The sequence below is a fragment of the Nonomuraea sp. NPDC049624 genome (assembly GCF_040675255.1).
GTDB lineage: Bacteria > Actinomycetota > Actinomycetes > Streptosporangiales > Streptosporangiaceae > Nonomuraea.
Genome location: NZ_JBFAOR010000018.1, coordinates 1 through 55953, shown reverse-complemented (window position 1 = coordinate 55953; position 55953 = coordinate 1). Strand labels below are relative to the sequence as shown.

General features: G+C 70.8%; 51 protein-coding genes and 2 pseudogenes. 24 read left to right on the top strand and 29 right to left on the bottom strand.

Features of this window, described 5'->3' with window-relative positions; genetic code table 11:
• Positions 1-77 precede the first annotated feature (77 nt).
• The gene (locus AB0J76_RS45355; RefSeq protein WP_352326550.1) at positions 78-692 is read right to left on the bottom strand and encodes a TetR/AcrR family transcriptional regulator; all 615 of its coding nucleotides are present in this window, start codon (positions 690-692) and stop codon (positions 78-80) included.
• A gap of 101 nt (positions 693-793) precedes the next feature.
• Between AB0J76_RS45355 and AB0J76_RS45350 the strand changes: the two genes are divergently transcribed.
• Entirely contained in the window at positions 794-1771 is a 978-nt protein-coding gene (locus tag AB0J76_RS45350) for a phosphotransferase (protein WP_352326551.1), read from the top strand.
• A gap of 15 nt (positions 1772-1786) precedes the next feature.
• On the opposite strand, the gene AB0J76_RS45345 is transcribed toward AB0J76_RS45350, so the two are convergent.
• A complete protein-coding gene (locus AB0J76_RS45345; protein WP_352326553.1) occupies positions 1787-2398 on the bottom strand; it encodes a pyridoxamine 5'-phosphate oxidase family protein in 612 nt (203 codons plus the stop codon).
• Positions 2399-2472: 74 nt separating this feature from the next.
• On the opposite strand from AB0J76_RS45345, the gene AB0J76_RS45340 reads away from it, so the two are divergent.
• On the top strand, positions 2473-2940 hold the full coding sequence (locus tag AB0J76_RS45340; protein WP_352326554.1) for a cupin domain-containing protein: 468 nt from the start codon (positions 2473-2475) through the stop codon (positions 2938-2940).
• Positions 2941-2994: 54 nt separating this feature from the next.
• On the opposite strand, the gene AB0J76_RS45335 is transcribed toward AB0J76_RS45340, so the two are convergent.
• A complete protein-coding gene (locus AB0J76_RS45335) occupies positions 2995-3897 on the bottom strand; it encodes a DJ-1/PfpI family protein (RefSeq protein WP_352326556.1) in 903 nt (300 codons plus the stop codon).
• Positions 3898-3910: 13 nt separating this feature from the next.
• A complete protein-coding gene (locus tag AB0J76_RS45330) occupies positions 3911-4495 on the bottom strand; it encodes an isochorismatase family protein (protein WP_352326557.1) in 585 nt (194 codons plus the stop codon).
• Positions 4496-4695: 200 nt separating this feature from the next.
• Between AB0J76_RS45330 and AB0J76_RS45325 the strand changes: the two genes are divergently transcribed.
• On the top strand, positions 4696-5253 hold the full coding sequence (locus AB0J76_RS45325; RefSeq protein ID WP_352326558.1) for a hypothetical protein: 558 nt from the start codon (positions 4696-4698) through the stop codon (positions 5251-5253).
• Between the two features lie 12 nt (positions 5254-5265).
• Here AB0J76_RS45325 and AB0J76_RS45320 read toward each other — a convergent pair whose 3' ends face one another.
• On the bottom strand, positions 5266-6183 hold the full coding sequence (locus tag AB0J76_RS45320; RefSeq protein WP_352326560.1) for an AraC family transcriptional regulator: 918 nt from the start codon (positions 6181-6183) through the stop codon (positions 5266-5268).
• A 116-nt stretch (positions 6184-6299) separates the two neighbouring features.
• On the opposite strand from AB0J76_RS45320, the gene AB0J76_RS45315 reads away from it, so the two are divergent.
• From AB0J76_RS45315 to AB0J76_RS45290, 6 genes are all read left to right on the top strand, one after another.
• Positions 6300-6854, top strand: coding sequence for an NAD(P)H-dependent oxidoreductase (locus tag AB0J76_RS45315; protein ID WP_352326562.1), 555 nt, complete (start codon positions 6300-6302; stop codon positions 6852-6854).
• Positions 6855-6927: 73 nt separating this feature from the next.
• Positions 6928-9279, top strand: a complete 2352-nt coding sequence (locus AB0J76_RS45310) for an excinuclease ABC subunit UvrA (RefSeq protein ID WP_352326564.1) — start codon at positions 6928-6930, stop codon at positions 9277-9279.
• On the top strand, positions 9279-10058 hold the full coding sequence (locus tag AB0J76_RS45305; protein ID WP_364393534.1) for an LLM class flavin-dependent oxidoreductase: 780 nt from the start codon (positions 9279-9281) through the stop codon (positions 10056-10058). Before AB0J76_RS45310 ends, AB0J76_RS45305 begins: the two co-directional genes overlap by 1 nt.
• 103 nt (positions 10059-10161) lie before the next feature.
• Positions 10162-11934 (top strand): IlvD/Edd family dehydratase, encoded by a 1773-nt coding sequence (locus AB0J76_RS45300; protein WP_352326916.1) that lies wholly within the window; start codon positions 10162-10164, stop codon positions 11932-11934.
• Positions 11921-12925, top strand: coding sequence for a C-terminal binding protein (locus AB0J76_RS45295; RefSeq protein WP_352326915.1), 1005 nt, complete (start codon positions 11921-11923; stop codon positions 12923-12925). The genes AB0J76_RS45300 and AB0J76_RS45295 overlap by 14 nt, the downstream gene beginning before the upstream one ends.
• A gap of 149 nt (positions 12926-13074) precedes the next feature.
• A complete protein-coding gene (locus AB0J76_RS45290) occupies positions 13075-13482 on the top strand; it encodes a nuclear transport factor 2 family protein (RefSeq protein ID WP_352326914.1) in 408 nt (135 codons plus the stop codon).
• Between the two features lie 13 nt (positions 13483-13495).
• On the opposite strand, the gene AB0J76_RS45285 is transcribed toward AB0J76_RS45290, so the two are convergent.
• From AB0J76_RS45285 to AB0J76_RS45275, 3 genes are read right to left on the bottom strand one after another with little or no spacing between them, the layout of a single operon-like run.
• Positions 13496-14056, bottom strand: a complete 561-nt coding sequence (locus AB0J76_RS45285; protein WP_352326913.1) for a GNAT family protein — start codon at positions 14054-14056, stop codon at positions 13496-13498.
• Between the two features lie 21 nt (positions 14057-14077).
• Positions 14078-14785: a response regulator transcription factor gene (locus AB0J76_RS45280; protein WP_352326912.1), complete on the bottom strand. Its 708-nt coding sequence runs from the start codon at positions 14783-14785 to the stop codon at positions 14078-14080.
• Positions 14770-15999 (bottom strand): histidine kinase, encoded by a 1230-nt coding sequence (locus AB0J76_RS45275; RefSeq protein ID WP_352326911.1) that lies wholly within the window; start codon positions 15997-15999, stop codon positions 14770-14772. The genes AB0J76_RS45280 and AB0J76_RS45275 overlap by 16 nt, the downstream gene beginning before the upstream one ends.
• A gap of 525 nt (positions 16000-16524) precedes the next feature.
• Here AB0J76_RS45275 and AB0J76_RS45270 point away from each other — a divergent pair.
• From AB0J76_RS45270 to AB0J76_RS45260, 3 genes are all read left to right on the top strand, one after another.
• On the top strand, positions 16525-16833 hold the full coding sequence (locus tag AB0J76_RS45270; RefSeq protein WP_352326910.1) for a hypothetical protein: 309 nt from the start codon (positions 16525-16527) through the stop codon (positions 16831-16833).
• A 112-nt stretch (positions 16834-16945) separates the two neighbouring features.
• Positions 16946-17419 (top strand): hypothetical protein, encoded by a 474-nt coding sequence (locus AB0J76_RS45265; protein ID WP_352326909.1) that lies wholly within the window; start codon positions 16946-16948, stop codon positions 17417-17419.
• On the top strand, positions 17401-24039 hold the full coding sequence (locus AB0J76_RS45260; RefSeq protein ID WP_364393526.1) for a LamG-like jellyroll fold domain-containing protein: 6639 nt from the start codon (positions 17401-17403) through the stop codon (positions 24037-24039). The genes AB0J76_RS45265 and AB0J76_RS45260 overlap by 19 nt, the downstream gene beginning before the upstream one ends.
• A gap of 132 nt (positions 24040-24171) precedes the next feature.
• Here AB0J76_RS45260 and AB0J76_RS45255 read toward each other — a convergent pair whose 3' ends face one another.
• Positions 24172-24954 (bottom strand): hypothetical protein, encoded by a 783-nt coding sequence (locus tag AB0J76_RS45255; RefSeq protein WP_352329711.1) that lies wholly within the window; start codon positions 24952-24954, stop codon positions 24172-24174.
• Positions 24955-25407: 453 nt separating this feature from the next.
• On the opposite strand from AB0J76_RS45255, the pseudogene AB0J76_RS45250 reads away from it, so the two are divergent.
• Positions 25408-26337 (top strand): annotated as a pseudogene (locus tag AB0J76_RS45250) (Tn3 family transposase).
• A 521-nt stretch (positions 26338-26858) separates the two neighbouring features.
• Here the strand turns inward: AB0J76_RS45250 and AB0J76_RS45245 are convergent.
• The 8 genes from AB0J76_RS45245 to AB0J76_RS45210 all read right to left on the bottom strand — a co-directional run bounded on the left by AB0J76_RS45245 (position 26859) and on the right by AB0J76_RS45210 (position 35666).
• Positions 26859-29108, bottom strand: coding sequence for an alpha/beta fold hydrolase (locus AB0J76_RS45245; protein ID WP_352329713.1), 2250 nt, complete (start codon positions 29106-29108; stop codon positions 26859-26861).
• On the bottom strand, positions 29105-30079 hold the full coding sequence (locus AB0J76_RS45240) for an ATP-binding cassette domain-containing protein (protein WP_364393522.1): 975 nt from the start codon (positions 30077-30079) through the stop codon (positions 29105-29107). The genes AB0J76_RS45245 and AB0J76_RS45240 overlap by 4 nt, the downstream gene beginning before the upstream one ends.
• 223 nt (positions 30080-30302) lie before the next feature.
• Positions 30303-30473, bottom strand: coding sequence for a hypothetical protein (locus AB0J76_RS45235; RefSeq protein WP_352326706.1), 171 nt, complete (start codon positions 30471-30473; stop codon positions 30303-30305).
• Positions 30474-30760: 287 nt separating this feature from the next.
• Positions 30761-31915 (bottom strand): alpha/beta hydrolase, encoded by a 1155-nt coding sequence (locus tag AB0J76_RS45230; protein ID WP_352326704.1) that lies wholly within the window; start codon positions 31913-31915, stop codon positions 30761-30763.
• Positions 31916-31925: 10 nt separating this feature from the next.
• A complete protein-coding gene (locus AB0J76_RS45225) occupies positions 31926-33347 on the bottom strand; it encodes a S41 family peptidase (protein WP_352326703.1) in 1422 nt (473 codons plus the stop codon).
• On the bottom strand, positions 33344-34390 hold the full coding sequence (locus AB0J76_RS45220; protein ID WP_352326701.1) for an ABC transporter permease: 1047 nt from the start codon (positions 34388-34390) through the stop codon (positions 33344-33346). The genes AB0J76_RS45225 and AB0J76_RS45220 overlap by 4 nt, the downstream gene beginning before the upstream one ends.
• Positions 34387-35277, bottom strand: a complete 891-nt coding sequence (locus AB0J76_RS45215; RefSeq protein WP_352326699.1) for an ABC transporter ATP-binding protein — start codon at positions 35275-35277, stop codon at positions 34387-34389. Before AB0J76_RS45215 ends, AB0J76_RS45220 begins: the two co-directional genes overlap by 4 nt.
• Complete coding sequence (locus tag AB0J76_RS45210) at positions 35274-35666, bottom strand: GntR family transcriptional regulator (RefSeq protein WP_352326697.1); 393 nt, start codon at positions 35664-35666, stop codon at positions 35274-35276. Before AB0J76_RS45210 ends, AB0J76_RS45215 begins: the two co-directional genes overlap by 4 nt.
• 270 nt (positions 35667-35936) lie before the next feature.
• Here AB0J76_RS45210 and AB0J76_RS45205 point away from each other — a divergent pair, with 270 nt between their 5' ends.
• The 4 genes from AB0J76_RS45205 to AB0J76_RS45190 all read left to right on the top strand — a co-directional run bounded on the left by AB0J76_RS45205 (position 35937) and on the right by AB0J76_RS45190 (position 38178).
• Positions 35937-36104: a hypothetical protein gene (locus tag AB0J76_RS45205; RefSeq protein WP_352326695.1), complete on the top strand. Its 168-nt coding sequence runs from the start codon at positions 35937-35939 to the stop codon at positions 36102-36104.
• 13 nt (positions 36105-36117) lie between these two features.
• On the top strand, positions 36118-36657 hold the full coding sequence (locus AB0J76_RS45200) for a DUF3800 domain-containing protein (RefSeq protein WP_352326694.1): 540 nt from the start codon (positions 36118-36120) through the stop codon (positions 36655-36657).
• Positions 36658-36846: 189 nt separating this feature from the next.
• Positions 36847-37563 (top strand): hypothetical protein, encoded by a 717-nt coding sequence (locus tag AB0J76_RS45195; protein WP_364393514.1) that lies wholly within the window; start codon positions 36847-36849, stop codon positions 37561-37563.
• A 222-nt stretch (positions 37564-37785) separates the two neighbouring features.
• Entirely contained in the window at positions 37786-38178 is a 393-nt protein-coding gene (locus tag AB0J76_RS45190) for a hypothetical protein (protein WP_352326691.1), read from the top strand.
• Between the two features lie 373 nt (positions 38179-38551).
• Here the strand turns inward: AB0J76_RS45190 and AB0J76_RS45185 are convergent, their stop codons facing one another.
• Both AB0J76_RS45185 and AB0J76_RS45180 read right to left on the bottom strand, forming a co-directional pair.
• A complete protein-coding gene (locus AB0J76_RS45185) occupies positions 38552-39382 on the bottom strand; it encodes a hypothetical protein (protein WP_352326690.1) in 831 nt (276 codons plus the stop codon).
• Entirely contained in the window at positions 39379-39915 is a 537-nt protein-coding gene (locus AB0J76_RS45180) for an RNA polymerase sigma factor (RefSeq protein WP_352326688.1), read from the bottom strand. The genes AB0J76_RS45185 and AB0J76_RS45180 overlap by 4 nt, the downstream gene beginning before the upstream one ends.
• 61 nt (positions 39916-39976) lie before the next feature.
• Here AB0J76_RS45180 and AB0J76_RS45175 point away from each other — a divergent pair, with 61 nt between their 5' ends.
• Positions 39977-40153: a hypothetical protein gene (locus AB0J76_RS45175; protein WP_352326686.1), complete on the top strand. Its 177-nt coding sequence runs from the start codon at positions 39977-39979 to the stop codon at positions 40151-40153.
• Between the two features lie 148 nt (positions 40154-40301).
• Here AB0J76_RS45175 and AB0J76_RS45170 read toward each other — a convergent pair whose 3' ends face one another.
• From AB0J76_RS45170 to AB0J76_RS45150, 5 genes are all read right to left on the bottom strand, one after another.
• A complete protein-coding gene (locus AB0J76_RS45170) occupies positions 40302-40562 on the bottom strand; it encodes a hypothetical protein (RefSeq protein ID WP_364393509.1) in 261 nt (86 codons plus the stop codon).
• A gap of 231 nt (positions 40563-40793) precedes the next feature.
• Positions 40794-41039 carry an acyl carrier protein gene (gene acpP, locus AB0J76_RS45165; protein ID WP_352326685.1) on the bottom strand — a complete coding sequence of 82 codons (246 nt, stop codon included), beginning with the start codon at positions 41037-41039 and terminating at the stop codon, positions 40794-40796.
• A gap of 727 nt (positions 41040-41766) precedes the next feature.
• Positions 41767-42024, bottom strand: coding sequence for a hypothetical protein (locus tag AB0J76_RS45160; RefSeq protein ID WP_352326684.1), 258 nt, complete (start codon positions 42022-42024; stop codon positions 41767-41769).
• A complete protein-coding gene (locus tag AB0J76_RS45155; RefSeq protein ID WP_352326683.1) occupies positions 42021-42773 on the bottom strand; it encodes a hypothetical protein in 753 nt (250 codons plus the stop codon). The genes AB0J76_RS45160 and AB0J76_RS45155 overlap by 4 nt, the downstream gene beginning before the upstream one ends.
• A 231-nt stretch (positions 42774-43004) precedes the next feature.
• Positions 43005-43358 (bottom strand): hypothetical protein, encoded by a 354-nt coding sequence (locus AB0J76_RS45150; RefSeq protein WP_364393504.1) that lies wholly within the window; start codon positions 43356-43358, stop codon positions 43005-43007.
• 324 nt (positions 43359-43682) lie between these two features.
• Here AB0J76_RS45150 and AB0J76_RS45145 point away from each other — a divergent pair, with 324 nt between their 5' ends.
• The 3 genes and pseudogenes from AB0J76_RS45145 to AB0J76_RS45135 form a co-directional block, all read left to right on the top strand.
• The gene (locus AB0J76_RS45145) at positions 43683-44252 is read left to right on the top strand and encodes an RNA polymerase sigma factor (RefSeq protein ID WP_352326681.1); all 570 of its coding nucleotides are present in this window, start codon (positions 43683-43685) and stop codon (positions 44250-44252) included.
• Entirely contained in the window at positions 44249-44944 is a 696-nt protein-coding gene (locus AB0J76_RS45140; protein WP_352326680.1) for a hypothetical protein, read from the top strand. The genes AB0J76_RS45145 and AB0J76_RS45140 overlap by 4 nt, the downstream gene beginning before the upstream one ends.
• Positions 44945-46015: 1071 nt before the next feature.
• Positions 46016-46420: pseudogene (locus tag AB0J76_RS45135) on the top strand (hypothetical protein); the annotation flags it as partial.
• A gap of 518 nt (positions 46421-46938) precedes the next feature.
• Here AB0J76_RS45135 and AB0J76_RS45130 read toward each other — a convergent pair.
• Complete coding sequence (locus AB0J76_RS45130) at positions 46939-47463, bottom strand: hypothetical protein (RefSeq protein WP_352330671.1); 525 nt, start codon at positions 47461-47463, stop codon at positions 46939-46941.
• Between the two features lie 95 nt (positions 47464-47558).
• Here AB0J76_RS45130 and AB0J76_RS45125 point away from each other — a divergent pair, with 95 nt between their 5' ends.
• Both AB0J76_RS45125 and AB0J76_RS45120 read left to right on the top strand, forming a co-directional pair.
• The gene (locus AB0J76_RS45125) at positions 47559-47918 is read left to right on the top strand and encodes a Tn3 family transposase (RefSeq protein WP_352330669.1); all 360 of its coding nucleotides are present in this window, start codon (positions 47559-47561) and stop codon (positions 47916-47918) included.
• 99 nt (positions 47919-48017) lie between these two features.
• A complete protein-coding gene (locus AB0J76_RS45120) occupies positions 48018-48164 on the top strand; it encodes a hypothetical protein (RefSeq protein ID WP_352330667.1) in 147 nt (48 codons plus the stop codon).
• A gap of 141 nt (positions 48165-48305) precedes the next feature.
• Here AB0J76_RS45120 and AB0J76_RS45115 read toward each other — a convergent pair whose 3' ends face one another.
• The 3 genes from AB0J76_RS45115 to AB0J76_RS45105 are packed head-to-tail and all read right to left on the bottom strand — an operon-like array spanning position 48306 to position 51486.
• Positions 48306-49463 (bottom strand): serine hydrolase domain-containing protein, encoded by a 1158-nt coding sequence (locus AB0J76_RS45115; protein WP_352330666.1) that lies wholly within the window; start codon positions 49461-49463, stop codon positions 48306-48308.
• A 52-nt stretch (positions 49464-49515) separates the two neighbouring features.
• Positions 49516-50298 carry a DUF4097 family beta strand repeat-containing protein gene (locus AB0J76_RS45110; protein ID WP_364393498.1) on the bottom strand — a complete coding sequence of 261 codons (783 nt, stop codon included), beginning with the start codon at positions 50296-50298 and terminating at the stop codon, positions 49516-49518.
• Between the two features lie 42 nt (positions 50299-50340).
• Positions 50341-51486 carry a serine hydrolase domain-containing protein gene (locus AB0J76_RS45105; protein ID WP_352329999.1) on the bottom strand — a complete coding sequence of 382 codons (1146 nt, stop codon included), beginning with the start codon at positions 51484-51486 and terminating at the stop codon, positions 50341-50343.
• A 141-nt stretch (positions 51487-51627) separates the two neighbouring features.
• Between AB0J76_RS45105 and AB0J76_RS45100 the strand changes: the two genes are divergently transcribed.
• Positions 51628-54774 carry a BTAD domain-containing putative transcriptional regulator gene (locus tag AB0J76_RS45100; RefSeq protein ID WP_352330000.1) on the top strand — a complete coding sequence of 1049 codons (3147 nt, stop codon included), beginning with the start codon at positions 51628-51630 and terminating at the stop codon, positions 54772-54774.
• Between the two features lie 558 nt (positions 54775-55332).
• On the opposite strand, the gene AB0J76_RS45095 is transcribed toward AB0J76_RS45100, so the two are convergent.
• The coding region (locus tag AB0J76_RS45095; RefSeq protein WP_364393494.1) for an FAD-dependent monooxygenase at positions 55333-55953 on the bottom strand (621 nt) is incomplete at its 5' end.

Here is a 55953-nt window from a genome sequence, read left to right as displayed (position 1 = left end):
GCGGCGCCCGCCATTGCGGCTGACTCTCGACTCCCCCTGTAGTTATCTCCACCCCCGGGACGTCATCTCCCGGGACGTCATCCCCCGGGACGGGCCAGCCCCGCGGCGACCACGTCGATGAGCAGGTCGATGATCCTGGGGTGCAGGGCCGGGTCGCCGAGCCGCTCGGCGAACATCGGCACCAGCAGCACGCACTGCAGCACGCCGATGATGACGGCGGGGTCGGCGTCGACCAGCTCGCCCGCGGCCCGGCGGGCGGTGACGTACTCGGTGAGGGCGGCGGCCGGGCTGCCGGACATCGCGGCGACCCGTTCGGGGTCGAGCTTGCGCGCCACCGCCTGCATCTCCTCCGGATGGGTCATCAGGCGGCGCCACAGGGGGTTGACCGACAGTTCCTCGACGGTGGCGTGCAGAAAGCGGCGCAGCGCCTCGCGCGGGTCGTCGGCGTTCATCAGCGCGCCGTCGATGACCCGGCGCCGCACCTCGCCGGTCTGGCGCAGCATCAGCTCCAGGTACAGCGCCTCCTTGGAGTCGAAGAAGACGTAGAAGCTGCTCTTGGCCACCCCCGTGGGGGCCATCAGCTCCTCCAGGGAGGTCTTGCGCAGGCCCTGGCCGGTGAACAGCTTCTCGCCGTTCGCCAGCAACAGGGCGGTGATGCGGGCCTTCTCCTCTGCGGTGAACGCGGGCGGCATCGGGGACAACCTTCCTGCACGACCTGACCTGCCGATCAGATGTTTTCACGAACCCGTGACGGCGGCGCGGCGCCGGCCCTCCTCAGTGATAGAAAACGATCATGAATCGAACATTCCTGCGGCCCGACGACGTGCGCGACCTGGTCGCCGAGCAGTTCGGCGCCGACCGGCGGCCGGCCGCGTTCGACCGGCTGACCGGCGGCAGCAAGAAGGGCGTCTACCGGCTCCGGCTGGACGACGCCACCAGCGTGATCCTCTACGTCTGGGCGGCCGGCGAGAACTACTGGCCGGCGTCCCCCGCGAGCGAGGACGACCCCTTCGCCGACGCGTCGGGGGCGGACCTGTTCGCCGCCGCCCACGCGGCCCTGACCGCGGCGGACGTGCGGGTCCCCCGGCTGCTGGCGCTCGACCCCGGCGGCCGCCACTTCGGCGCGGCCATCGCCCTGGTCGAGGACGCGGGCGCCACCACGCTGGAGGCCCTGATGGAAGGCGATCCGGCCGCCGCCGCCCGGCCGCTGGCCGCGCTCGGCGAGGCCCTGCGCCGCATGCACGCCACCCCCGGCCCGTCCTACGGCAAGCTCGCCCACCTGGCCGACGGCCGGGCCCGGCCCTCCCGGCCCACCGAGGACGTCGTCCTGGACCGCGCGCTCGCCCAGCTCGCCGCCGTCGCCGCCCGCGACGCCAGGATGGGCGAGGCGCACGACCGGATCGCCGCCCACGTACGCCGCCTGCGCGAGGCGGTCGCCCCCCGCGAACGGTACGTGCTCGTGCACGGCGAGCTCGGGCCGGACCACGTGCTCGTCACGCCCGCGGGCGAACCCGTCCTGATCGACTTCGAGGGCCTGACCTACTTCGACGCCGAGTGGGAGCACGCCTGGCTGCGCATGCGCTTCGAGGACGCCTACCCCGCGCTGCGCCCGATCGCCCTCGACCCCCACCGGCTGGAGCTCTACCGGTACGCCCAGGTGCTCTCGCTGATCGAGGGCCCGCTGCGCATCGCCGGGACCGACTTCCCCGGCCGGCGCTGGATGCTGGAGCTGGCCGAGTGGAACATCGCCAAGGCCCTCGCCGTCCTGTGACGGCGGCCCGTCCGGTCAGCCCTCGCGGGGGAGCGGGGGGAGCGGGGGGAGCGGGGGCAGCGGGAGCGGCAGCCCGGGAAGGCCGTCGATGCTGGTCGCCACGTGCTCCTTCTTGTGGAAGTAGGCGTCGAGCGACTCGTCGTCCTCGCGGGCGAAGCGGGAGCCGTGCAGCGGGCGGTCGGCGTCGTAGGTCATGAACGGGACGGCGTACCCGCAGGTGTCGCGGATCAGCCGCGCGGTCACGACGATGATCGCGCGCAGGCCGTGCGGGGCCGGGTCGATGTCCGGGAAGTGCCGCAGCAGCCCGGCCCAGCGGGGGTCGTCGCGGAAGACGGGCTCGCCGTGGCCGTGCACGCGCACGATGTTCGGCGGGCCGTCGAAGGCGCACCACATCAGCGTGACGCGGCCGTTCTCGCGCAGGTGGGCGATGGTCTCGGCATTGCTGCCGGCGAAGTCGAGGTAGGCCACGGTGTGGTCGTCCAGGACGGCGAACGAGCCCTTCAGGCCCTTGGGCGAGAGGTTGACCGTGCCGTCGCCGGCCAGGGGGGCGGTCGCCGTGAAGAAGATGGGTTGTGACTCGATGAACGTGCGCAACCGGCCGTCGATCCGGTCGTAGGTCTTTCCCATGATCCGGATTATCCTCTTTCGCCGTTTCGTGTGGAGGCGAGGGCGTCGTTCCCGCGGGTGGCAGAATGCCGGGCATGATCGCGAACGAGAGCCCGGAACCGCGTCCCCTGCTCCGGCGTCCCGCCGAGGGCGAGCTCATCGACGTCGCCGGGGTCCGGCACTTCTTCCGGCTGACCGGGGAGCACACCGGGGACCGGTTCGCGTTCGAGGAGTTCACGCTGGACCCGGGCGTCGTCGGGGCGCGCCCGCACGTCCACCAGGGCCACGACGAGTACTTCTACGTCCTCGACGGCGAGCTGACCCTGCACGACGGCGACGGCGAGGTGACGGCCGGGCCGGGCCACCTGCTGGCGGCGACGCGCGGCACCCCGCACGGGTTCAGGAACGCCGGCGACGGCGTCGTGCGCGCACTGTGCCTCTACACGCCCGCGGGCTACGAGGGGTACTTCCGCGAGGTGCACGCGGCCGTCGCCGCGGGCGCGCAGGTCACCGACGAACTGCTGGCCGAGTTCCGCTCCCGCTACCGCACCGCCTCGCTCTGACCCGCGGCTCTCACCCGCCGCTCTGTCCCGCCGCCTGATCTGTCGCGCCCACTCTCAGGAGGCGGTGGCGCGGGTGCGCAACCGGCGCAGCATCCTGGCGTCGGCGAAGCCCACCTCGCGCGCGGCGACCTCGGCGGTCGCGCCGCGGCCGAGCAGGTGTTCGGCCCGCTCCAGCCGCAGGGCGGTCTGGTAGGCCAGCGGGGTGAGCCCGGTGGCCCGCCGGAACAGCCGGGTCACCGTGCGCTCGCTGCATCCCGCGGCCCCGGCCAGCAGGCTCAGCGGCAGCCGCTCGGTGAACCGGGTCTCGATCAGGTCCTGGATGCGGTGGACCGTCTCGTCCACGTGCGAACGCCGTCGCAGCAGCGGGCTGACCTGCTCGGCCGTGCCGTCGCGGTGGGCGTGCACGAGCATCGCGCGGGCCACCTGCCCCGCCGCGTACGGCCCGTGCCGGGTGGTCACCAGGTGCAGCGCCACGTCGATGCCGCCGGCCACGCCCGCCGAGGTGACGATCCGGTCGTCCTCGACGTACAGCGCGTCCCTGGCGACGCTCGCCCGCGGGTAGAGGCGGGCCAGCTCGTCCTGGACGGTGTGGTGGGTGGTGCACCGGCGGCCGTCGAGCAGCCCGGCCCGGCCCAGCGCGTCGGCCCCCGCGCACACGCCGGCCACCGTGCCGCCGGACGCGTGGTGTTCGCGCAGCCGGCGCAACGTCTCGCCGCTCGCCGGCCGGGCCGGCCCCCGCCAGCCCGGCACGACGATCAGGTCGTCGGGCGTCAGGGACGGCCACGAGGTGCGGGCGTGCAGCGTCAGCCCCTGCACGCTGGCCACCTCGCGCTCCTCGGCGACGTAGTCGATGGTGTACGGCCGGCCGAGGTCGGCGGCGGTGGAGAAGACCTGGGCGGGCCCGGCCACGTCGAGCAGGTGCACCCGCGGGATGAGCAGGAAGACGACTCGGGACATGACCGGCGCCTCCTCAGTTCCCGGTGAGCTCGTCCACGGTCCTGATCGTGGCGAAACGACCCGACAGAGCGTATTCGGTACGGGCGAGGATGTCGTCCACGCCGAGCGTGCGCGGGTCCCGTACGAGCTCGTCGAAGGGGACGTCGTCGGGCGCGTCGCGGTGGGGGAGCGGCGTGGTGGCGGTGGCGTCGATGGCGAAGTCGACCTCGAAGCCCAGGTCGGAGGCGAGGCGCGCGGTGGTCTCGCAGCACTGCTCGGTCCGGATGCCGCAGACGGTCAGCCGCCTGACGCCGCGCCGGGTGAGGAACTGGTGGAGGTTGGTGGTGGTGAAGGCGTTGTGCGCCGATTTGGTGAGGACGGGCTCGTCCGGAAGGGGCTCAAGGCCGTCCATCAGCTGGACGAACCCGCGGGCCGGATCGAAGACCGTGCCCGAGCCGGGCCGCGAGCCGAGCACCCACACGACCGCGTCCCCGGCCTGCCTGGCGGCCGCGGCCAGGCGGTTGACCTGCGGGACGATGTCCGGCCTGGAGGTGTGCCGCCAGTCGGGAAGCTGCAGGAAGGAGTTCTGGACGTCGATGACGACGAGGGCGCTGATCACGCCACCCAGGCTGGCCGGACGAGGCGCCCCTGCGGAAGGCACGACCTGGTCAGCGTGTGGACCGATCCAGTCGGCGCCCCGCCGCCGGGCCGATATCCCCCCAGCGTGACACCGTAATCCGCGGGCCCTCGCAAGGGCCGGTGCCGCCTGCCACCATGGAGGCGCCAGCTGATCCGGACGATCTCTGGAGGGGGCGTGTCATGAAGTGGTGGGAGGGCGACGACGGACGCCACGAAGGCTGGGATGCCGCCGTCTTCCCCGACGGGCGGGTCTCCACCGGCCCGGCCGACGGCGGGGCGAGGGTGCACCCGATCGGCTCCGACGGCCGCATCGGCTTCGGCCGCGGCGACGTCGTGGACGGCCGCACCGCGATCGGCTGGCGCGGCCACTGCGCCTGCGGATGGCAGGGGCCGCTGTGGGAACGCGTGGCCCAGGTGCGCCACGACTTCGCGGCCCGGCGCATCTACGCGCTGAGCGAATGCCTGCTGTCCGGCGCCGCCCCCGACGACGTGGCCGTCGCGATCCGCGCGGAGTGGGAGACCCACCTCGACCCGCCGAGCCTGGTCGCCGTCCGCCAGGCCGCCGAGGCCGTGCGCCGGGCCCAGGGCCACCTGGACGCCGCCGTGCGCGCGGCCCGCAAGGACGGCCGCTCCTGGACCCGGATCGGGGAGTCGGCCGGCGTCCGCCGCCAGTACGCCCAGGAACGATGGGGCCCCGACCCGGCCGGCCCGTGGGATCAGGCCACCGACCGGCGGTGACGGCCGGAGGGATCAGGCCGCCGACCGGCGGTAGCGGCCGGGGGCGACGCCGAACTCGCGCTTGAAGGCGTTGCCGAAGGCGAACTCCGACCCGTACCCCACCTGCTCGGCCACCCGCGCCACCGGCGCGTCGGACTCGCGCAGCAGGCGGGCCGCGCTCATCAGCCGCCACCACGTCAGGTACGCCAGCGGCGGCTGCCCCACCAGCCCGGTGAAGCGGCGGGCGAAGCCGGCCCGGGACATGCCCGCGTGCGCGCCGAGCGACTCGACGGTCCAGCGGCGGGCCGGGTCGCGGTGGATGGCGTCGAGCGCGCGGCCGACGACGGGGTCGGCCAGCGCGGCGGCCCAGCCGGAGACCGTGCAGGGCTCGTCCTGGGTCTCGAAGTAGGCGCGCAGGACGTACAGCTGCAACATGTCGAGCAGGGACGACACGACGGTGTCGGTGCCGGGCCGCGGGCCGTCGATCTCGGCGGCCAGCAGCTCGACGGCGGCCCGCAGCTCCGGACGGCTGCCGAGCGTCGCGGGCAGGTGGATCACGCCGGGCAGCGAGCCCAGGATCGGGTGGGTCCGGTCGAGTTCGAGCCGGTAGCCGCAGGACAGCACCACCGTCTCGGCCCCCGTGCCGCCGAAGCCGGCCGAGGCGAACAACTCCGAGTGCGGCTCGCAGTCGGACTCGACCAGGGGCCGGGCGGGATCGTCGGCCAGCCCGAAGTCGTCGCCGTGCGGCAGGAACACCACGTCGCCGACGCTGAGCGGGACGGGCTCGCCGTCGGGCGGGATCAGCCAGCACGACCCGCGCAGCACCACGTGGAAACCCGCCGACCCCGGCACCGAGCGGAACGCCACCCCCCAGGGCGCCCGCCAGGAGATGCGGGAGGAGGTGGGGCGCCCGCACCGCATGAAGGCCATTACGTCGCTCAGCACGTCCATGAGGATTGAGTCTAAGGGCTGAGACGCTCACGTATAAATGGTGGACAGCAGCGCATTCAGTATCTCAGCCGTTCTTCCTACGGTTGGTTTCCGTAACCGAACTGAGGGAGAGGCACATGCTCAAGGTAGGGATCATCCTCGGCAGCACCCGCCCTGGCCGCAACGGCGAGGCGGTGGCCCACTGGGTGCGCGATCTGGCGGCCAAGCGGGGCGACGCCGAGTACCGGCTCATCGACCTGAAGGACTACGACCTGGGCAACCTGGACGAGCCCGAGCACCCCGCCATGGGCAACTACCAGCACGAGCACACCAGACGCTGGTCGGCCACGGTGTCGGAGCTGGACGCGTTCGTGATCGTGACCCCGGAGTACAACAACTCCTACCCGGGCGCGCTCAAGAACGCTCTCGACTTCCTGTACGCCGAGTGGACCAACAAGGCGGCCGGGTTCGTCGGCTACGGCGTGGACGGCGCGCCCCGGGCCATCGCGCACCTGCGGCACGTGCTGGGCCTGCTCAGCGTGGCCACCGTGTCCAACCAGGTCGGCCTGTCGATCGCCACCGACTTCGCCGACGGCTTCCGGCCCGCCGCCGCCCACGAGGACCGGCTGAACGCCGTCCTCGACCAGGTCCTCGCGTGGGGCTCGGCGCTGCGCCCGCTGCGGGCGGCCTGATCCCGCCCCGACAGCCGCACTCTGGCCGCACTGCGGCCGGCACTGTGGTCGCCCGGCGGTCGCGCGGCGGGCGATGGGTAGATTGCGCAGAGTGGAAGATGAGGTGGTCAGCGGCATCCGGGTGCGCGGCGCGCGGGTGCACAACCTGCGGGACGTCGACGTGGCGATCCCGCGCGACGCGCTGGTGGCGTTCACGGGGGTCTCCGGGTCGGGCAAGTCGTCGCTGGCGTTCGGCACGATCTTCGCCGAGTCGCAGCACCGGTACCTGGAGTCGGTGGCGCCCTACGCGCGTCGGCTGCTGCAGCAGCTGCCGATGCCCGACGTCGACGACATCACCGGCCTGCCGCCCGCGGTCGCGCTCGGCCAGCGGCGTGCCACGCCGTCCGCGCGGTCCACGGTCGGCACGCTGAGCCGGGTCTCCAACTCGCTGCGCATGCTGATGTCCCGCGCCGGCGTCTACCCGGCGGGCGCGCCGCGCCTGGACTCCGACGCGTTCTCGCCCAACACCGTCGCCGGGGCGTGCCCGCAGTGCCAGGGGCAGGGGGTGTTGCACGAGGTCACCGAGGAGTCGCTGGTGCCCGACCCGTCGCTGAGCATCGCGGAGGGCGCGATCGCGTCGTGGCCGGGCGCCTGGCAGGGCAAGAACCAGCGCGACATCCTGGCGACGCTCGGCTACGACATCCACGCGCCCTGGCGCAGCCTGCCGCGCGAGCAGCGGGAATGGATCCTGTTCACCGACGAGGAGCCGGTGGTCACCGTCCATCCCGTACGCGAGGCGGGCCGGATCCACCGCCCCTACCAGGGCAAGTACGCCAGCGCCCGGCGGCTGGTGCTCAAGGCGTACGCCTCCTCGGCCAGCGAGAAGAGCCGCCTGCGGGCCGAACGCTTCATGACCGCCCGCACCTGCCCGCTCTGCGGCGGCCGGCGGCTGCGTCCCGAGGCGCTGGCGGTCACGTACGCGGGCCGCACCGTCGTCGAGCTGGCCGCGATGCCGATGGGCGAACTGGCCGGCGTGCTCCGCCCGCACCGGGACGAACCAGGACCGGCGGGGGCGCTCACCCGCGACATCCTCGACCGCATCGAGGTGCTGGACGAGCTGGGGCTTGGCTACCTGAGCGTCGCCCGGCCCGCGCCGACCCTGTCCAGCGGCGAGCTGCAGCGCATCCGGCTGGCCACCCAGTTGCGCGCCGGGCTGTTCGGCGTCGTGTACGTGCTGGACGAGCCGTCGGCCGGCCTGCACCCCGCCGACTCCGCCGCGCTGTCGGACCTCCTGCGCCGCCTGCGCGACACTGGCAACACCGTCTGCCTGGTCGAGCACGACATGGACGTCGTGCGCCAGGCCGACTGGGTGGTGGACGTCGGCCCCGGCGCGGGCGGCGACGGCGGGCGCGTCCTGTACAGCGGGCCGGTCCCCGGGCTGCGCGAGGTCGCCGGGTCGGTGACCCGCCGCTACCTGTTCCACTCCGTCGTGCCGGAACGCCCGGCGCACCGGCCGGCCGGCTGCCTGGAGCTGCGCGGGCTCACCCGCAACAACCTGCGGGGCGTGGACGTCGACGTGCCGCTGGGCGTGTTCACCGCCGTCACCGGCGTGTCAGGGGCGGGCAAGAGCAGCCTGCTGGCGGCCCTCGCCGAGGCCGCGGAAGGGGAGCGCCGGGTGGTCTGGGTGAACCAGCAGCCCATCGGCCGCACCCCGCGCTCCAACCTGGCCACCTACACCGGGCTGTTCGACACGGTGCGCAAGCTGTTCGCCGCCACCGACGGCGCGCGCTCCCACGGCTACGGCCCGGCCCGGTTCTCCTTCAACGTGCCCGGCGGACGCTGCGAGACCTGCCAGGGCGAGGGCTACGTCGCGGTCGAGCTGCTGTTCCTGCCCACGACGTACGCGCCCTGCCCCGACTGCGGCGGCGCCCGCTACAACCCCGGCACGCTGCGGGTGACCTACCGCGACCGCACGATCGCCCAGGTCCTGGAGATGACGGTCGACGAGGCCACCGGCTTCTTCGGCGACGTCCCCGCGGTACGCCGCCCGCTGGAGACGCTGCACGAGGTGGGGCTCGGCTACCTGCGGCTCGGGCAGCCCGCCACCGAGCTGTCGGGCGGCGAGGCCCAGCGCATCAAGCTCTCCGCCGAGCTGCAGGGCCGCCGCGCCGAGTCCACGCTCTACCTGCTCGACGAGCCGTCCACCGGCCTGCACCCGCACGACACCGACGTGCTCATGGACCGGCTGCACGACCTGGTCGGCGGCGGCGGCACGGTCGTGGTCGCCGAGCACGACATGCGGGTGGTGGCGACCGCCGGCCACGTCATCGACCTCGGGCCGGGAGGCGGCTCGGCCGGCGGCACGGTGGTGGCCGCGGGCACGCCGGCGCAGGTGGCCGCCAGCCCGCGCAGCCGTACCGCGCCGCACCTGAAGGGCCTGCTGTGATGCGCCGGGCGTTGTACCTGCCGCCGTTCGGTGAGCTGGCCGACCCGCGGGTGCTCGCCGACCTGGCCGCCCGCGCCGAGGACGCCGGGTTCGACGGCGTCTTCCTGTGGGACCACGTCGTGCGCCCGCTGAACGCGGAGCTGGCCGTCTGCGACGCCTGGATCGCCCTGGCCGCGATCGCCGCCGCCACCGAGCGCATCCGCATCGGCACCAGGGTCACGCCGCTGTCGCGGCGCAGGCCGTACGAGGTGGCCAGGCAGGCCGCCGCGCTCGACCACCTCAGCGGCGGGCGGATGGTGCTCGGCGTCGGGCTGGGCTCGGACAACGGCGGGGAGCTGAGCAGGCTCGGCGAGACCGGCGACCCGCGCGTCCGGGCGGAGATGCTCGACGAGGGCCTCGACGTCATCTGCCGGCTCTGGACCGGGCTGCCCGTCCGCCACCGGGGCCGCCACTACCGCGTCGACGACCTGGCGTTCCAGCCGCAGCCCGTGCAGCGGCCGCGGATCCCCGTCTGGGTCGCCGCCCAGTCGGTCAGGCGGGCGCCGCTCCGCCGTGCCGCCCGTTTCGACGGTCTCTGTCCCGAGACGACCCCGGTCGGGCTGCGGGAGATGCTGGCCGTCGTCGCCGAGCACCGAGGCGGGCTGGAGGGCTTCGAGGTCGCGGTCGGCGTCCTGCCGGGGGTGCATCCCGGCCCGTACGAGGACGCCGGCGCGACGTGGTGCCTCATCGAGTTTCCCGAGGTCAGCAGCGTCGAGCAGGTGATGGCGGCGATGATCTGAGGCGTTTGCGCGGTGGCGGTGCCGGGGTAGGCCAGTCATCGCCCGTCCGAGGTGCTCCACGACACCACCCGGCCGGCGGCCCGCGCGAGTGAGGAGCGAGCTGATGCGTCCGACCGGCCATCCCGAGAGCGGCGGCCTGCGCAGCCAGGCCTGGTGGGACAACGCCGGAAATCCGGAGATGACCGCGCTCTACCTCGAACGGTTCCTCAACTTCGGGCTGACCCCGAAGGAGCTCCAGTCCGGCCGGCCGATCATCGGCATCGCCCAGACGGGCAGCGACCTGGTGCCCTGCAACCGCCACCACCTCGCCCTGGCCGACCGGGTCAGGGACGGCATCCGCGACGCCGGCGGCATCCCGCTGGAGTTCCCCGTCCATCCGCTGCAGGAGACCGGCAAGCGCCCGACCGCCGCCCTCGACCGCAACCTCGCCTACCTCGGGCTGGTCGAGGTGCTCTACGGATATCCGCTCGACGGGGTCGTCCTGACGACGGGCTGCGACAAGACCACGCCCGCGTGCCTGGCCGCGGCGGCGACCGTCAACATCCCGGCGATCGTCCTGTCCGGCGGGCCGATGCTCAACGGCTATCACCAGGGCAGGCGCATGGCCGCGTCGGGGTCGGGGCTGGTGATCTGGCAGTCGAAGCGGCTGCTGGCCACCGGCGAGATCGACCACGACGAGTTCATGGCGCGCGTGGCCGCCTCCGCGCCCAGCATCGGCCACTGCAACACCATGGGCACCGCCCTGTCGATGAACAGCCTGGCCGAGGCGCTCGGCATGTCGCTGCCGTGCTGCGCGGCGATCCCCGCGCCCTACCGCCGCCGGGCCCAGATGGCCTACGACACGGGCCTGCGGGCGGTGCAGCTGGTGCGCGAGGACCTCACCCCGCGCAAGATCATGACCATGCGCGCCTTCGAGAACGCGATCGTCGTCGCCTCGGCCATCGCCGCCTCCACCAACGTGCCCATCCACGTCAACGCCATCGCCCGGCACGTCGGCGTGCCGCTGACGATCCACGACTGGCAGCGCGTCGGGGGCGACGTCCCGGTGCTGGCCGACGTCGCCCCCGCCGGCGAGTTCCTGGGCGAGGACTTCTACCGGGCGGGCGGCGTGCCCGCCGTCATGCGGTCGCTGCTGGCGGCCGGGCGGCTGCACGCCGACGCCATGACCGTCTCCGGCCGTACCGTGGGGGAGAACCTGGCCGACGCCCCGCCCGCCGACCCGGAGGTCATCCGTCCCTACGACGCCCCGCTGGCCGCGCGCGGCGGGCTGCTCGTCATGACGGGCAACCTGTTCGACTCGGCCGTCATGAAGACCTCCGTGCTCAGCGACGAGTTCCGCGCGGTCCGCGACTACCGGGCGATCGTCTTCGAGGGGCCCGAGGACTACCACGCCCGCATCCAGGATCCGGACCTCGGCGTGGACGAGGGCTGCATCCTCGTCATCCGCTACACCGGGCCGATCGGCTACCCCGGGTCGGCCGAGGTGGTGAACATGGAGGCGCCGTCGGCGCTGCTGCGGCTGGGCGTCACCACGCTGCCCACGCTCGGCGACGGCCGCCAGAGCGGCACCTCCGACGCGCCGTCCATCCTCAACGCCAGCCCCGAGGCCGCCGCCGGGGGCAACCTGGCCATCCTGCGCACCGGCGACCTCGTCCGCGTCGACGTGGACAACGCGCGCGTCGACGTGCTGCTGACGGAGGAGGAGATCGCCGCGCGGTGGGCCAGTCACACGCCGCCGGCGCTGGAGAACCAGACGCCGTGGCAGGAGATCTACCGCGCCACGGTCGGGCAGCTCGACGGCGGGGGATGCCTGGAGCTGGCCCTGTCGTACCAGGACCTCGTACACACCAAGGGGATTCCCCGTGACTCGCACTGACGCCAGAGGCACCATCATGATCGCCGACTCCGACTTCGGCGACGTGGACATCGAACGCGCGATCGTCGAGGCCGCGGGGTTCGCCCTCCTCGCCGAGCAGTGCAAGAGCGAGGACGAGGTGATCGAGAAGGGCCGCGACGCCGACGGCGTGCTGACCCAGTACGCGCAGATCGGCTCCCGCGCCGTCGAGGCCCTCACCCGCTGCCGGGTGATCGCCCGCTACGGCACGGGCGTGGACATCGTCGACGTCGACGCCGCGACCAGGCGCGGCATCCAGGTCACCAACGCGCCGAACGAGTGGTGCGCCGAGGAGGTCGCCGACCACGCCGTCGCGCTCTGGCTGGCCGCCGCCCGCAAGATCTGCCAGTACGACCGCGCCACCCGGCGCGGCGTGTGGCAATGGCAGACCGGCGAGCCGATCCTGCGGCTGCGCGGGCGGGTGTTCGGGCTGCTGTCCTTCGGCGCCATCGCCCAGCTCATCGCCGCCCGCGCGCGGCCCTTCGGCGTCGAGGTCTGGGCGCACGACCCCTTCATAGACGACTCCCGGATCCTCGCGCACCACGTGCGGCCGGTGTCGTTCGACGAGCTCGTGGCGGGCGCCGACTACCTGGTGATCCAGGCCCCGCTCACCCCGGGGACGCACCACGCCTTCGACCACGAGACGCTGCGCAGGATGAAGCCGGACGCGATCCTCGTCAACACCGCGCGCGGCCCGATCGTGCAGGACGAGGCGCTGTACCAGGCGCTCGCCCAGGGATGGATCGCCGGCGCGGCCCTGGACGACCTGGAGGAGGAGCCGGCCAAGCAGCGCGACTGGCGTCCGGACAACCCGCTGTTCACGCTGCCCGGCGTGATCGTCACCCCGCACGCCGCCTACTACTCCGAGCAGGCGATCGAGACGGTGCGGCGGTTCGCCGCCGAGGAGGCCGTCCGGGTCCTGACCGGGCAGGCGCCGCGCAGCCCCGTGAACGACGTGACCGTCCGGCGCTGACGGCGGCCGGGTGGTCCCGGCGCCGTAGCCGCGCGGCAGCGTACGACGGCGGGAGTAGCGCCGGCCGCCTCCGCCCGTAGGACGACGGCGGCGGGCGCGGGCGGCGAGGATCGGGACGGCAGCCACCCCCACACCCTCAAGGACGCCGAATGGGCATCACCTGCGAGCGCGACCTCGCCGACTTCCTGACCGCCTACACCCGGGACATGGCCGTCTCCTGCGAGGAGCCCGCCGCCATCATCGACCGCTACTTCGTGCCGGACTTCGAGTACTGCAACGACGGGCTCGTGATCGACCGGCAGCGCATGATCGACCACGCCCGTCCCGTCCGGCGGCAGGTCGACAAGGAGGCGATGGCCGCCGGCGACGGGTCCGGCGTCGAGATCCACGAGACGCTCGTCTCCGGCGCCCGGATCGCCGCCCGGTGGACCCTGCGCACGAGGCTGCGCAAGGGCACGACCTTCGCGGCAGAAGTCTTCATGTTCGGCCGCCTGGCCCCGGACGGCCGCATCCGCCGCATCGACCAGACCACCAGGCGACTGGACGAAGCCGGATAGCCGCGCCCGCGGTTCAGCCCGTCCGGCGGCCGGCCCGCCACTCCGGGGCGAGCACGGACCAGACCTCGACGTCGTGCCGGACGCCCCGGTGGGGGTAGCTCTCGCGCAGGACGCCGTCCTTGCTCATCCCGAGCCGCCGGGCCACCGCGATGCTGGCGGTGTTGCCCGCCGCGGCCTGCCACTCCACGCGGTGGATGCCGCGTTCCTCGACGGCCCAGTCGATGATCACCCGGATGGCCCTGGTCACCAGGCCCTTGCCCGCCGCCGACGGCTCCAGCCAGCAGCCCGCCTCGGCGGTGCCGAGCCGGACGTCCATCGTCCGGAACAGCACGCCGCCGACCAGCGTGCCGCCGGTCCAGATGCCGTAGATGCGCCCGGTGTCGGCCGCGGCCTTGTCCGCGTACCCCTGCAGCACCGACCTGGCGGACTCCAGGTCGGTGACGAGGTCGGGCAGGGCGATGAACCGGCCGATGAACTCGCGCCCGCGGTCCATGTGGCTCAGGAACTCCTCGGCCCGCCAGGGCTCCAGCGGACGCAGCTCCGCACCGTCGTCGCCCAGGGAGATCGCGAACATTGCTGCCTTTCCGTCCAGGCTTCACCCGTCTTGCGGGGGAATCCTCTCACGGGCGGCCGGGCCCGTTGATCGCGGCGGGCCGGGCACGGCCTGCAGGTAGGTCAGCACCGCCATGACGCGCCGGTTGTGGTCGTCGGAGGGAGGCAGGCCGAGCTTGGCGAAGATGTTGTTCGTGTGCTTGCCGACCGCCTTGTCGGTGACCTGGAAGTGGGCGGCGATGGCCAGGTTGGACAGGCCCTGGGCCATGAGCGTCAGCACCTCGCGCTCGCGCGGCGTCAGCGCGGCCAGCGGTTCGTCCCTGTCGCGGCGGGTCAGCAACTGGGAGACGACCTCCGGGTCCATCGCGGTGCCGCCGGCGGCCACCTGGCGCACCGCGTCGACGAACCGGTCCACGTCGCCCACCCGGTCCTTCAGCAGGTAGCCGACCCCGCCGGAGCGGTCGGACAGCAACTCCCTGGCGTACAGCTGCTCCACGTACTGCGACAGGATCAGCACCGGCAGCCCCGGCACCCGGGCGCGCGCCTCCAGCGCGGCGCGCAGGCCCTCGTCGGTGAAGCCGGGCGGCAGCCGCACGTCGATCACCGACACGTCGGGACGGTGCCGGACCAGCGCCGCCAGCAGCATGGGCCCGTTGTCCACCGCCTCCACGACGGTGCAGCCGTGCGCCGACAGCAGGCGGACCAGCCCGTCCCGCAGCAGCGCGAGATCTTCGGCTATGACAACGCGCACGGGACCTCCATGGTCAGTTCGGTCGGGCCGCCGGGACGGCTGCTGACGGTGAGCGAGCCGTCGAAGGCGGACAGCCGGTCCTCGATGCCGCGCACGCCGGTGCCCCGGTCGCGGCGGACCGGGCCCCGGCCGTCGTCGCCCACGGTCAGCCGGAGCACGCCGGCGGTGTGCCGCAGCCGCACCCAGGCGTGGGAGGCGCCGCTGTGCTTGGTCACGTTGGTCAGCGCCTCGGCCGCGGCGAAGTACACGGCGGACTCCACCGGCGGCTGCGGGCGGCCGGGCAGGTCGATGTCGATCTCCACCGGCATCGGGCACAGCAGCGCGGACGCCTCGATGGCCCCGGCCAGGCCGCGGTCGGTCAGCACGGGGGGATGGATGCCGCGCACCAGGTCGCGCAGGTCGCCCAGCGCCTGCCCGGCGATCTCCCGCGCCTCGTCGATCATCCGCAGGGTCTCGTCCGGGTCGCCGCAGCCGCGGGCCAGCCCCAGGTGCATGCGGATGGCGATCAGCTTGGCCTGCGCGCCGTCGTGCAGGTCGCGTTCGATGCGGCGCAGCTCGGCCGCGCGCGCGTCGACCAGCGCGGCCCTGGACGCGGTCAGCTCCCTGATCCGCGTGTCCGGCGTGGGCCGGGCGTCCAGCAGCCGCCGCGCCAGCCGCGCCTGGCCGGTGCGGAACAGCGGGACGGCCATGAGCACCACCACGGCGATGGCCACCGTGGACATGCTCAGGGCGAACGTGTTGAGCAGGCTCGTCTCCGCCGGCCGCAGCCGGAGGAAGACGTAGTCCAGGGCGGACAACATGGCCCACACCGCCAGCACGGGAGCAGGGCCGGTGACGCCGTGCACGGCCAGCCAGGCCAGCTCCCGCCACCTCCCCGGCCGACCGCCGCCGCTGTTCCCGTCGCCGTCGCTCTCCGGGATGCTGTTTCCGGTGCCTTTCCCGTCGCCGTCCAGGCCGAGCGTCCGGCCCGCCCAGCGGCGCTGGAACCCGGCCAGGCGGCGGGCGGCCGCGAGCAGCCGGCCGAGCGGCGCCCGCCCGAGCCCGGCCACCGGCACCAGGACGGCGCTCACCGGCACCAGGACGAGCAGCCCCAGCGCGGCCACGCCGGTGACGGCGTTCAGCGCCAGGCCGGTCACCGCCTTCAGCGCGTACGCCGCCAGGCCGGTCACCGCCCGCCACGCCGGCCCGCCGGGCGAGGGTCGTCTCCCCGTCACAGCTGCAGTCTGCCCGATCGGCGAGGAGAAGGCGGTGGGGCCGGCCCCACCCCCCGGGGTGGCGTTTTCCCACCCCGGCAGGTGGACGCGCACCCATGGAGGCCGGGACCGCGGCTCGCCAGGCTCGATTCAGTCCGGCGAACGAGGGAGAGACATGATCGAAGTGAGGGCGCTGACCATGCGCTACAGCCGCACATTCGGCAAGCGACCAAGGATCCGGGCGCGTTGGATTCTCCATGCTGCCAAGGTGCGGTGCGGGCCGACGATCATGCGCGAGGTAGTGCTGGGAATCACGCCTGCCGTGCGGCCCCTGTCGCTGTCCCGACGAATCGGATCACGTCCCGCGTCCTGACGTCGTCCCCCGGTCTCAGGTGCCCGGTCGCCACGGTCATGAGCCCCACCATTCAGTCCCAAGCTGGATACGACACGCCTCCTTGATCCTTCCGAATCGCGGCTCCCGGCGCCGCTCCCGAGGCCGATCCGATCGGCGAGCAGTCGGCTCCCGGCGACGCCATGGGCCAAACCGTGGCGGTCATCGACGTCACCGGCGACGGCATGGGCGAGATGATCGCCGGCGTCCCGGGCAAGAACTCCGGGCATGGCATGCTCGCGGTGCTGCCAGGCACGGCCGGCGGCGTGCCGTCCACCGCTCAGGTCGCCCATGCCGTCGGCATCGGCGTCGGCGTCGTCGCAGAGCTCGGCGATGGCATCGGCGCGGTCGGGCGGTGGGGTGGAGGAGTTCGATCTCGCCGGGGCCGGGGCGGGTGCGTTCTTGAGGCCGTGGGAGTCGCGGTCGGGTATGCCCCTCGTTCGGTGGTGCCTGAGCAGGTGTGATGGGCGGCTGTGGGATGGCCGAATGTGGCCATCGTGATCGTCTTGACCTATCGCTTGGTCGGGCTCATCGTCGAGAGGGCTTCGACGGCGAAGCGGGCGGGGGAGGGGGGCGATGGGGGCCGGGGATGCACTGATCAACGTCCACGGGGACCTCGCGTACACGCATGTGACGCCGGCGATGGACGCGAGCCGGCGGATCGCCTACAGCGTCCTGGACGCGGCCAAGGGGGAGCCGGACGCGGCGTACACGGCCGACGGCCCCGCCGAGCCGCCGTTCAAGCGGAAGGTCACCGGGGTCGGTCACGGGATCGCGGGCGCGGCCGCGATGCCGACGGCCAAACCTGGCGGCAGGATCGAGGCCGGCGCGCCCCCAGGGCCGTCGGAGAACCTGACCGGCGCCGTCACCTGCGCCGGAGCCCGCAGCGTCGACTGCAACGAGGCCGACCAGGTCGTCCACAGCGTGCCAGCGCCCGCCGCTCGAAAAGGCGATGCGCACCGAGAACACCGACAGCAACGACGAACCCATCCAGCGCCTGGATGCGGACTGATCGGCAAGGAGCTCACTTCGTGCACGACAAGAACCTGATCAAGGTCTACAAGGACCGCGAGTACACCTCCACGACAATGGTCCGGCACAACGGCACCGTGGTCGGCTTCGCCCTCGGCGCCGACCGCCGCGTCTACTACAGCGTGCTCAGCCTGGACCAGGCCGACCGGGCGCGCGGCGCACTCGACGCGGCCTACTGGAACGCCGACCCGGCCGTGCTGGTGTTCCCCACCGAGATCGTCGACGTGGGCGCCGAGACGCCCCAGGTGGCGGTCATGCCGGTCGTCAAGAAGCTGGGCTCGGCAGAGGTGCCGCCCTCGGAGAAGCTGCTGCCCGGCGAGGAGGACCCGTTCCTGTCCACGACCGCCCGGCTGACCTCCGAGTTCCCCATCCAGGTGGTTTCCGACGGCCGCTACCTGCTGGTGTTCCGCCAATCGGTGGCGGCGGGCGCGGCCGGCTCGGTCTATGAGACGACCACCGGGCGGCTGACCGGCGACGCCGCCGGAGGCAAGGCGGCCAAGGCCGACGCCGCGCTGCTGTGCGACCGCTTCGTCCTGGTGGGCGCCGAGCTCAAGCCGGTGGTGGACGTCCGCTACCAGCGCAGCCGCAGCCGGATCCTGCCCGCCTCCGGCGGTGACACGCTGGGCACCCGGGACATGGAGGGCCGGCTGTTCTACGAGCCGACCATGAAACTGTCGTTCGCCGGACGGCTCACCGGCGGCCTGTTCACCGCGCTGACGCTGCCCACGGCCGTCACCGGGCATACCCGCTGGCAGATCTTCACCGCCGACGCCTCCGGCACCGTGCACGGCCACAACCTGGAGCAGACCCCCGACGGGCTGTTCAACCCCGCCGGAACCCAACTGTGGACCAGCCCCGACCCCAAGTACGCCGCCTCGGTGCTGGAACGGTCCCCTGGGATCGACTCGCACACCCGCAAGCTGCTGGTTCCTGTCAAACCGCCGCAAGACCGGGCCGGAACAGCGTTGCGCTTCGACGGCACGGGCGCTCCGGTGATCGCGGGCGTGGGCGTCACGGCCGCGCCGGCGGGGCCGTACACGCTGGAGGCCTGGATCAAGCCCGCCGCCGCCACCGGGACCGGGCTGATCATCGGACGCACCCAGCGCACCAGCATGGACAGCCCTGTGCACGTGAGCCTCCAGGCCGACGGCAAACTGCGGTTCGGCCACGGCACGCAGACCCTGACCTCGACGACGGTGGCGCCGATGGGGGTCTGGGCGCACGTGGCGGCCGTCTTCGACGGAGCGGCGCTGCGGCTGTATGTGAACGGCGCGGCGGCGGGCTCGCTCACCACGTCCGAGCAGGTCGATGTCAGCGCCCGGATCGTGGTCGGCGGGCGCGGCCCTGGTCAGACCTCCGCCGACGTGTTCACCGGCCAGATCGACGAGGTGCGGGTCTGGACGATCGCGCGCGCCGACTTCGCCACCCGGGGCCAGCGCCTGTCGGGCGGCGAGACCGGCCTGTACGCCTACTTCCCCCTCGACGAGGGCGCCGGCGTGGAGGTCCGTGACCGGAGCGCCAACAAGTTCTCCGGCCGCTTCGACCCCGGCCCCGTGTGGACCGACTCCGATGCCCCCGTCTACGACGGCCCCGGCATCACCCGCCAGTCGTTCACCGTCACCGGCCGAAAGGCTGTCGCGGGCCTGACCGCGACGCTGTACTACCAGCAGCAGTCCTCGGTGACGGGCTACGGCCAGGCGCCGGTGCCCGAACGCAGGCAGGCGCGCGTGATGCTGGCCTTCGCCACCTCCGGGCCGCCGCCCAAGGGCGAACCGGCCGATCGCTCCTACGTCGCCACCCTGGACTTCGCCGTCTCCAAGGACGGCCGGCTGGCCAGGCTGCCCGGCGTCGTCGACCTGGCCTGGATCGGCACACCCGACCCGACCAAGGACACCGAGCGACTCCGTCAGGCGGAGGAGGCGGTGACCGTCGCGCGCGGCAAGCTCTATACCGACCAGCAGCTCACCGACTGGATGCCGAGCAGCGTGGCCCGGCTGAAGCAGCTTGAGGAGGAGTTGACCAGGGGCGGCATCTTCAGCCTGTACACCCTCAACAGGACCATCGTCGGACCGGCCAGGAACGCGGAGCGGCAGCGGGAGGCCGAGATCATGGCCGAGGCGGTGCCGCTGGCGCAGAGGTACCTGCAGCAGTTGGAGGCCTCCCAGCGGCTCGGCGCCGACAAGGCGGCCCTGGACGCCGCGCTCAACACCCTGGCCACGCTGACCGGCGCGCAGGCGGGCGCGGCCGAGGCGGTGCTGCCGATGCCCACGCTGCACACCGACCGTGCCGGGCTCACCACACTCGGCGCGCTGCTGTCCTTCGCCTGGACGGGCAACGCCCCCGCGCTGCTGGACAGCTCGACCGGCGAGGTGGCGCTGTACTTCCGCGGCGGCGCCGGCCAGTATTTCGCCACCTACTACGCCGCCACGATCGCCCCTGCCGTCAAGCAGTTCACCGTCGCCGACGGCACGTTGCGGCTGTCGGCCCGCGACATGGCCCTGCGCTCGGCCGACTTCGCGGTCAAGGTGACCGCCACCGGGGCGGGCCTGTGCACGGTCGAGGTCAGCCGCGGCACGACCAAGGAGACGTTCCCCTCGGTGCCCGACCGGGCCGACCAGCTGGCCTCGGTGCTGAACGGCACCGCCAAGGGAGCCGAGCTGGGCACGGTGCTGTCGCTCCAGGACAAGGTGGTGACGCTGATAGAGCCGCTGGCGACCGCGCTGACCGCCGGCTCGGCTGTGACGGTCGGCGCCGACAGCCGGACGGCCGAGGCGACCCCGGCCGGCTCGGCGCAGATCACGCTGACCAGCGGCGGCCTGACCGCCGGCACGGGCGCCAAGGTGCGCACCCCCGCCTACGACTACACCAAGGCCACCTGCAGCGCCCCCGGCGTGTCGGTGGCCTCGGGTTCGCTGATCGTCAGCGCGCACGCCCAGAGCGCCACCGGGCCGGTCCCCGCCGGGACCGCCGCCGACGTCAGCCAGCCGCTCGGCCCGCGCTGGCACGGCGACTCCCCCGGCCGGGCGTTCTCCTTCGACCGCGACGCCAAGAACCGTCTGCACCTGGCGGACACCGCCAACATCGCGGCCCTGGCCGCCTCCGGCGACCTGACGATGGAGGCGTGGATCAGGCCGACCGTGGTCAACAACGGCGCCCTGATCCTGGCCACCGACACCGGCCCCACCCGGTACGCGCTGAGCCTGACGCAGCTCTTGAAGGGCGACGGCTCCTTCGCCTACCAGATCGACGCGACCGTCAACGAGCAGAGCGTGCGCACCGTCGACCTGTTCCCGCCGGGGGACTGGGCCCACCTGGCCGTCGCGTTCACCCAGGACTGGGCGATGCGGATGGACGGCGTCGGCTACCTGGACGCCGGCGGCCCCGGCGGCCTGGACATCGTGGAGAACCTGACCATCGAGGCGTTCGTCCAGATCGAGTCCAGCGGCCGGCACGGGCTCGTCGGCAAGGGCGTGCTCGGCGACGGCGGTCAGACGGCCGTGCCCTACTGCCTGTACGTCGACAACGACAACCGCCTTGCCTTCGCCTTCGAGGCCGGATCCGGTACGGCCGCCCCCGTCGTGCACAAATCCACCATGGCCCTCACAACTGGCAGATTCCACAGGGTGGCCGTCGTGCGCAGGAACCCGACCGGCATCGAGACGGGCGTGGAGATCCGCTTCTACGTCGATGGCGCCGACGCCGGGACGCACCGCTACAAGGGCGCCAAGCCCGTGGGCAACGACGCGCCCGCCGAGCTGGGCCGCATGGTCGAGGGCAAGACCGTGTCCGGCCTGAAGGGCATCCTGTCGGAGGTGAGGATCTGGAACGTGGCCAGGGACGCCGACCAGATCGGCGTGTCCATCAGTCCCAAAGCGCAGGGGCTGGTCGCCTGGTGGAGGTTCCCGGAGTCCAAGGGCTCCACCACTCAGGACATGTGCGGCTCCTATCCCGCCACGCTGCGCGCCGTGACCCGGGTGCGCACCCCCGACCCGGCGGGCAACAGGTTCACCCTGTACCGCAACGGCAGCCCCGTGGCGACGGAGCCGGCGACGCAGGCGGCCGTTGCCCGGTCCGCCGCGCCACGCTCGGTGGTGGGCGAGGGGTTCACCGGCGACCTGGACGAGATCCGGGTCTGGCGGACCGCCCGTACGCAGGAGCAGATCCTGGACAACATGTTCGGCCGCGTCAAGGGAGACCGGCAGCACCTGCTCGCCTACTACCCGTTCGAGGCCGACGACACGGTGGCCGGGGCGCTGGTCAAGGACGCAGGGCTGAGCGGCCAGCACCTGACTCAGTCGGCGCCCGGTCCGAAGATCGTACTGTCCACGGCGCCGATCTCCACCGACGCCGCCCGGATCCGCTCGGCGCTGACCGGCATCAAGACCTCCTTCCACGGCACGATCGCGACCACCCCGGCCGCCACCGAGTACGGCGACGTGCAGCGGCTCCCGGACGACTCGATCATCGGGGTGCTCAAGCGGGCCTACGGCTACCTCCAGGACGACAAGTCGTGGGCGCTGAGCACCGGTTTCAAGGTCGGCGAACTGGCCACCACCTGGGTCGGCCAGGTGCAGTTCGACCCCCAGCTCATCGGCTATATCGAGGGCGCGCCGCCGATCCCGTCGGAGAACATGATCGACGAGAAGAAGGACTACGCGGGCACCTCGTCGGTCGCCTTCGTGCAGGCCGACAACGTCGTCAACACCTTGTCCTCCCAGCGGGACGTCAGCGTCGACAGCGCGATGAAGATCGCCTTCGACCAGGCGTTCGGCGACGAGGTCTGGGCCGTCCTCGCGCCGCTGGGCGCCGGCACCGCCAAGCCGATGAGCGCGGTCAAGCAGGAGTGGGGCTTCTACCTGTCCCTCGACTTCTCCAACAGCTGGAGCGACACCACGGAGGTGTCCCAGGGCGCCAACACCACCCGCACCAGCAAGGTCACCCTCGCCGGCGGCTGGGAGGACGCCGACGGCACCAAGCACGTCAACCCCACCGTCGGACGCCGCTGGGTGCCCGCCAACACCGGCTTCGCCGTCGTGCAGTCCGAGACCGCCGACATGTACGCATTGCGCTTGACGCACACCGGCGCCGTCGTCGCCTACCGGATGCTGCCCAGCCCCGACATCCCCCGCGACTGGAACCTGATCCCGTTCCCGATCAACCCCCGCTACACCAAACAGGGCACCCTGGACGGGATCGTCGGTTTCCACGAGTACGGCCAGGTCCCCGGCCTGCGTCCGTTCCCCGACCCGCACTTCCCCAACGCCGCCGACGGGGTGAGCGGCGAGTACAGCTACTACCGACCCGCCGAGGCCTACCGGATCAAGAAGCGCATCCAGCGCGAGCAGCAGCAGTTGCAGGGGTTCTACGACTCGGTGTCCATCCAGACCCACACCTGGGACCCCACCCACGGCCAGGCGGCCAAGGTGCTGAACGGGATGACGGGCGGCACCGGCGCCACCACCGAGGCCGGTTCCGGCGGCGACCCCGAGGCCAAACGCGCGGCCACCAGATCAGCCTCGCGCCGCAACATCGTCAACACCTACGTGTGGACCGCCGCAGGCGGCTTCTTCGCCGAGACGACGGCCACGACCGACCAGGTCACCGAGACCACCTCGGGGGCGTTCTCCTTCAAGTCCACCTTCGGCGGCAACTACGCCATCAGCTTCGACGTCATGGACTTCGGCCACAAGTTCGGCCTGGAGGCGTCCATGAGCGCCGGGTACAGCGTCACCCGCAAGAAGTCCAAACAGGCCACCCGCACGTTCAGCCTCGATGTGAGCTGCGGGCCCGGCGCCGAGCTGCAGAAGTTCGTCGGCGACAAGCCGCAGTTCGACGCGGCGGGCAAGCCGATCCTGGTGCCCGGCCGGGTCGACGCCTACCGGTTCATGACGCTCTACCTGGACACCACCACCGACAACTTCGAGGACTTCTACGGCAAGGTGATCGACCCCGAGTGGCTGGACCGGGGCACCGACCCGAACGCGCTGGCGCTCAAGCGGGCCCAGCAGGCCGAGACCAAGCCGCCGTGCTGGCGGATCATGCACCGGGTCACGTTCGTCAGCCGGGTGCTGGACACCGGTGTGAGCACACCGTCACTGGCCCAGGAGATGGGGTCGCTCGGCATCGCCAGCGACTACGCGCTCATCACCAAGCTCCAGCCGCACCTGACCGGCGCGACGAAGGACTTCGCCGCACTCAACAAGGCGGCCAGGGCTGCGCTGGTGGGCAACTTCGCCCGGCTGGCCCCGTACGCCGACACGATCGTGGGCCGCCTGGCGGCCTACTACAACCTGCAACCGGACGACGCCCCGCTCACCGCCGCGCCGCCCGCCGCGGCGGCGGCCCCCGACGGCAAGGTCACCCTGGGCGCGACGTCGGTCCCCAAGGGCACGAGCCTGACCTTCACCTACTCCACGCTGCCCGCCACGGTCAGCGACAAGAACTGGATCGGCCTCTACCCGGCCACCAAGGCCCCCAAGGACGGCGAGTCCATCGACTGGCGCTACACCCCCGGCGCGACCGGCACGCTCGTGATGCCGACCGACAGACTCCCCGGCCCGGGCGCGTACGCGGCGTACTACCTCCACAACGACGGCTACACGGTTCTGGCGGGCCCCATCCGCTTCACCGTGACCTGACGTACCAGGCGACGCCGGCCGGCCCCGGCCGGCGTCGCCGACGACAGCGTTCACCCGCGTCCTTGGGAGGCGTCCGCGGTCCGCCCGGGCCGGCCCTCCCACTGCGCGAACACACCTTGCTGCCGATCAGCCTCACCGCGCGTCACGGCCGCAGGTGGGCTGGAAGGGGTAGCCCGGGAAGTGGGCGGCCCAGTCCTCCGGCATGAGGTCGAAGCGCTGGTAGGGGAGGTGATCGCCGGCGACGTAGAGGACGTCGCCGTCCAGGCTGATAGCCAACACGAGATCGCCGGCAGTGAGAACGGGTGCCCCATGGGTTGCCGTGTTTCGGTGTCCCACAGCAGAATCGCGCCGTTGGCCATCCCGACGGCGAGCACGCGCATCCGGGGAGAAGGCCAGGGCGGTGGTCCGCGGCCGAGGTGGTGGACGTGAAGATGCCGAGGTGGCGTCGTACGTTGTCGTCCCAGAGGGCGGTCTGCCCGCTCCCCGTGCCGACGGCGAGGTAGCGCCGTCGGCGCTGAAGGCCAGCGCGCCGGACGCGCCGATCCTGCCCGCGCGGCGGGTCGGCCCTGCCGCGGTGAGATCGGCGACATGCCCCTGCGAGCTGACCAGTAGCCGCTCGGTGGGGTCGACGGCGAGGCGGCCGCTGATGAAGGGCACGGTCGCGGAGATGCCGCCTTTGATCGGATCCCGGACGATGGTCTTGCTGAGGTGGGAGGCATCGTTGCCGAGGATGGGATTTCCGCCGATCAGGATGCTGTCGCCGGCGAATGCGAGGCTCTTTCCGTCTTGGAGGGGCGGGGAGGTGGCACTGAGGCGTCGGCCGTCGAGATCCCCAAGCCATGCCCTGAACGGCGGTGTCTGCAAGATGTCGCTGTAGGCCAGGACCCGGCCGTCGCGCCGGAAGGCGGCGACCACCAGGCATCCCGCCGGCACTTCTGAGGCGGTTACCGGACAGTGCAGTGGTGGCGGGCCCGCTGCTGCCGTCGCGTAGCTCTACGCGGTCACCGTACGTGATGGCAAGCCGGTGGCCGTCCGAACCGAACGTCGCCATGGTGGTGCGGTCGTCTCCCCGGCCGCCGTCGGAGAGGGCAGTGAGCCGAAGCGTGCGGACCGTGGTCATCCCCGAAGAACTCGAGCCCGTGAGTGCCCCCGCCAGGTAGCGGACGTGGCAGGCGGCCGGGTCGATCTTGATGTCGAAGGCGAGCTCGCCGCCGAGCGGGCGCCGGAACAGTGGATCCACCATCTGGTTCAGACTCCAGACCAGGAGCTCATGCCTGCCGCCCGTGGCCAGGAAGGAGCCGTCCTGGCTGAAGCCGACCTCGTACACTCCCGGAGCGGCGAGAGCGGGGCCTCCTTGCCGTCGGGCAGGTGCCACTGCCGGACCTGGCCGGGGCCGGAGGACTCTCTTCGTGCCTGCCCCTCCGGGAGGAGATCGCCGGCACCTTCGTGATCTCCCTCCTCGCGCTCAACCCTCCAGATGTCAGTGTCGATCTCGTGGTGCGGCATCCGAACGCGACAACGGATACGCACGGTGCCACATTGATCAACTTTGCCCTGTTCGACCTGGTCGGCAAGGCGCTGACGCCGCGCCTGCGGGACCTGACCCGGGTCACCCTCGTGCGCGATGAGACCCCGACCGAGATCGCCAAGCGCTACCCGCACGCCGGGCCGCTGCTGGGCGCGCGCTGGAACGAGGACTTGGTGGCCGCCTGCTGGCCGGATCTGCTGCGGATGGCCGGGGCGTTGAAGTACGGGCAGGCCACCGCCTCGCTGATCGTAGGCAAGTGGTCGGCGGCCTCCCGGCAGAACACCCTGGCTGCCGCGCTGAAGGAGTGGGGCATGCTCAGAAGGACTGTCCACCTGGCCGAATAGCTGTCGGATCCGGCCTTCAGGGGGAAGATCTCGCGGCAGCCGAACAAGGGGGAGAGCCTGCACGCGCTGCGCCGCGACCTGCATCACGCCCAGCAGGGCACGATCATCCGCCCGCATCTGGAGCAGCAGGCCGAACAGGCGTGGTGCCTGACCGTGCTGACCAACTCGGTGGTCGCACATCTCGCCCGGCCACAGCGACAACATCAACTTCCTCGGCGTCATCAACGTCGACGTAGAGGCGGAGCCGGCCAAGCTCGACACCAGCGGATGGCGGCCACTGCGGCCCGCGCAACTGCGCCAGCTGGGACCGACTCCCTGAGCAGCCATCGCTTCGTGCCGTTGAAGGAGGCACGGGCAGGGGGGATGGCCCCGCGACCGACGACGGGCCATCGTGCTGCCGGCGGGGCGAGCCGGAGTATGCCGTAGACGTCCGTCATGGGGGTCCCGGCCGTGAATGTCACGGTGCGCCTGCGTCTGGCGGCACCCAGGAGACGAGCGCGGGGGTTCGATCGATGCCTTCCGCGTGGCGTGTCAGGCGTGCAGGAGATTGATGGCGCGCTCGTCGAGCTGCTGGGCGCAGCGCAGGCCGCGGGCGCGAAGCGGGACAGGTCGCGCCGCATCTCGGTGATGGTCCTGCGGGTGCGGGCGGAGGCGACGCCGTCCATGTGGTCCATCGCCCGGCCCCATGGGGCGCAGGCTTGTTCGATGCTGCCCTGGGCGAGGAGGAGTTCGGCCTCGGCGGCCAGATCCAGCATGACCGCAATTGGATACCTCGCCGAGTTGGAGGCGCTGGCCGGAGGCGAGTGTCCGGCCCCGGCCCGCACCGCCTGTACGTGGACGAGATCTCCTTCTCCTGCGCGCGCTGCGGCGGCGGCCCCGTGAGGATGCCCGGCGTGACCGGCGCCTGGTACGACACCCACCCGGAGCCGATCGAGGTGGCCTGCGGCTCACGTGGCCGGCTGTACTCCCTGCGGGCCGCATACGGTGCCCGCCGCAGGTAGGCGCAGGCTGATCAGATAGCGGTTGACGTGGGCGATGATGCAGGATTTGCCGGCGTTGTAGAGGCCGTGACCGTGGTCCTGGTACTCGACCGTCCCCGATCCGGGCACCCGCCGTACGAGGTCCGCGGTGGCCTCGAAGTCCGTCCAGGAGCCGACGCCCAGGTAAGGCGGCAGGCCTGTGGAAGGCAGCGGCGCGGGTGGGTTGGTCGCGGGGGCCGGCCAGCCGACGCAGGCGAGCGGGTGCCACAGCTCGGTTCCGGCCAGGTTCGGCAGCAGGCGCTCGCCCTCGCGGCGCGAGGCCCGGTACTCCGCGTAGTCGCGGAAACCTAGGCCGTCGAGGCAGTGGGTCATGTTCATCCCGGTGAACGAGGGGACCTTCGGGCTCTTCGTGCTCTGCCGGACGTAGTCGGCGAAGCCCGAGGCGTCCCCGCCGGCGGCCCGCTTGATCGCCTCGGCGAGCTCTGTCCACCGGGGGTAGCCGGGCGCGGGGCCTGGGGAGACGATGCTGGGAGCGGCTGCCTCCTTGAGGTCGAAGCCGCTGTAGGCGGCCTGCGGCGGCTCGCCCTCGACGGGCACCGGGACGCGGTCGGCCCGCGCCACCAGCGACCGCCAGACCTCGCCGACGTCCTGGCCGTGCAGCGCGCAGGCAGTGCTCGCCGTGCACCAGGCGGCGAAACGGGCGAATGACTCCTCGTGTGGAAGCCTGGTCTGCGCCCGGGACATATACGGATTGGCCGTGCCGTCGAACACCATCGCGCGCACCCGGCCGGGGAACAGCCGGGAGTAGGCGATCGCGGGGATACCGCCGTAGGAGTTGGCGATGAAGCTCAACTGGTCCTCGCCGAGGGCGGCGCGGACGGACTCCATGTCGCGTGCCACGGAGGCCGAGTCCATGTGGTCGAAGAAGTCGGGGTCGGCGGCACGGCAGCGCTCGGCCGCCGCCCGGTTGCGCCTGCCCAGCTCGGCGTACTCCGCGCGGGTGTCGGGCCAGGTGATCCAGGGGCCGGAGACGAGGCAGTCGTAGGGCAGCACGCCCTTGTCGATGGTGTTGCGAGGCTCGACGCTGACCACGTCGAACCGGTCGCGCAGCTCGGCGAAGCTGCCCGCGTTCTCGCTCAGCTCCGCCACACCCGAGGCCCCCGGTCCGCCGGGGATCGCGAACACGGCACCGATCCGCCGCTGGGCGCCGGTGGCGGGCAGCAGGCCGACGGTCAGCTCGATCCGCCGTCCTGACGGCTTCGCCCAGTCCAGCGGGACGGTGACGGATGCGCAACGCAGCTCTTCGGCCAGCCGCTTGTCGGCGCAGTCCGCCCAGGCCGGTGTCGACGGGCCCGGGCCCGTGTCCGGCAGGCCTGTCACAGCCGGGAGCAGGACGACCGTGGCCACGCCGATCGCCGCCACCCTGATCCGGCGCCCGGCGGGCGCCATCACGGTGGCGCCCGCCGTCAACGCGACGGCCACGTACCCGACGAGTAGCCCCGCCGCCACGGCGGGTGGCAGGATCCCGCCGCCGGTCCCCGCGATCTGGAACGGCAGGTTTTCGATCATGAACGAACCCGCCTGCGCGCGCAGCGGCATGGGCAGCGTCCTGGCCACCACCGGCAGCACCACGATGATCACGGCCAGGGCGACCAGCGCGCCGGGCGTGGAGCGGACGACGGCACCGACGCCGAGCCCGATCAGCGCGACCGCGGCCATCGACAGCCCGGCGACGATCACCGAGGCGAGCACCCCCGGCTCAGACAGCGGCGTGCCCAGCGTCACCCCGACACGCAGGATCTGCCCGGCCCGATCGCCGAGCACCGCCATGGAGGCCGCGTGCATGGCGAACGCCAGCACCTGGCCCGCCACCAGCGCCACCGCCGCCAGGGCCGGAATCTTGGCCAGCAGCAGTACCTGCCGGCGCGGCACGGCCACCAGGCTCGCCTGGATCGTCCCGGTGCTGTGCTCCGAGGTGATTGTCAGGGCACCCAGGACGGCGAGGACGAAGTAGGCGAGGGCGATCCCGTTGCCGATGCCGTCCCCGTTGGTGGGGAAGGCCAGCCGCTGGTCCAGGGGCTGGCGGTCGAAGCCGCGGCCGATCATGAAAGCTATCGCGGCGCAGGCTCCGATGGCCGACGCCGAGCAGGCCAGCAGGTAGAGGTTCGAACGCAGAGAGCGGAACTTCAGCCACTCGGAGGCGATCACGTCGATCATCGCGCGGCCCGCCGTACTGGGGCGCGCCCCGAGCCCTCGCCGGTGACGGTCGTGTAGTCGGTCCTGTCCTCGCTCACCGTCGTGTACTCCGTGCTGTCGCCGGTGAGCCGCATGAACGCCTCCTCCAGGGACGCGCCGCGCGGCGACAGCTCCACCAGCGCGATCCCCGCCGCCAGCGCCAGCTCACCGATCCGGGCCGCGCCCAGGCCGCGCACGGACAGGGCGCCGTCGTCCTCGGTGGTCACCGTCGCCCCCTGCGTGCGCATCACGGCGGTGAGCCGTTCAGGACGGGACGTGCGCACCAGCACGTCCCGCTGGAAGTGCCCCGCCAGGTCGTCCATGGTGGTGTCGGCGATCAGCCGGCCCCGCCCGATGACGACGACGTGGTCCGCCGTCACTGCCAGCTCGTTCATCAGATGGCTGGACAGCAGCACCGTGCGGCCTTCGCCGGCGAGCGAGCGCAGCAATCCTCGGAGCCAGCGGATGCCCTCCGGGTCCAGGCCGTTCAGCGGCTCGTCCAGCATCAGCACCGCCGGATCGCCGAGCAGCGCCGCCGCAATGCCCAGCCGCTGCCTCATCCCCAGGGAGAACCCCTTGATCCGCCGGTCCGCGACGCCGGTCAGGCCGACCTGTTCCAGGACCGCGGCCACCCGGGCCATGCCGATGCCGTTGCTGCGGGCCAGGCAGCGCAGGTGGTCGCGGGCGGTCCGACCGCCGTGCACCGCCCCGGCATCGAGCAGCGCCCCCATGGTGCGCAACGGACTGCGCAACGACACATACGAACGCCCGTCCACCAGCGTCTCGCCTGCGGCGGGAACCTCCAGCCCGAGCACCGCCCGCATGGTCGTGGACTTCCCCGCGCCGTTCGGCCCCAGGAATCCGGTCACCAGGCCCGGTCTCACGGTGAAACTCAGATCGTCCACGGCGACCGCGCGGCCGTACCGCATGGTCAGGCCTCTCACTTCGATCAAAACGCCCCCTCGTCGATGGCCTCGGGACCGCCCGGTTCGGCGGCGTGGCCAGCCTGATGGCCGAGGAGCAGAACCTCCATGGGCCTGCGCCTACGGGGCAGGTGGACAATTGCCACCAAAGCAGGTGGGGCCAGCCCTACCTCCGCAGTCCTGCGAACAAGGCAGACTGCAACGATGATCCGGACACGACCCGCACCCGGCAGCGGGTCAGCCGCCCTCGCGCTCAGAGCGGCGGCCGGCCCGGTGGACCTCCCGCCCGCCCACGCGGGAACCGGCCGTGCTGCGTGAAGTACTTCAGCAACAGCGCGAAGGCCAGACGAGTGCCCTCCTGCTTCGCACTGACCAGCCCGATCTCATCGCCCAGCACAGTCCAGTGCTCGATGAGTTCAGCCATGCCAAGCGGCGGCACTTGGCGAAGGCCACTGCATCGCCCTGTGACGCCCTGGACGCCTCGGTCCGGCCGGGTTCCTCGTCACCTCCGCAGGCCGCGGCGGCCAGTGCGACTGCGGCTAGGGCGACGGCCGCCATGATGTTCCTGCGCGAGCGCCTCTGACCGGGGATGCCATCCATGTCGATCTCCATCGTCGTATGAATGTCCGAGGTCGTCGGGGCGTCGGTCGTCGGCGCTGCAGGGCGGGGTTGCGGTCGGCATCACCCGGTTGCTCCACGGCGCGCGGGGATTCATGACCGACCGCAGGCCTCGGGGCAGAATTTGACCTCGGGGTAGCGTGATGACGGCTTGTCCATGAGGGGTTGCCGTTGGGATTTCAGGTGCTGGTCGAGGAAGGCTGCCACGTAGGTGCGGGTGAGCTCGGCGGCGCGCGCCGCGGGCAGAATCCCGTACGCGGGCTTGATGCCGAGGGCGCCCGCCAGCAGCGGGCCGTCGGTGAAGGACTGGTGTTCGGCGCCCGACAGCACGATCCAGCGCTTCCACCCGGTCAGCAGCTTCCAGTCGCGGTCCCAGGAGGTGTCTCGGCCTCCGGGGATGTGCTGCGGCGAGCCCAGGAACATGAACGGCCGAGAGAATCCGCTCTTGGGGATGCGGGCGTAGGTGGTGCCGTCCATGTCGATCCCGGCGCGCACCCGGGAGTCCTTCACCATGGCCGCCATGGCACCGGCCCCGCCGATCGACTGGCCGGCCATCGCGATCCTGGAGCGGTCGATCCGGTCGGAACCGTCCCACTGCGATGGCAACTGGTCGAGCACGAAGGAGACGTCGGCCGCCCGGCCCTGAACCACTCCCGTGCCGAAGCCCGGGTCGGCGTCACTGTCGCAGGCGAGGCATTCGGCGACCCGGCCGTCGGACAGGGTGGTGGCGTAGCTTTCGTAGGTGTGGTCGATGCCGGCCACGACGTACCCGCGGCTGGCCAGGTCCTCGGCCAGGGACGTGAGTGTGCTCATCGGCTTGGTGAAGCCGGGGGACAGCACCACCAGCGGAAGCTTCCGTCCCGCGGGTTCGGCGTCTTTGATGGCGTTCGTGCGCGTCTTGCTCAGCGCGTCGTCCGGCACGCCCGTGATCCCCAAGCTCTTCAGGGTGAGCTCCGATTCCCTCGGCGTCATGTACGGCGCCCGCTGCCCGTCCCGCTGCTTGGTCGGATACCACAGGGTGACCTTGAGCTCCCTGGCGTCGACGTCGAGGTTCCACGGATCGGGGCGGGAGGCGTCCTTCAGATACAGGGCGGTGGTTCCCACCGGCTGGTCGCCGGTGGGGGCCGGCAGGGTGGCCGGCCCGGTCGGCGTGGGCGGCGGGGCGGCGGAGCGGGGCGGCGCGGGTGCGGAGCAGGCCGATGCGGCCAGGACGGCCAGTCCCGCGGCGACGGCCAGGAGGTGTCTCATCGAGCGGTCCTCACTGGTGCAGCAGGGTCAGGGCCTTGGCCAGGGCGGGGTCGCGCCCGGCGGCCGCGTCCTTCGGGGTCAGGGGCACGTGGTGGTCGGGCGGCACGCCGATCCGGTCGATCACCTCGCGGTTGGGCCCCAGGTGGTGCCTGGCGGGGAAGCCCAGCGTGGTGTTGTTGCCGAGCAGGTACGACTGCGCCGGGCCGGAGATGACGCCGGCGGTCCTGGTGCCGACCAGCCGGCCGATCCCCAGGTCCTTGACCGCGGAGCTGAAGTGCTCGCACGCCGAGGCGCAGCTGCGGTCGGTGAGCACCATCAGCGGCAGGTTGAGCAGCTCGACGGTGTCGTCGGTCCACGAAGTCTCGCACCTGCCCTCCACCGTGCACTGGTAGGCGGTGACCTTGCCGTGGGCGAACGCGCTCACCAGCCGGATCGCCTCCCTGGGGCTGCCGCCGCCGTTGCCGCGCAGGTCCAGCACGACGCCGGTGAGGGTCCGGCCGGTGCGCAGCCTGGAGATCGCCTTGAACACCCTGGTCGCGGAGTCGGGAGCGAACCCGCGCAGCCGCACATAGGCGATGTTGTCGTCCAGCAGCTTCGACTGCACCACTTGCAGGGTGGTCAGATCCCGCTGGTAGAGGCCGGGCTTGAGCGTCACGCTCCAGCGGCGGCCGGTGCTCTGCCGAAGGAGCCGCAGCCGGACCGGACGCGCCTGCGGATATTGCGGGTTGAGGGCCTCGATCGCGGGCGTGGCCTTCCCCTCGATGAAGGGCGCCGAGCCGTTGATCGATTCGATGATGTCGCCCGGGCGCAGGCCGGCGGCCTGCGCCGCGCCGCCCTGCACTTCGGTGACGAACAGCGGGGCCAGCGCGACGCCGGGGTTGCCCTCCACCTGCGGGCCGTTGACGTTCGCCTGGAGACCCAGGCCGTAGCCGTCGCCGTCGTAGGAGTCGGGGTGCCGCCCCCCTAGGTCGTGCGCCCAGTGGGCGTGATTGTCGCCGAGGCCGGCCACGATGGCCTCGAGGGTGACGACGGCCAGCTTGTCGCGCAGGCCGGGGACCCGATCGGTGATCTTGCGATAGACGGCCTCGAATGCGGTCCAGTCGGCTTTGCGGTCACCGGTCAGCGCCGGCATGGCGGCCTCGGGCAGATCGCGTCCATTGCGGTTGAGCTCTTGGGTCAGGGCGATGAATCCGGCGCCCAGCAGCGAGCGGGCGTCCAGCGTAGCGCCGCTGTAGTAGTTGCCGAGGATGCAGAAGTAGGCCTGCTCGATGACGTCGATCGTGGTGGCCGTCTCCGCCCCGGGAGGTGCCTGGGGCGCTGCGCAGACCGTGCCGGCTGCCGTGTTCGTCTGGCTGCGCGGCGGCGCGGGGGCTGTGCAGGCCGCTGCCAGGAGGAGGGCGAGCCCGGCGGTCGCGGTCCTGATGACGGTCATGACAGGCGCCTGCGGATCCACCAGAAGGACAACCATGTCAGGCCGAGGGTGAGCAGGGCGTAGATCCCGGTCTCGATCCACTGGAAGGGCCAGAAGCGCTCAAGGGGCTGGTAGGTCGCCTGCTGCCGGTAGCCGAGCCGGTTGATCTCGACTAGGCAGCCGTCCCCGGGGCCAGCTGGCGGTGCGCAGGGGCCCGATGTCGTGGAGACCTTGATGGCGGCTCCCTCGCCGCTGGTGGGGATCAGGCGTCCGGATGGGTCGAGCAGGTTGTTGGACAGGATCCAGGAGCCCAGGTGGCCGGGTACGGCCGGATTCAGGGAGAGCCGCGGGGGCGCGCCTCCGTCCCGGGGGATGTTGAGGCCGTCCACGTTCGTTACGCCGAGCTCGAAGGTAGAGGTGATCGGGGGCATCAGGTGGGGCCGGACCAGCAGCGGCATGGCGAGCTGGATCGCGGCGAAGGCGGCCAGGGTGAGGGCCATGGCGGGCAGCGTGCGGCGCACCAGCATGCCCACGGTGATGCCCAGGACGAAGGCGAAGGCCGCATACCCCATCGGGGCGATGCCACGCGCGCCGAACACCAGCGGAGCCATCAGGGCCAAGTCTTCAGCGGCTACTTTGTCCAGAGGGTCGGACCACCAGGTCACCATAAGGCCGCACAGGCCGGCGGCGGCCACGGCGACCAGACCGGTGAGGGCGAGCTTGACCGCCAGCCAGCGGCCGCGGGTGATGCTCTGGTTCCACACCATCAGGTGCGTGCCCGCCTCCAGCTCGCGGGTGATCAACGGTGCTCCCCAGAAGAGCCCGACGAGAGCGGGCAGGAGCAGCACGACAAGGCTGACGGCCATGAAGGAGAACTCGTGCCCGCCGAAGAATTGGTCGTAGAAGCGGTCGCAGGTGTTGGCCGGGGTACAGGCGGCGATCCCAGCGGAGTATCTGGCGGCCAGGTCCGGGCCGGTCAGAGCCAGCGCGACAGCGAGAATGACGAGTACGGCGGCCATCATCGCGGCCGAGCCGCGCAGCTGGCGCCAGGTCAGCCAGATCATCGCTGCACTTCCAGGGCGACTCGCCGGTTCTCGGTCGCGTGCTTGTCCATGTAGGCCAGGACGATGTCTTCCAGGCTGAGCTGGGTGACCGTCCAGGCGGGGTCGTGGATGGGGGCGTCGGTGCGGATCACGTACGTGCTCTGCCGGTCGGTGTGGCTGGCGGAGATCACGTGCTGGTCGGCAGGGAGCCGGTCGGGATCGCGGCGCGGGCCGGTGAGCCGGTGATGGGTGGCCAGCAGCTTGTCGGTCTCCCCGGCCACCTGCACGCGGGAGTCGACGAGCACGATCAGGTAGTCGCACGTGCGTTCCAGGTCGGAGACCAGGTGAGAGGAGAGCAGCACGCTGAACCTGTGCTCGACGGTCGCCTCCATCAGGCCCTGCAGAAACTCGCGGCGGGCCAGCGGGTCGAGCGAGGCGACCGGCTCGTCCAGGATCAGCAGCTCGGGCCGCTTGGCCAGGCCCACAGTGAGGGCGAGCTGGGCGCGCTGGCCACCCGACAGCTTGCCCGCCCGGTGGGCGGGATCGAGACCGAGTCTCGCGATTCGTTCGCGCGCCATGGGGGCGTCCCAGCGGGGGTTGAGCCGTGCTCCCAGCCGCAGGTGATCGGCGATGCTGAGCCCGGCGTAGGTGGGGGTGTTCTGGGCCACGAAGCCGACCTTGGCCAGCTGCGCCGGACCGCCGGCGGGCCGGCCGCCGAGCACGGTGATGCCGCCCGCCGAGGGCTGGAGCTGGCCGCTGGCGAGTTTCAGGAGCGTGGTCTTGCCGGCTCCGTTGGGGCCCACAAGCCCGACGACGTGGCCCGCCGGGATGTCGATGGTGCACTCGCGCAGCGCCCAGCGTCTGCCGTATTTCCTGCCCAGTCCCTGGGCCTGCAGGACCGCGTTCACGCTATGTCCTCCTGAGCGAAGGTCCGAAAGGTGGTCATGAAGAGGGCCTCGATGCTTTCCTCGTCGAGGCCGGCCCGGCGGGCCTTGGCCAGCCAGCGCTGCAGCTCCATCCGCAGCGGGCCGTGCGCGGCCAGCGAGGTGTCGGTGAGCGTCGCCGTCACGAACGTCCCCACCCCCGGCCGGGCGGCCACCAAGCCTAGGTGCTCGAGCTCTCGGTAAGCCTTCAGGACGGTGTTGGCGTTGATCGCCAAGTGCGCCACCACCTCCTTGACGGTGGGCAGCTGGTCACCCTCGCGCAGCACGCCGAGCCGCAGCGCCTGCCGTACTTGCTGGACCAGCTGCAGATACGGCGAAACGCCCGACCTGCCGTCCAGATGGAACTCGATCACCTGGATCCTCCATATATCTAGCCTGCTAGCACTTTAGAGTTCCAGATGTTAAAGGAGCATAAGCATCGCCGTGAAGGTCTTGCCCAGTGACACCCGAAGTGGTCCATCGCCCCAGCCCGACCGCGGCCCTACTACGCCGAGGCAGATCTTTGCCGCGCCGAATGACTGCCGCAGTAAATGCCGCATTTACTGCGGCAATGGTCCTGGAGGCGTCACGGTGCACATGATCTACATCGACGACAGCGGGCAGAAGGAGCCCGCCGTGGACAGATGGGCGAGCTCGTCTCGGTGGGCGGTGTGATCGTCCCCGAACCTGCGGTCGCGGGGTTCGCGTCCGCGCTCGACGGCATCCGCACGGAGCTGGAGATTCCCGAGGGCGAGGAGATCAAGTGGAAGCCTCACATTCCAGGCATCGGCGGGCGGACAACTGATCACTGAACTGCGCCAGCGGATGCTTCAGGCCGCCATCGACCAGGGCATCAGGTCTGCCGTCGTGGTGTGGGATCGCGGCCATCTGCCGTGGGAGAAGGCTGATGTCGAGGCCGAGATCCTCAAGTACCTCTACGAGCGGGTCACATTGCATCTGCGGGAGCGGAATGATGTCGGCGTCATCATCGCTGATCAGCCGGGCGGTGGCCGCAAGGACGAAGTGAAGTGGCTGGCCGACACCCTCGGCCTGACCCGGGACGGCACTCGCTTCGCCACACCCGATCGCGTCGTCTCGCCCATCCTCACCGCGCCCTCCCATCACGTTCCGCACCTGCAGCTGGCAGACCTCGTCACTGCGGCGACCACCGCGGCGGTCGCCGGCCAATTCGCCGGGATGAAGCTGGCGAAGTGGCTGAAGGAACTGGCCCGCACCAACGCGCATGGACTCGTCGGCCAAGCGGGCGTGGTGCTGTGGCCTCCCGATTTGGTGGACCTGCACTACTGGATTCTCGAAGAAACCCACTACGCCAAGGGATCCTCGGGGACGTATCCACATCCATGACGGGGAGCAGCAGCGCATGACCGTTCACGCCCTCGATCGCAGCACGCCCGCCGACTACAGCACCGCCGTGGAGGCATACCTTCTCTCGGCTGGAATAGCTGCCTCTTTCCAGCGGATCTACCGGATCTCACTGCTCACCTGGGCCTGGCTGGCCACGGGGCAGCAACCGCCATTGGGCAGCAACCGCCATTGGGCCGCAACCGGCGCGGCGCCGAGCCACCCGCCGTGGCGGTGGCCTCGTTCGATGAGGTGCCAGCCGACGTGCTCGCCGAGATGTTCGCGCAGCGGGCCCGGCTGGTCGACGCCGATACCGTCAACCGTGAACTGTCGGTGATGAAGGCTGCCGTCACCTGGTGGCGCGCCCGCGGATGGCTGGCCCGCAACCCGATCAGCGGCATCGAACGCCGGCCCGCGCCCCCTGACCGGACTCGGGCGCTGTCCCGCGCACAGATCGCCGTGCTGTTCGACCTCAAGATCGGCGTACGCGAACGTACGCTCTGGAAGGCCCTGTACGAGACGTGCGCACGAACCGAGGAGATCCTCTGCCTCGACGTTGAGGACCTGCTGCTGACCGACAAACGCGGCCGCGTCACCTCCAAGGGCGGCACCATCGAATGGGTGCACTGGCAATCGGGCACCGCCCAACTCCTGCCCCGGCTGCTCAAAGGCCGCACCCGCGGGCCCGAACTCGAGGCACGCGGCGGGTGGACGCTGCATCAACTGCGCCACTCCGCTCTGACGCATGAAGCCGAGGACGGCACCAACACCCCAACCTTGTTGGCCCGCTCCCGACACGCCTCCGTACGCTCCCTGGAGCGCTACGCCCGGCCCAGTGTCGACGCCGTGGCCGCCCATGTCGCCGACCGCGATCCCCTGCGCCGCCGGAAGCGAGGCACCACCGCATGAGCTCCGGCGTGGTGCGCTACCGCTAATTCCTGCGGACTTCCTCCTCGGGGGACTGCTGCCCGCGCGTCAGCAGCCGGGCAAGGACACCGACGCCGTCGCCCCCGATACCGCCCCGTCCTCGCCCCCGATGCCGCCCCGTCCTCGCCGCCGTCTGCGCCCGCTCCTGACGCGACAGCCGAACAGGCGCGGGAGGGCCAGGCCCACGTGGCCGAGCGTCGTCAGGTGCCTGAGGGGCCGCCCGACACGTTCCCGGTCGGGGTCTACCTGCTGCTCGCCGTCATTCAGGCGGCCAGCCGTCGCCGCCGCTCGCGTCGCGTGGACAACTACCAGCTGGTGGTCGAGGCCATCGACGCTTTGCGCGCCGAGCTGCCCGGCCTGGTCGCGCGCAGGTACGCGGGACCGGTGCGACGTGAGGACAGCCTGTTCCCGCCTCGGCATGGCGCGTCGACCACGGCGGCCGCCGCGCGTGACGGCCGCCGCCTGTGGTCCTTCCAGGCCACGGAGGCGGACACGAACGTCATCGACGACCTGGTCGACGCCACAGGCGCCCGTTCGCGCAGCGAGCTCATCAGCTGCGCCCTGGAGGCTCACCTGCTACCTCGCCACCGCCGGTAAACGTCGCGCCGCCGGTTGCGGAAGCAGGCCCTGGCGGAGGGGCAGCAAAGCGCCCTCCCGAGCCGGGTTCCAGGTTGTTCACTGTCCGGCTGCTACCTGCTACCGGCCTGTTCAGGGCGTGGTTTGGGGTGCTAGCGGGGGTGCTTCCGGAAGCAGGGAAGGCCGCTGCCGGAAGCACCTGTCACCTGCACCGCACCTTGGCCGGGGAGCTGCACCATTATTTGGCCGGATGTCACTCCTAGTGACGGGGCCGCTGAGCCAGATCACGTTAGGTGGAACCAGACCGCGGTTGTGCCGTTCCGGCGGCTGGCGTACGTATGGCGCCGCACCTTCTGCTGCGGCGCCATACTCACTCATGCGGGGTATTTCTCGGTCAGCCTTTCGGGCATCCGGCCATCTTCTTCTTCACGTGCGCGGTCAGCTCGGGAGTGAACTTCATCCCTTCCGGCTGCGCCCAGACGAGCACCTGCCCAGGGGCTGTCGGCACCGCGTCGCTGACGAACCAGCTGCCCGGCACCTGCTGGGCGCGGTCCGACTTCTTGCCGACCCTGAACTCCTCGATCGAGCCGTCCCGCTCGGCCAGCACGGCCCGTACCTCGTCCACGGTCATGCCGCGGAACGGCACGCAATGCAGCAGCTCACCAGCGGCGTCGGCGTCACCGGCCGATTCGTACCGCTCCCCGGGCCGGGCCGGACGGGCAAACCAGATCTGCGCGCTGCCCTTGAAATCCCCGGGAATGCGGAACGAGGCCGCGCATCGGCCGGCCTCGCACTCCACCGACTCTTCGATGCCGGGTTCCTCCGAATTATCCGTGGCCGCGACATGACCGACCATGCTTGGGGAGCCTGCGGCGATCGACAGGCGGATGTCGAGCCCGCGGGCCTTGAACTCGGATGCGAAGCGCTCAGGGTCGGCGTAGAGGTCCTTGACGGTGACGATCCAGTCGTCGCCCGAACGCTGGAATGCCAGCGCGGTGGCCGGTGCGATGCCGCTTGGTGCGTCGGTGGGGATGAACGCCACCCCCATGACGGCCGCGGCCGCCAGCATCGCGGCGAGGGGCATCACCACCGGCCAGCGCACCCTGCGACGTGCCTTGGACGGCGTCGCAACGATCTCGTGGAACAACTCCCGCGCGTCCTGGCCCTGTTCTGGCGGGTGGGGCGCGGGGTCGATGGCGGCCACCAGCCGGTCGATCTTGCTCACAGGCTCTCTCCTCTCAGTTCCACGATCGCCTGGTCTTCTTCCGTCAGCCCCAGCGCCTTGGCCAGCCGCTTGCGTGCGCGGTGCAGCCTGATGCGGGCCGCCGTCGCTGTGCAGCCGAGCACTTTGCCGATCTCCGGGCCGGTCAGGCCTTCCCAGCAGGCCAATGCGAGCACGTCGCGGTCACGGGCGGGAAGGCCGTCGAACGCCTCCCGCACATGGTCAAGCCCGTCCGGCCCGGACGGCCGCGCGGCGGACGACGCGTCCTTCAGCCGTTCTGCCAGCCCGGCCCTACGGGACTGGCCGTGCCGCTGGTTGGCCAGGACGCGACGGGCCACGCCGTACAGCCACAGGCGGGCGTCCTTGCCCTCGGGCACGTCGGCGATGCGCCGCCACGCGGTGAGGAACGTCTCGGACATCACGTCCGCCGTGTCCTCGGGCGAGTCCGTACGGCGGGCGGCGTGCTGGTGGATGGCCGGGTAGTGCGCGTTGTAGATCGCTTCGAAGCGGTCTCGCGCTCCCGGGGGATGGGGCACAGATGACTCTCCTCGTACCAAGGTGTCGGACATCTCGATACATGTCCGGCACCTTTTCCGAGTGTTTCACCCCACCGTTCCGAGGGGCCTTCCCCGTTCGGTTGCAGGCAACTTCCGGCTGGTCACCCGGCTCCTGGAACAAGCCGAACGGGTGATGAAACTCAACGACGGCGTCGACCGGATCACCGCCGAGGTCATCGACGCCGCCCGCGATGCTCTGGTCATCGGCATCAGCTGACCGCCCGTTGCTGTCCGTGACCGTACGCGGCCAAATGATGTTGCATATTCCCGGCCAAGCTGCGTTGCAGATCACAGAAGCACCCGAACCTACGCGCGTGCGCGCACGTAGACCGGGCCGGAAAGTCCAGAAAAGCACCGTTTACCGACTACGTCCGGCGAAAGACTCGCTCCTTCACGGCGTGTCTTTCGGTAGTCCGGTCAACGGTGCGCTGTTTCCCGCCGGCGCATCCGATGGCGATGGAGCGCGGGCCCGCCGGCAGCATCGCGTAAGCCACCAGGTTGTCGGCCGGCTCGGCGACCTCCGCCCGCGCCGTGGCGGCCTTGGCCAGAGCGTCGGCGGCCTCCTGATCTGCCTGACGGACGCGGGCGAGTGCGCCGTCACGGCCCGGCGCTCGGGTTTGTGTCATCAGGGGCAGAGCAGAGCGTTGCCGCAGGCCACAACGGGTGACGGCTGCGGTGCCCGACCCCGGGTTTCGGTCCGGGCGTTCGGGGAGGAGTCCGGCGCTCGCGGCCCCGAAAGCGACGGCAGGGCGCGTTATCGCATGTCGCGTTGCTCGCTAACCGGCCCTTATGTCACGCGGCTGCCGGTTACTCACGGCTACTTTGCGTCTGGTGACACGGACCCGAGCGCCGGCCTCCTAGCGCTGCGCTCGCCTTTGGACGTAGGTGATCGCATCGTTGACAGTGCGGATATATCCGGCGTCCCCCTCGGGGATCTCCAGGTTGTACTCCTCCTCCAAGGCCGCGATGATCTCAGCCATGGCCATATCGTCGGCTCCGAGGTCATCAATGATCAAGGCGTTGGGGTTCACCTCCCTCGTGAGGTCGAGCTGTTCGGCGATGATCTTCTTTACCCGCGCCTCGATCGTGGTCTCGGTGGTCACGTAGCCCCCCTGGCTCGCCCGGACGAATCGCTTCGAGCCTCTCATGCGAGAACACTCACTGGCGGTTCGACATGCGCAGGTCACGCCCCTTGCCGACGACTCACATGTCCGACAGTCCTCGCAGCATGGCTATCTAGCGTTCCGTGGCGTTGGCTGCGGCCACGTTCGGGAGAAGACCTCCGTGACCCGCCCGGGACCCCGCCGCTGACGCCAACCGGACACTCGGCACCGGTCGCGGTCGCCGCTCCCGCTGCGGCTCCCTGTCCTGCGTCTCGGGGGCCCGACGATAATTGCCGAAATCGAGCGCATATCGTCGACCGGCGTCGACGTCCGGCCGCCCGGAGGGCCAGGGCCGATGCCACGCGGGTGGCCCGTTGTGCCGTATCAGCGTTCACCACCGGGCCCCGGCCTCGGGGGGATCATCGCCGAGCACGATCCTGGCGTGGTGCGGCTTGGTCGGAGATGGAGGTGGTGTAGCCGCCGTCGGCGTCCTGGTGGCGCAGCAGGTAGGCCAGGCCGCGCTTGATGGTGGCGGTGTGCTGGTGGGCGGGTGCCAGGACGGTGAGGGTGTAGGCGGTGCTGATCGGGTCGCTGGGCTCCGGCGGGGGTTTGTCCCCAGCCGCCGTCGGTGTGGGCGGTGGCCAGCAGGCGGCCTTCGGCGGCGGTGATGGCGGGTTGCAGGCGGCCGTGGTGGGTCAGGGGGTGTCAATGGAGAAGGTGGCGCTCATCACGGCGGTGACCTCGCCCTGGGTGACGCGTTCCTTCCGGTGAAGTTCTGGCTGGCGGTGCAGTCCGACGGGCTACAGTCCATCTCGCCTGCGCCGTCGAGGGTGAAGGTGAAGGTGATGCCATGGTCGGTCGCGTTCTTGAGCTGGTCGGCGTACTCGACGAGGGTGTCGAACATCTTGTCGACGGCAGCTTCGGTGAGGATCGGGGTCAGGTCCATGCCCTCGGCGTCGCCGGGTGCCAGGGGCCCGATGGTCACCTTGCGGGGGCGGTCAGTTCCTCTCCACGCTCGATCTGTTCCCTCGCCCGTGCGAGGTCCTTGCGCAGGTCGTATGCCTCCAGCCGCAGCACCCGGTGCGGCTTGTCCTTCGTTACCAGCAAACGCCCGGCAGAGGTGTCGATGCTGAGCGCGGGCGTTCCGTTCACGCTCAGCGGCTGCTGCCCGGAGGTGCTCGACGTTTTCGGCTCGTCCGCTGGCTGCGGTGACTTCTCCAGGTCGGTCAGGGCTGTGTCCAGCACGGCCGCCAGCTTGGAGGGGGCGATGGTGCGGGCCAGCGCCTCGTCCATCAGCTCGGAGCCGTCGTCCATCCCCACGGCCCACTCGCTGGGCGGCGCCTTCTCGCCCGCCGGCACGTCCGTTCTGGGGGCGGGGTCGACCTGCCACCGCATGAACGTCTTGCCGCCGATGCGCAGCACGTCCTGACCGTGGTCAGTGTTGCGCCCCGAGGTGGTGGTGCCGAACTGGCTGCCGCTGGCGGTGACGGTGATGTCATTCTCGGTGATGTCGTAGGCCGAGGTGTCCTTGTAGCGCAGGCCAGGGGCATCGGCCAGCTGGTCAACGGCTTCCCGGAACGGCTGGAGGTTTCGCCGAGCTGCCTGGGCCTTCTCAGAATCGGAGGGCGAGGAGGTGAGAGAGATGAGTTCGGCCACCAGCGCCACGATGACGACACCGATCACGCCGAGGAGTACCGCTCGTTGACGGCCGGTCAGAACCTGGATCCGCGCCATCCACCGTGGCCTGTTCCGCGCCCCTGTTACGGGGCCACGCGCGAACGGGTGTTCGCCGCTCGGGTTCGGTTCCGACATGACTGCCTCTGCGTGTCCATGACACGCCCTTGCAAGAGCGGAGAACGGACTACCGCGACTGGCCGGCCGCCGGGGTGCTGGACCTGATTGCCGGTGTGGGCCAGGAGAACTGGGCGCCAGTATTGAGGAGGGACGCCTCCGCGGAGCGAGGTTTTATCGGAATCTGTTCATCGCCGCGGCGAGCGGTGCCAGTGTGGTCGGGCAGTACCGGCCAAGGCCGAAGGCAAGGAAGGCTTCCATCCAGGCCAAGAAGGGCTTCCCAGCACCCTGCCCATGCGGCGTGATCAAATGACTGCAGTTACCAGCGGTATGGATGCCCTCGTCGGCAAGCCCCTTGCTCTTGCTGACAATGTTCTTCCGGTCAGCGAGGTAGGCGTTGCCCCCAACATGTGAGGTTTCCGAACGAGGGCGTCGAAGAAGACCGCAGAGCGGGACACGACGATGCACGTCATCCAGGAGGATCTGCCGGCCACCAGGAGCGGTGGCGAGGCCTTCGAGGAAGGGCATGCAGATGGTGCGTTCGGGCCGGACTGCTACGAGGACGGAGCCGGCGTAGTCACCGACGCCTGCACACCCCGTGCGTCCAGGCCGCCTACGCGTCCCGCGACGCCATCCGCGTACCGGCCATCCGCGCCTGCACCTGCTCGGTGAACCGGGCGAAGACTTCACTATGTCCTCGGGGAGGCGGACGAGTAGGCGGTGTTGCCCGACAGCGCCGTTGCGGGGTATGGCCCGGACACTTCATCGGTTCGGGTCGAAGACAGGCGTGAACCATTTCGGTCTGGCGCGACAAGAGTACGTGTGACCGGCATACGCCAAGAAGGGGTCGACATGCATGACCCCATACGCGACGTCATCAAGGCTGACGATGCGACCCTCATCGAGAGGTCGCTGAACGAGCCGGAGACCTTCGCCGTTTTATTCGACCGGCATGCGCCGTACCTCCATGGCTACGTGGTCCGGCGACTGGGTCCCAGCCAGGCCGAGGACGTCGTGGCCGACACCTTTCTGACCGCCTTCCAGCGCCGGGGCGATTACGACAAGGCCCGCGCCAACGCCCGCCCATGGCTGTACGGCATCGCCTCCAATTTGATCGGCAAGCATCGGCGCACCGAGATGAGCCTCTACCGCGCCTACATCCGCAGTGGGGTGCATCCGGCGGAGGTGTCCGGCGCACCGGTCGAGGACGGGGTCGGCACCCTGGCCGTCAACCGGCCGCTGGCACGGGCGTTGCTGAAACTCAATCGAGCCGATCGCGATGTGCTGCTGCTCGTCGCCTGGGCCGAACTGAGCTACCAGGAGGTCGCGGACGCACTTGCCATCCCTGTGGGAACCGTGCGATCGCGACTCAACCGGGCCCGCACCCGGGTTCGTCAGGCACTAGAACGAGGAGCAGAATGATGGACGAGCTCAAAACCATGTGGGTGACTCCCCCGGGCACTCCGGACGACCTCGCCGGAGCGCGGCGGCGGCTGCTGGACGGAATGGACGGCCCGCCCGCGCGCCGGCGCATCTTCGGGGGAGGCCGGGCGATCTTCACCGGTCCACGGCTGCTGGTCGCGGCCGGCGTCGCGGTGGCCGTTGTCGCCGCACCGCTGATGATCGGGGACGGCGAGCCCGCTTACGCGGTGGCGAAGAACCCCGACGGCACGCTGATCGTGACGATCAACGAGCTGCAGGATCCCGAAGGCTTGCAGACCGCGCTGAACGCCCAGGGCATCAAGGCCGACGTCACCTACAACCCACGGGACAAGAAGTGCGCGTCCGGCCGGTTCGTCGGCGCGGACCATATGTATGGCTCGCCCAACCCCAAGAACTTGACCGCGGAGCAACGTAAGGAGTTCTACCGGCCAGAGAACTGGCGGTCCAGGGACGTCATCCGCCCCATCTCCAAGGGCAAGTTCAGGATCTCCCCGAAGTTCATGAGGCCCGGAGAGACCCTGGTGCTGGAGTTCAGGCTCGGCAACGATCCGGGGGTCAGCTGGAGCCTGGGGGCCTGGCTGGCCAAGGCGGGTAGCTCCGTGCGGCCCTGCACACTCGTGGATGAGGGAGGGCACGACAAGGAGCACGCCGAGGAGATGGCGGGAGGCTGACAGTGAGGCTTCTGCGGGGCGACCATGGCCCCGCAGGAGTGCAGGCCCGCGCCGACCAACCGGTGTGCCCGCGGTAGTTAGTTCCTGGTGCCGTTGGCGGCGTACGGCCAGCGGGAGTGTCACCCGCGGCGCCGACGCCGGCGCCGGCCGCCGGCGCGGTACGGACGGCCTCGATCCGGGCGGAGATCCGCTCGGGAACGGGCAGCGTGCCCAGATCCTGCAGCAGCCAGGCGCTGACGCCCCAGACCGCCGCGCGACCAGCAGCGCCGCAGGCAGAGCCCACCACCACATCGACCGTGGAGGCCGCAGGTCGGGTGGGCGAGACAGCGGCCGGAGAGCGCGTCGGACAAGACTCACGTACGCGATTCCGCTCCTGGCGGCCTGCTGTTACGAAGCGGGGGCTCAGTTCATCAGCGGGCCCCCGTCACCTGCGATACGTGCGCGACCCCGCGACGGCGAGAAGTGCTGGGACTGCGCCTACCGCCAGGCCTTCGAGTTCAGCCAGGCCACCTGGGGCCCGAGCGTCACATCAACTGGCTGACGCGGCTGCGTGCCGCGCATCGAGGGCGTCGACGCACCCCAGCCGCATTATGTGACGGCCCTTGATCCTTCACCCACTTGAGCTGTCTCGGCGGGCAGGGGAGGTAGGCCGGCACGCCATCGGAATGCGGGCCGGGCGCAACTTGGAGCCTCTCGAGCACCCGGGCCGGGACACCAGGATCTGAGGTCCTCGCTCTCGCGCTCGGCCACGCAGGCCCGCCACCCAAGCCGATTCACGCGGTGACGCCCGACATCGACGGCGTCCCCGACGCATGGGTGGAGATGATCGAACGCTGGCATGCCACCTCCACGCTGTCTCCCAAGGTCAGGGGCACCTATCGGACGATCATTGCCAAGGCGGCACGATGGCTCGCGGCAGAGCATCCCTCTGGGCCGGGCTCAACCTCGAACCCGAGGACTGTCCGACCACACCTACGGGCTGGGCTACCCGATGGAGCTGATCCGAGCGGTCACGCTCACCTGGCTGTTCGGCGGCCTGCGCAGTGACGAGATCTCCCGGCTGCGCGTCGGATGCATCCGATGGCAGCACGACGGCGTCCCGATCTCCGCCGACGACGTGACGTGCTGGCCACCGAGGCGGTCTGCCTCCTGGACGTCCCCACGCACAAGACCGGCACCGCGTTCACCAAACCCGTCGACCCGCTGCTCGGCCAGGCGATCGAGGCGTGGCAGACCGTCCGGCCCCAGCAGCCGGCCATGCTGGACCGCAAGACCTCTGAGCAGGTCCACTTCCTGTTCGCCCACCGCGCCAAGCGCATGGCCAAGACCTACATCGACAGCGCGGTCATCCCCTCCCTCTGCCGGAAGGCCGGAGTGCCGAGCACCGACGTCCGCGGCAACATCACCAGCCACCGGGCCCGCTCCACCATCGCCACGCAGCTCTACAACGCCAAGGAGCCGATGACCCTGTTCGAGCTTCAGGCCTGGCTCGGGCACAAGTCGGCCGACACCACCCAGCACTACGCCAAGATCACCCCGAACACATTGTCCAGGGCCTACCGCGACGCGGGCTACTTCGAACGCAACGTCCGAACCATCGAGGTCCTGGTCGACCGGGAAGCCGTCGAGAACGGGGCCGCGGCCGCCGGCGAGCCGTGGCAGTACTCCGACCTGGGACACGGGTTCTGCAACCACACCTTCTTCGAGCAGTGCCAGCACCGGATGGCCTGCGCCAAATGCGACTTCTACACCCCGAAGGACTCCTCCAAGGCGCTGCTGCTGGAGGCCAAGGACAACCTGCAACACATGCTTGCCGCCATCCCCCTCACCGACGACGAACGCGCCGCGGTCGACGACGGCCAGGCTGCCCTGGACCGGCTGCTCGGCCAACTCGCCGACACCCCCACCCCCGCCGGGCCCACACCCGGCACATCAGTGCCCCGGCCCAGGCGACCCTGCTGCCGGTCATCGAGATCAACCGGAGGCCGACCTGGTCAGGCCGCGCCGCAGCCGAGTGGGTGCCGCACCCACTGCGGGTGGGCGTCGCCGACCTCGATGCTGTTCTCATCAAGAGCGTTGGCGATATGGAAGCGGCCAGTGTTGTCGAACACGAACTCCACAGCGAGGGTCCCAGCCGCCATATCGCGACGTGATGGCCGCCACTCAAGCAGCGCCACCTCGCGCAGCTCCTGGCCGATGAACGGCTCAAGCTGTTCATCGGCTCCGGACCACGCCGGAGTCAGCTCGAACCACTCCCAGCCGGCGATCGCAGCCGTCGTGTCGATGGTGTTCCAGCCGATCGACAGCTCATCGAACTTCGAGTGGCTGATCTCTACCTGGACGCCGTCGAAGTCCAGGACGACGGGGCAGTCGGCATACCAGTCCCCGTCCTCGACGAAACGCACGAGCGCGAACCCGGTCAGACACCGGCCGACCAGCGCGGCCAGGCCCGGTCCGTGTTCCTCGCTGATGGCTTTGAGTCCGACGAGGAAGGTCGGCTCGAAGCCGGAGATGCCCATCACGACAGGCTATTGTCCAGGTTCATCGCGAAACCGGCCAGCCGATATCCACTGCCGAGCCGCAGGGCCACGCTTGACAAATCAGATTCCACACAATGCTGCGGTATCTGGCCGGCCCGGCGCTGCGGGCGCGGGTCACCGCGGCGACCAACAAGGTCGAGTCCTACAACGGATTTTCCAAGTGGCTCGGCTTCGGCGGGGTGCTGGCCGACAACGACCCCGAAGAGCAGGAGAAACTGATCAAGTTCAACACGCTGCTGGCCAACCTGGTCGTCTTCCACAACGCCCTGGACATCTCCGACGTCGTGCGGCAGCTGGTTGCCGAGGGCTGGAGCATCACCGCCGACCAGCTCGGCCAGATCGCGCCCTACCTGCGGGCCCACATCAGCCGCTTCGGCGCGTACGCCACTGACGAGCTGCGCCATCGGCCGGATCCGTTCGACCCCCTGCTGTAGGAGGTCGACTTCACCGACGTTGAGCTGGCCGCGTGATCTCCGAGGCGCCGGCGGGGCGTCTGCGCGGAGCCGGTTCAGCAGTCCCGGTAGCGTGCGGTCATGACCGAGATGCTGACGCTGACGCCCGATGATGCCTTGGCGATGCTGCTGGAGGGCGACCAGCGGTTCGTCGCCGGCGCGCCGGAGCATCCCGACCAGGACGCCGCCCGCCGCGCCGAGACCGCGCCGGAATTTCCTGGCCATTGACCACCGGGACTCACAGCCCGGCTGCTGCCGGCGCGCTCCAGGTTCGGCATGGCCGGGAAGGTGTCCGCCGAGTCGCATGCGGTGCGCGAGCTCATCGGGCCTCGTGCTTGTGAGGCCGGATGAGCCGGTGATATCGAGTGATTACCGGGAATTCGGCGGGCACATCTCCGCTTCCATTTCCTTGGTGAGGATGCTGATCGGGTTGTCCCAGTCGCCGTTGATGTTGGTGACGACCATGTGCTTGCCGTCTCGGGTGCCCATCGCGTACGTCCAGGAGCCGTGGATCCTGCCGCCGTTGCCCCAGACCGTCGCGCCGCAGGACAGCTTCTGGGAGAAGACGCCGAGCCCGTAGGCGGTGTTGTCGATCCAGTGCACGCCCTTGGTGGAGACGGTGGTGAACATCTCCTTTTGCTGTGCGGGCGGCAGCACACGGCCGCTCAGCACTGCCCGATAGAAGGTGTGCAGGTCGCTCATGGTCGAGACGATGCTGCCGGCTGCCCCGGCCCAGGAGGGGTTCATGTCGGTGAGGTCGTAGGGGGTTGTGGTGTCCTCGCCGACCAGGAACTTGACGTAGTGCCGTGCGTGCGGCTTGCGCAGCTTCGTGACTTCGCCCGGCAGGTACGTCTTCCTCAGGCCGAGCGGGCGGATGATGCGCCGGTTGATCTCGTCGGCGTAGGACCTGCCGGTGACCTTCTCGATGATCATCCCGGCGAGGATGAAGTTGGTGTTGGAGTAGCCCCACCCCTTGCCAGGCTCGAAGGAGGGTGGGTTGCCCATGGCTGTCTTCACCAGGTCCTCGGGACGGTAGCTGTTGAAACGGACCTTGAGGAAGGCGGTGCTCCACTGTCTGGTCGCCAGGTCCGCGTCCGAGGTGTAGGGGAAGATGCCGCTGGTCTGGTTGAGCAGCTGCCGGATGGTGATCTTGCTGCCGTCGTGGCCGTTGCCCTTCACCACGCCGGGCAGCCACTTGTCCACGGTGTCATCCAGGCTCAGCCGGCCCTCGGCCGCCAGCTTCAACACCACGACAGCGACGAATGTCTTGGTGGTGCTGCCGGCCCGGAAGTAGTCCTGCCGGCTGCGCTTGCGGCCGGTCTCGGTGTCGGCCACGCCTGCCGTACCGAACCATGACCTGCGGCCGTCGCGGACGTCGGCCATGGCACCCGGCATGCCGTCAGCCACGGCTTGGTCAAGCACCCGCTGGAGTCCGGCGTGGTCGTCGGCCGCCGCCGGCGACGCGCTCACGGTCACGGCAGCTGCGGCGGCGAGCAGGCAGGCGGCGGTGCGGAGGGTCTTGATCATGGGTCGATCGCCTTTCATGCAAGTGAAGTGTTCGCATGGGGAAATCCGTGAGTTAGCTGGTGACACGGTGGAGCAGGATGTCGCCCTGGGCGACGTGGGCGTGGAGCTCGACGGTGTTGCCGGCCGACATCCCGGGGTCGTCGCCCAGGTTGTCGCGGACCCTGCCGAGCGTGGTTTTGGCGTCCAGCAGTACGGCGCTGCCGTCCGGGATCCCGACGTCGATCGTCCCGGCGCCGACGTCCAGATCGGCGCGCCCGCGCGCCATCGCGCCGACCTTGACGGCGCCTTGCTCGACGGTCACGCGCAGGCCGTCGGCGGCCCGGTCCACCGTGACGTCCCCGGCGCCGTTGCCGATCACGGTGGCGCCGATGCTCTCGCCGACCTTGATCTGGCCGCGGGCGGTGGTGAGGGCAGCCGTGCCCCCGGACGTGGCCACGGTGATGTCGCCGTCGTCGGTGCTCAGGCGCGACTCGCCGGTGCGGGCGAGGTGGATGTGGCCACGGGAGACGTGGGCCCGTACCTCGCCCAGGCGGCCCTGGCCGTTCAGGTGCCCGTCGCGGAGGCTGATGTCGAGCGCCGAGCCGCTGGGCAGCTCGACCGTCACCGCGACGCAGCCGGGCAGGGATCGGATGCTCGAGCGGTCCTTGACCGTCAGGCGGCCGCCCGCGTAGGTGACGCGGGCGCGTTCGGCGGCCGCGACGTCGGTGGCGTCGGCCGGATCGGCCGGCCGTACCTCGACGGTGGTGTCGGTGCGCTGGGTCGCGCTGATGCGGATGTCGGCCGCGGTGAACGACACGACGGCGACGATCGGCTCCGGTGTGTCAAAGGTATCCATTGATGGTCCACTTTCAGCGGGGGTCGGTGGCGGGCGGCGTGCTTACGCACCGATGGAAACGCCGAACTCCGCTTTGATGACTTTGAACATGGGGTCCCAGGACTTCCACTCGGTGTTGGTGTGCACGGCGACGGTGTGCCGGCCATCGGGAGTGCCGACCGCGAAGAAATAGGAGCCCCAGAAGCTGCCGCCGACGCCGCGCAACGTCCGGCCGCCGGTCGCCTGCTCGTCGAATTCGAACAGGCCCAGGCCGTAGCGGGTGTGCGGCATCCAGTAGCTGCCCTCGGTGGAGACGGTGGTCCACATCTGCCGATGCTGGGAGGGCGGAAGCAGGCTGCCGGTGGTCATCGCGTTGAAGAAGCGGATCATGTCCGTCGTAGTGGTGACGATGTTGCCGGCCGCGTAGCCCGGGGAGGAGTTGAACTCGGTGACGTCCAGAGGCGGCAGGCCGGGCTCCTCCATCAGCGATTGCCAGTTCTCTGGGGTGACCGCTGCCGGGTCGGCGCCGTCCTTGAGGAACTGGTGGGAGTAGCCGCGCGGATGCGGACTGGGGTAACCGGTCTCGGTGGGGGGGCGCACGCGGGTGTGGGTCAGGCCGAGCGGCTGGACGACCCGGCGGTCGACCTCGTCGGCGTAGCTGTTGCCGGCGACCTTCTCGATGATCGCGCCGGCGATGTAGAAGCCGCCGTTGGCGTACTCGAAGCGTTCGCCGGGCGCACCGACCGGCGGCTGGGACACCGCCACCCGCAGCAGCTCCTCGGTGCTGAAGGTGTCGAAGCGATGCCGGTCGAACCCGGAGCGGGTGGCGTAGCGGTGGCTGACCTCCGGGGCCAGGCCGGTGGCGAACAGGCCGCTGGTGTTGCTGAGCAGGTGCCTGATGGTGATCTTGTTGCCGTCGTAGCCGTTGACGTCCAGCACGCCGGGCAGGTGGGCGTTGACCGGGTCGTCGAGGCTGAGGCCGGCCTCGGCCTCCAGGGCCAGAAGCGTCGCGGCCGTGAAGGCCTTGCCGCTGCTGCCGGCGTGAAAGTACTCGCCCGGCACGCGCGGGGAGCCGGTTGTGATGTCGGCCACGCCAGCGGTGCCGAACCAGGTGCGGTCGCCGTCTTTGACCTCGGCGACGATGCCGGGAATGCCGACCTCGGCCACCGACCAGTCGAGCACCTGCTGCACGTTCTCGTGTGCTGCCATTGCACTGCCTTTCGGACGTTTCTTCCGTACGTCCTCCAGGGTGTCCACCGGCGCTTACATGCGTCTTAGAACGCTCTTTTAGCCGGTATGGCGCCACTTTCAAACGGCACGTGCGCGTCGTTGTGCTCATAGCCTTTGTGCATGCGGATGGAGTTGCTGGGACCGGTCCGGGCCTGTGCCGACGACGGCACGCCGATCGAGGTCGGCGGCGTCATGGTCCGAGCGCTGCTGGCCCGGCTGGCTCTGGCCGAGGGTGAGATGGTGCCGGTCGACGCGCTCGTTGACGGCCTGTGGGGGGAGCATCCGCGCGGGGGCACCGTCAACGCACTGCATGGGCTGGTGCATCGGCTGCGCAAAGCTCTGGGCGAGGCCGAGGTCGTGGAGAGGGCGGCCGGCGGGTACCGCCTGCGCGTACGCGCCGAGGACGTCGACGCCTGTCGGTTCGAGGAGAAGGCGAAGCGGGGCGGTCGCGAACTGGCCGCGGGTGACGTGCGGCGAGCGGCCTGGCTGCTGGACGAGGCGCTGGCGCTGTGGAGGGGAGGCGCGCTGGCCGACGTGCGTGACACCCCCTTCGCCGCCACGGCCGGCGCGCGGCTGGACGAGCTACGGGTCGCGGCCATGGAAGACCGTTTCGAGGCGGAGCTGCGACTGGGCCACCACGACGAGATCTTGGCCGATATGGCGGCGATGGCCGCCGGTCACCCGCTGCGCGAACGCCTGGCCGGATTGCGCATGCGAGCGTTGCAGGCGGCAGGCCGCCAGTTCGACGCGCTGGCCGTGTTCGACCAGGTCCGCGGCACCCTCGCCGAGGAACTGGGCGTCGACCCCTCCGAGGACCTCCGCGAGACCTACCTCGCCGTACTGCGGGGTGAGCGGGAGTACCCCCAGGCGCGACAGGCTCGGCCGCACGCAGTGCCAGGACGTCTGCCCGCCCCGCTGACCAGCTTCGTCGGCAGGCAGGAGGAGCTGAGGTTGCTGGCCGGGTTGCTGGAGTCCTCCCGGCTGGTCACCGTCGTGGGCCCCGGGGGAGTGGGCAAGACCCGGCTGGCCGTGGAGGCCGTGAGCCGGCATCGGGTCCATCAGCGAGGCCGGGCCTGGCTGGTCTCCCTGGCCGCGGTGAACACGGTCGACGGGCTGGTGGAGGCGGTGCTGAGCACGATCAGCCTCGCCGGAGCCCAGCCGGCCGGCACGCTACTGGAGCGGGTGGTCAACCTGCTCGCCGGTGGTGAAGGCGTGCTGGTTCTGGACAACTGCGAACAGATCTCCGGAGCCGTCGCGGAGTTCGCCGGGCAGTTGCTGGAGCGCCAGCCGGACCTGACCATTCTCGCCACGAGCCGGGAACCGCTGGACGTCATGGGTGAGGCGCTGTGCCGCCTGGGACCCCTCGGCCTCCCCCCGGCGCACGCGGATCGCGATCGTGGCTCCGCATCGGCCGCGGTGCGGCTGTTCCTCGACCGGGCGGGAGCCGTACGACCCGGCTTCGCGCTGGACGCGTCGACCGCGCGGCCGGTCGTGGACATCGTGCGCCGGCTGGACGGGCTGCCGCTCGCCCTGGAACTGGCCGCGGCACGCCTGCGGACCATGAGCGCCGAGCAGATCGCCCGGCGGCTGGATGACCGCTTCCGGCTGCTCAGCACCGGTAACCGGACCGCCCAGCCCCGTCAGCAGACGCTCCATGCGGTCATTGAGTGGAGCTGGGATCTCCTCACCTCACGAGAGCGCACACTGGCCGCCCGGATATCGATATTTCCGGCGCGGACGGGTATCGCGGTGATCGAAGCGGTCTGCGCGGATGAGACGCTTCCCGCGGACGAGGTCGTCTACCTCCTGGACTCCCTGGTCGACAAATCCATCGTGGAGCGGGCCGGCGACGGCTACCGGATGCTGGAAACCATCCGGGCATACGCGGCGGGGAAGCTTCGACTCGCAGGAGAGACCGACGCCGTCCTGCGTGGGCTCACCCGGTACTTCGCGGACCTGGCCGACGCGCACGAGCCGCTGCTGCGCTCGGACAAGCAGGCGGAGTCGCTGCGGCTGTTCCAGGCTGAGTACGACAACCTGATGTACGCCCTGCAAACGGCCATCGACGGAGACGACGCCGAGACCGCGGCCCGGATGCTCGGACCGCTGTACTGGTACTGGGTCATGCTCCGCTACGACGCCCGGGCCGAGACCTACATCGCCAAGGTCACCGAGTTCGGCGACGCGCTGCCCGCGGACGCCCGCGCCGCGTTCACCGCGATCCACCTGGTGGGCGTCGAGGGCGGGCCGATCACTGACCACGAGCGGCTCTGCGCGCTCATCGGCGACTGCGCGCGCACGGGCGCGCTGCGCCGCTATCCGATGCTGCTGACGATAGTGCTGGTGATGGCGGCGATACTCGGGCTGGACGAGCTGGTCGATCAAGAAATCGCCCGGGTGCGCAGCGGCCCGGACCGCTGGGCGATCGCCTGCACCTTCATGATCGAAGCCATGCGCCATCGCGAACAGGGCGACCGGGAGAGCACCGCGACCGCGATGACCACGGCACTGCGCCTGTTCGAGGAGACAGGCGATCGGTGGTGGACGGCGAAGGCGCTGTACGGCCTGGCCCAGATCCACGCCATCGCCGGAGACCACGACCAGGCGATCACCGCCTACGAGCATAGCCTCGCGATCGCCACCGACCTCGGCTCGCAGGATGAGGTCTCCACCCGGCTCGGGCTCGCCACGGAACGCATGCGCGCCGGCGACCTGGCCGGCGCGAGGCGCGACATCGACACCGCCGAACGAGCGGCCTGGCGGCGTGGCCAGCCGGCGTTGGAGATCGAGGTGCTCGGCATCCAGGCAGAACTGCACCGCCGCTCCGGAGAGGTAGAAAGCGCCGATCAAGCGCTCGACCGGATGGAGGCGCTCCTGCGCAAGCTGCCCCAGTCGGCGGAGGCCATCGACCCTCGGCTGCTCCTCGCTCGGGTAGCCAACCTCCTCACCGCTGGCGACGCCGTACGCGCCCGCGAACTGATGCCTCGCGCTGTCGAGGCGGCGCAGGCGATCCTGGATGCCCCCTTGGCTGCTCAACTCCTGGCCAGGCTACTGTTGCTGGAGGGCGATCCGGCAGGCGCGGCCACCGCGCTCGGCCTGAGTCAGGCCATCCGCGGCGCCTTCGACCACGGCGACACCGAACTGCGCTGCCTCTCGGAGATGCTCGCGGAGTCGCTCGGCCGTACCAACTACGACAGCGCCTATGAAGGGGGCGCCGACCTGACCCCACACGAGGCCACCGACCGTCTGACAAAGCTACGTGTATAGGTCCAGGGTGGCAGGGGCGTTTGAGCCGATTGTCGTACATGAGGCAGGCCAGTTACGAGGTGAACGGCCCGGATCGGCTGGCCGATGACGGCAACGAGCACTGCGGTGCTGCCCCGGTAGCGAGCCGAAACACCATCGCGGCTCCTTGGGACAGGACACATTCACAGCGCAGCCGCCGGCGCCGCCCTCGGCTCGGGGCTCACGAGCACTCCTCGTTGATCGGCTGTGTCTCCGGCTCGCGCGGCGTCGCCCGGATCGCCGGGATTCCCCGCGCGCGTGGGGCGCGTCCGTCTGTGGAAGGTGTCGCGGGTGGCCGGCTTGCGGCCGGCTTGGGAACGCTCCCGCGAGCGTAGGTTTCGCCCCCTGCCCGGTCAAGATCTCCCCTGCCGCCCGCCGCGCCTCTCCATGTCCAAGCAGCGGGGACGGCAGGCGATCCGCGCACCTGACGGAAACCGCGACGGTCGCCACGTCTCAGCGTTTGACAGTCTGGAAACCTCGCCGTCCGATCTGGACCAGGCTCGTCCGGCGTTCAGCAGGGGCCCGCCGTGGCGGGGCGGGTCAAGCCGCCCCCGTCCAGTCCAGCAGGGCCTGTTGCTCGGCCTCCATCGGCCCCGCCCAGGCGAGGTGCCCGTCCGGCCGGACGAGGAGCGCCTCGGCCTGCTCCAGGTCGGGCGAGGGCTGCCAGGCCGTGGCGGTGACGATCTGCATGCGGTCGTCCCGGCCGCCGGGCGTGCCGGCCCGCTTTCCCGTATGGACGAGCAGGAATCGCCCGTCGTGCAGCAATTCGTACAGACGCTCAACCTCGGGCCGCTCTGCGACGCTGATCGGCAGGTCGGGCACCCGGGCCCCGGCCGGGAAGCCGTCGCCGTAGTGGGTGCCGATCGCCGAGACCGAGGCGGCGAGGTCGTGGTTGACCTCCCCGATGCGCAGGAGGCTGTCGAGCATGCCGCGCAGTGCCATGACCGGCCGCCGGTACTGCGGCACCAGAGTCAGTTCCATCAGCAGCGTCTGCACCTCGGTGTTGGCGGTGACGGCCGCGCCGACCGGGCGGCGCTCGGCGTCGTAGGAGTCCAGCAGTCCTTCGGGAGCCCAGCCCTTGACCTGGGCGGCGAGCTTCCACCCCAGGTTCATGGCGTCCTGCAGACCGGTGTTGAGGCCCTGTCCCGCCGCCGGGAAGTG

What these genes read in the sequence shown, in the direction of transcription:
- AB0J76_RS45355 (WP_352326550.1), bottom strand. Translation starts at nt 692, where the DNA reads ATGCCGCCCGCGTTCACCGCAGAGGAGAAGGCCCGCATCACCGCCCTG.
- AB0J76_RS45350 (WP_352326551.1), top strand. Translation starts at nt 794, where the DNA reads ATGAATCGAACATTCCTGCGGCCCGACGACGTGCGCGACCTGGTCGCC.
- AB0J76_RS45345 (WP_352326553.1), bottom strand. Translation starts at nt 2,398, where the DNA reads ATGGGAAAGACCTACGACCGGATCGACGGCCGGTTGCGCACGTTCATC.
- AB0J76_RS45340 (WP_352326554.1), top strand. Translation starts at nt 2,473, where the DNA reads ATGATCGCGAACGAGAGCCCGGAACCGCGTCCCCTGCTCCGGCGTCCC.
- AB0J76_RS45335 (WP_352326556.1), bottom strand. Translation starts at nt 3,897, where the DNA reads ATGTCCCGAGTCGTCTTCCTGCTCATCCCGCGGGTGCACCTGCTCGAC.
- AB0J76_RS45325 (WP_352326558.1), top strand. Translation starts at nt 4,696, where the DNA reads ATGAAGTGGTGGGAGGGCGACGACGGACGCCACGAAGGCTGGGATGCC.
- AB0J76_RS45320 (WP_352326560.1), bottom strand. Translation starts at nt 6,183, where the DNA reads ATGGACGTGCTGAGCGACGTAATGGCCTTCATGCGGTGCGGGCGCCCC.
- AB0J76_RS45315 (WP_352326562.1), top strand. Translation starts at nt 6,300, where the DNA reads ATGCTCAAGGTAGGGATCATCCTCGGCAGCACCCGCCCTGGCCGCAAC.
- AB0J76_RS45310 (WP_352326564.1), top strand. Translation starts at nt 6,928, where the DNA reads ATGGGTAGATTGCGCAGAGTGGAAGATGAGGTGGTCAGCGGCATCCGG.
- AB0J76_RS45305 (WP_364393534.1), top strand. Translation starts at nt 9,279, where the DNA reads ATGCGCCGGGCGTTGTACCTGCCGCCGTTCGGTGAGCTGGCCGACCCG.
- AB0J76_RS45300 (WP_352326916.1), top strand. Translation starts at nt 10,162, where the DNA reads ATGCGTCCGACCGGCCATCCCGAGAGCGGCGGCCTGCGCAGCCAGGCC.
- AB0J76_RS45290 (WP_352326914.1), top strand. Translation starts at nt 13,075, where the DNA reads ATGGGCATCACCTGCGAGCGCGACCTCGCCGACTTCCTGACCGCCTAC.
- AB0J76_RS45285 (WP_352326913.1), bottom strand. Translation starts at nt 14,056, where the DNA reads ATGTTCGCGATCTCCCTGGGCGACGACGGTGCGGAGCTGCGTCCGCTG.
- AB0J76_RS45265 (WP_352326909.1), top strand. Translation starts at nt 16,946, where the DNA reads ATGGGGGCCGGGGATGCACTGATCAACGTCCACGGGGACCTCGCGTAC.
- AB0J76_RS45245 (WP_352329713.1), bottom strand. Translation starts at nt 29,108, where the DNA reads ATGATCGACGTGATCGCCTCCGAGTGGCTGAAGTTCCGCTCTCTGCGT.
- AB0J76_RS45235 (WP_352326706.1), bottom strand. Translation starts at nt 30,473, where the DNA reads ATGGCTGAACTCATCGAGCACTGGACTGTGCTGGGCGATGAGATCGGG.
- AB0J76_RS45230 (WP_352326704.1), bottom strand. Translation starts at nt 31,915, where the DNA reads ATGAGACACCTCCTGGCCGTCGCCGCGGGACTGGCCGTCCTGGCCGCA.
- AB0J76_RS45225 (WP_352326703.1), bottom strand. Translation starts at nt 33,347, where the DNA reads ATGACCGTCATCAGGACCGCGACCGCCGGGCTCGCCCTCCTCCTGGCA.
- AB0J76_RS45220 (WP_352326701.1), bottom strand. Translation starts at nt 34,390, where the DNA reads ATGATCTGGCTGACCTGGCGCCAGCTGCGCGGCTCGGCCGCGATGATG.
- AB0J76_RS45205 (WP_352326695.1), top strand. Translation starts at nt 35,937, where the DNA reads ATGGGCGAGCTCGTCTCGGTGGGCGGTGTGATCGTCCCCGAACCTGCG.
- AB0J76_RS45200 (WP_352326694.1), top strand. Translation starts at nt 36,118, where the DNA reads ATGCTTCAGGCCGCCATCGACCAGGGCATCAGGTCTGCCGTCGTGGTG.
- AB0J76_RS45170 (WP_364393509.1), bottom strand. Translation starts at nt 40,562, where the DNA reads ATGACACAAACCCGAGCGCCGGGCCGTGACGGCGCACTCGCCCGCGTC.
- AB0J76_RS45155 (WP_352326683.1), bottom strand. Translation starts at nt 42,773, where the DNA reads ATGGCGCGGATCCAGGTTCTGACCGGCCGTCAACGAGCGGTACTCCTC.
- AB0J76_RS45150 (WP_364393504.1), bottom strand. Translation starts at nt 43,358, where the DNA reads ATGCCCTTCCTCGAAGGCCTCGCCACCGCTCCTGGTGGCCGGCAGATC.
- AB0J76_RS45145 (WP_352326681.1), top strand. Translation starts at nt 43,683, where the DNA reads ATGCATGACCCCATACGCGACGTCATCAAGGCTGACGATGCGACCCTC.
- AB0J76_RS45140 (WP_352326680.1), top strand. Translation starts at nt 44,249, where the DNA reads ATGATGGACGAGCTCAAAACCATGTGGGTGACTCCCCCGGGCACTCCG.
- AB0J76_RS45130 (WP_352330671.1), bottom strand. Translation starts at nt 47,463, where the DNA reads ATGGGCATCTCCGGCTTCGAGCCGACCTTCCTCGTCGGACTCAAAGCC.
- AB0J76_RS45125 (WP_352330669.1), top strand. Translation starts at nt 47,559, where the DNA reads ATGCTGCGGTATCTGGCCGGCCCGGCGCTGCGGGCGCGGGTCACCGCG.
- AB0J76_RS45120 (WP_352330667.1), top strand. Translation starts at nt 48,018, where the DNA reads ATGACCGAGATGCTGACGCTGACGCCCGATGATGCCTTGGCGATGCTG.
- AB0J76_RS45115 (WP_352330666.1), bottom strand. Translation starts at nt 49,463, where the DNA reads ATGATCAAGACCCTCCGCACCGCCGCCTGCCTGCTCGCCGCCGCAGCT.
- AB0J76_RS45110 (WP_364393498.1), bottom strand. Translation starts at nt 50,298, where the DNA reads ATGGATACCTTTGACACACCGGAGCCGATCGTCGCCGTCGTGTCGTTC.
- AB0J76_RS45105 (WP_352329999.1), bottom strand. Translation starts at nt 51,486, where the DNA reads ATGGCAGCACACGAGAACGTGCAGCAGGTGCTCGACTGGTCGGTGGCC.
- AB0J76_RS45100 (WP_352330000.1), top strand. Translation starts at nt 51,628, where the DNA reads ATGCGGATGGAGTTGCTGGGACCGGTCCGGGCCTGTGCCGACGACGGC.